This window comes from Paenibacillus sp. B2(2019) (assembly GCF_008370385.1).
Taxonomy (GTDB): Bacteria; Bacillota; Bacilli; order Paenibacillales; family Paenibacillaceae; genus Paenibacillus_AQ.
In genome coordinates, this window is the sequence record NZ_VTZR01000012.1 from 1 (window position 1) to 57,671 (window position 57,671).

The 57,671-nt window shown below is 44.5% G+C and carries 47 protein-coding genes, 1 tRNA gene and 2 pseudogenes; 22 read left to right on the plus strand and 28 right to left on the minus strand.

Annotated elements, in window-relative coordinates; genetic code table 11:
• Both PAENI_RS09575 and PAENI_RS09580 read left to right on the plus strand, forming a co-directional pair.
• A partial coding sequence (locus PAENI_RS09575; protein WP_262495568.1) for a Gfo/Idh/MocA family protein occupies positions 1 to 666 on the plus strand: 666 nt, incomplete at its 5' end.
• A gap of 24 nt (positions 667 to 690) precedes the next feature.
• Positions 691 to 3,666 (plus strand): glycoside hydrolase family 2 TIM barrel-domain containing protein, encoded by a 2,976-nt coding sequence (locus PAENI_RS09580; protein ID WP_149645083.1) that lies wholly within the window; start codon positions 691 to 693, stop codon positions 3,664 to 3,666.
• 121 nt (positions 3,667 to 3,787) lie between these two features.
• On the opposite strand, the gene sigK is transcribed toward PAENI_RS09580, so the two are convergent.
• The 5 genes from sigK to PAENI_RS09605 all read right to left on the minus strand — a co-directional run bounded on the left by sigK (position 3,788) and on the right by PAENI_RS09605 (position 12,436).
• Positions 3,788 to 4,489 (minus strand): RNA polymerase sporulation sigma factor SigK, encoded by a 702-nt coding sequence (gene sigK / locus PAENI_RS09585; RefSeq protein WP_042125228.1) that lies wholly within the window; start codon positions 4,487 to 4,489, stop codon positions 3,788 to 3,790.
• A 244-nt stretch (positions 4,490 to 4,733) separates the two neighbouring features.
• Complete coding sequence (locus PAENI_RS09590) at positions 4,734 to 9,077, minus strand: glycoside hydrolase family 3 C-terminal domain-containing protein (RefSeq protein WP_149645084.1); 4,344 nt, start codon at positions 9,075 to 9,077, stop codon at positions 4,734 to 4,736.
• A gap of 128 nt (positions 9,078 to 9,205) precedes the next feature.
• Positions 9,206 to 10,111, minus strand: a complete 906-nt coding sequence (locus tag PAENI_RS09595) for a carbohydrate ABC transporter permease (protein ID WP_149645085.1) — start codon at positions 10,109 to 10,111, stop codon at positions 9,206 to 9,208.
• Positions 10,108 to 10,989 (minus strand): carbohydrate ABC transporter permease, encoded by an 882-nt coding sequence (locus PAENI_RS09600; RefSeq protein WP_149645086.1) that lies wholly within the window; start codon positions 10,987 to 10,989, stop codon positions 10,108 to 10,110. The genes PAENI_RS09595 and PAENI_RS09600 overlap by 4 nt, the downstream gene beginning before the upstream one ends.
• 88 nt (positions 10,990 to 11,077) lie before the next feature.
• Positions 11,078 to 12,436, minus strand: coding sequence for an ABC transporter substrate-binding protein (locus PAENI_RS09605; RefSeq protein WP_149645087.1), 1,359 nt, complete (start codon positions 12,434 to 12,436; stop codon positions 11,078 to 11,080).
• A gap of 151 nt (positions 12,437 to 12,587) precedes the next feature.
• Here PAENI_RS09605 and PAENI_RS09610 point away from each other — a divergent pair, with 151 nt between their 5' ends.
• Genes PAENI_RS09610 through PAENI_RS09620 form a run of 3 tightly spaced genes read left to right on the plus strand, consistent with a single transcriptional unit; the run spans position 12,588 to position 16,956 of the window.
• A complete protein-coding gene (locus PAENI_RS09610) occupies positions 12,588 to 14,381 on the plus strand; it encodes a sensor histidine kinase (RefSeq protein ID WP_149645088.1) in 1,794 nt (597 codons plus the stop codon).
• A 20-nt stretch (positions 14,382 to 14,401) separates the two neighbouring features.
• Positions 14,402 to 15,964, plus strand: coding sequence for a response regulator (locus tag PAENI_RS09615; RefSeq protein ID WP_149645089.1), 1,563 nt, complete (start codon positions 14,402 to 14,404; stop codon positions 15,962 to 15,964).
• On the plus strand, positions 15,964 to 16,956 hold the full coding sequence (locus tag PAENI_RS09620; protein ID WP_076286292.1) for an AraC family transcriptional regulator: 993 nt from the start codon (positions 15,964 to 15,966) through the stop codon (positions 16,954 to 16,956). The genes PAENI_RS09615 and PAENI_RS09620 overlap by 1 nt, the downstream gene beginning before the upstream one ends.
• A gap of 56 nt (positions 16,957 to 17,012) precedes the next feature.
• On the opposite strand, the gene PAENI_RS09625 is transcribed toward PAENI_RS09620, so the two are convergent.
• Positions 17,013 to 18,587, minus strand: coding sequence for an alpha-L-rhamnosidase-related protein (locus tag PAENI_RS09625; protein ID WP_149645090.1), 1,575 nt, complete (start codon positions 18,585 to 18,587; stop codon positions 17,013 to 17,015).
• 403 nt (positions 18,588 to 18,990) lie between these two features.
• Here PAENI_RS09625 and nrdI point away from each other — a divergent pair, with 403 nt between their 5' ends.
• The 3 genes from nrdI to nrdF are packed head-to-tail and all read left to right on the plus strand — an operon-like array spanning position 18,991 to position 22,420.
• Positions 18,991 to 19,350 (plus strand): class Ib ribonucleoside-diphosphate reductase assembly flavoprotein NrdI, encoded by a 360-nt coding sequence (gene nrdI / locus PAENI_RS09630; RefSeq protein ID WP_042185827.1) that lies wholly within the window; start codon positions 18,991 to 18,993, stop codon positions 19,348 to 19,350.
• The gene (gene nrdE / locus PAENI_RS09635) at positions 19,337 to 21,421 is read left to right on the plus strand and encodes a class 1b ribonucleoside-diphosphate reductase subunit alpha (RefSeq protein WP_149645091.1); all 2,085 of its coding nucleotides are present in this window, start codon (positions 19,337 to 19,339) and stop codon (positions 21,419 to 21,421) included. Before nrdI ends, nrdE begins: the two co-directional genes overlap by 14 nt.
• A 39-nt stretch (positions 21,422 to 21,460) precedes the next feature.
• Positions 21,461 to 22,420 (plus strand): class 1b ribonucleoside-diphosphate reductase subunit beta, encoded by a 960-nt coding sequence (nrdF, locus tag PAENI_RS09640; protein ID WP_042185822.1) that lies wholly within the window; start codon positions 21,461 to 21,463, stop codon positions 22,418 to 22,420.
• Between the two features lie 63 nt (positions 22,421 to 22,483).
• Here nrdF and PAENI_RS09645 read toward each other — a convergent pair whose 3' ends face one another.
• The 5 genes from PAENI_RS09645 to PAENI_RS09665 all read right to left on the minus strand — a co-directional run bounded on the left by PAENI_RS09645 (position 22,484) and on the right by PAENI_RS09665 (position 27,358).
• Positions 22,484 to 22,843: a hypothetical protein gene (locus tag PAENI_RS09645; RefSeq protein WP_149645092.1), complete on the minus strand. Its 360-nt coding sequence runs from the start codon at positions 22,841 to 22,843 to the stop codon at positions 22,484 to 22,486.
• 467 nt (positions 22,844 to 23,310) lie between these two features.
• Positions 23,311 to 24,084, minus strand: coding sequence for an SDR family NAD(P)-dependent oxidoreductase (locus PAENI_RS09650; protein WP_042185818.1), 774 nt, complete (start codon positions 24,082 to 24,084; stop codon positions 23,311 to 23,313).
• Positions 24,085 to 24,387: 303 nt separating this feature from the next.
• Complete coding sequence (locus PAENI_RS09655) at positions 24,388 to 24,618, minus strand: hypothetical protein (protein WP_149645093.1); 231 nt, start codon at positions 24,616 to 24,618, stop codon at positions 24,388 to 24,390.
• A gap of 5 nt (positions 24,619 to 24,623) precedes the next feature.
• Positions 24,624 to 25,847: a Ger(x)C family spore germination protein gene (locus tag PAENI_RS09660; protein WP_149645094.1), complete on the minus strand. Its 1,224-nt coding sequence runs from the start codon at positions 25,845 to 25,847 to the stop codon at positions 24,624 to 24,626.
• Complete coding sequence (locus PAENI_RS09665) at positions 25,844 to 27,358, minus strand: spore germination protein (RefSeq protein ID WP_149645095.1); 1,515 nt, start codon at positions 27,356 to 27,358, stop codon at positions 25,844 to 25,846. Before PAENI_RS09665 ends, PAENI_RS09660 begins: the two co-directional genes overlap by 4 nt.
• A gap of 145 nt (positions 27,359 to 27,503) precedes the next feature.
• Here PAENI_RS09665 and PAENI_RS09670 point away from each other — a divergent pair, with 145 nt between their 5' ends.
• Positions 27,504 to 28,607, plus strand: coding sequence for a GerAB/ArcD/ProY family transporter (locus tag PAENI_RS09670; RefSeq protein WP_149645096.1), 1,104 nt, complete (start codon positions 27,504 to 27,506; stop codon positions 28,605 to 28,607).
• Positions 28,608 to 28,686: 79 nt separating this feature from the next.
• Here PAENI_RS09670 and PAENI_RS09675 read toward each other — a convergent pair whose 3' ends face one another.
• Positions 28,687 to 29,100, minus strand: a complete 414-nt coding sequence (locus tag PAENI_RS09675; protein WP_042185810.1) for a zinc ribbon domain-containing protein — start codon at positions 29,098 to 29,100, stop codon at positions 28,687 to 28,689.
• A 287-nt stretch (positions 29,101 to 29,387) separates the two neighbouring features.
• On the opposite strand from PAENI_RS09675, the gene PAENI_RS09680 reads away from it, so the two are divergent.
• Together PAENI_RS09680 and PAENI_RS09685 are read left to right on the plus strand one after the other, a co-directional pair.
• A complete protein-coding gene (locus tag PAENI_RS09680) occupies positions 29,388 to 29,606 on the plus strand; it encodes a PspC domain-containing protein (protein ID WP_042185808.1) in 219 nt (72 codons plus the stop codon).
• A 47-nt stretch (positions 29,607 to 29,653) separates the two neighbouring features.
• Entirely contained in the window at positions 29,654 to 30,337 is a 684-nt protein-coding gene (locus tag PAENI_RS09685) for a PspA/IM30 family protein (RefSeq protein WP_149645097.1), read from the plus strand.
• Positions 30,338 to 30,373: 36 nt separating this feature from the next.
• Here the strand turns inward: PAENI_RS09685 and PAENI_RS09690 are convergent, their stop codons facing one another.
• Entirely contained in the window at positions 30,374 to 31,078 is a 705-nt protein-coding gene (locus tag PAENI_RS09690; RefSeq protein ID WP_149645098.1) for a DNA alkylation repair protein, read from the minus strand.
• 22 nt (positions 31,079 to 31,100) lie between these two features.
• The gene (locus tag PAENI_RS09695; protein WP_149645099.1) at positions 31,101 to 31,718 is read right to left on the minus strand and encodes a DNA-3-methyladenine glycosylase family protein; all 618 of its coding nucleotides are present in this window, start codon (positions 31,716 to 31,718) and stop codon (positions 31,101 to 31,103) included.
• 332 nt (positions 31,719 to 32,050) lie between these two features.
• Here PAENI_RS09695 and PAENI_RS09700 point away from each other — a divergent pair, with 332 nt between their 5' ends.
• Positions 32,051 to 32,689 (plus strand): 3'-5' exonuclease, encoded by a 639-nt coding sequence (locus tag PAENI_RS09700; RefSeq protein ID WP_076286301.1) that lies wholly within the window; start codon positions 32,051 to 32,053, stop codon positions 32,687 to 32,689.
• Positions 32,690 to 33,074: 385 nt separating this feature from the next.
• Here the strand turns inward: PAENI_RS09700 and PAENI_RS09705 are convergent, their stop codons facing one another.
• Both PAENI_RS09705 and PAENI_RS09710 read right to left on the minus strand, forming a co-directional pair.
• Positions 33,075 to 34,031 (minus strand): 3'-5' exoribonuclease YhaM family protein, encoded by a 957-nt coding sequence (locus PAENI_RS09705; RefSeq protein ID WP_042125202.1) that lies wholly within the window; start codon positions 34,029 to 34,031, stop codon positions 33,075 to 33,077.
• A gap of 199 nt (positions 34,032 to 34,230) precedes the next feature.
• On the minus strand, positions 34,231 to 36,534 hold the full coding sequence (locus PAENI_RS09710; protein WP_149645100.1) for an FMN-binding protein: 2,304 nt from the start codon (positions 36,532 to 36,534) through the stop codon (positions 34,231 to 34,233).
• Positions 36,535 to 37,026: 492 nt separating this feature from the next.
• Here PAENI_RS09710 and hemH point away from each other — a divergent pair, with 492 nt between their 5' ends.
• Positions 37,027 to 38,040, plus strand: coding sequence for a ferrochelatase (hemH, locus tag PAENI_RS09715; protein WP_188114516.1), 1,014 nt, complete (start codon positions 37,027 to 37,029; stop codon positions 38,038 to 38,040).
• A 92-nt stretch (positions 38,041 to 38,132) separates the two neighbouring features.
• Here the strand turns inward: hemH and PAENI_RS09720 are convergent, their stop codons facing one another.
• The 3 genes and pseudogenes from PAENI_RS09720 to PAENI_RS09730 all read right to left on the minus strand — a co-directional run.
• Positions 38,133 to 38,585 (minus strand): IDEAL domain-containing protein, encoded by a 453-nt coding sequence (locus tag PAENI_RS09720; RefSeq protein WP_042185792.1) that lies wholly within the window; start codon positions 38,583 to 38,585, stop codon positions 38,133 to 38,135.
• Positions 38,586 to 38,908: 323 nt separating this feature from the next.
• Complete coding sequence (locus PAENI_RS09725) at positions 38,909 to 40,726, minus strand: adenine deaminase (RefSeq protein ID WP_149645102.1); 1,818 nt, start codon at positions 40,724 to 40,726, stop codon at positions 38,909 to 38,911.
• A gap of 231 nt (positions 40,727 to 40,957) precedes the next feature.
• Positions 40,958 to 41,212, minus strand: a pseudogene (locus tag PAENI_RS09730) (hypothetical protein); the annotation flags it as partial.
• A gap of 186 nt (positions 41,213 to 41,398) precedes the next feature.
• Here PAENI_RS09730 and PAENI_RS09735 point away from each other — a divergent pair.
• A pseudogene (locus PAENI_RS09735) lies at positions 41,399 to 41,860 on the plus strand (chromate transporter); the annotation flags it as partial.
• 5 nt (positions 41,861 to 41,865) lie between these two features.
• Here PAENI_RS09735 and PAENI_RS09740 read toward each other — a convergent pair.
• Positions 41,866 to 42,243 carry a PH domain-containing protein gene (locus tag PAENI_RS09740; protein ID WP_076298221.1) on the minus strand — a complete coding sequence of 126 codons (378 nt, stop codon included), beginning with the start codon at positions 42,241 to 42,243 and terminating at the stop codon, positions 41,866 to 41,868.
• 180 nt (positions 42,244 to 42,423) lie between these two features.
• Here PAENI_RS09740 and PAENI_RS31790 point away from each other — a divergent pair, with 180 nt between their 5' ends.
• From PAENI_RS31790 to PAENI_RS09750, 3 genes are all read left to right on the plus strand, one after another.
• Positions 42,424 to 42,591, plus strand: coding sequence for a hypothetical protein (locus PAENI_RS31790; protein ID WP_156114741.1), 168 nt, complete (start codon positions 42,424 to 42,426; stop codon positions 42,589 to 42,591).
• Between the two features lie 121 nt (positions 42,592 to 42,712).
• Positions 42,713 to 44,683, plus strand: a complete 1,971-nt coding sequence (locus PAENI_RS09745; RefSeq protein WP_149645104.1) for an ABC-F family ATP-binding cassette domain-containing protein — start codon at positions 42,713 to 42,715, stop codon at positions 44,681 to 44,683.
• Between the two features lie 26 nt (positions 44,684 to 44,709).
• On the plus strand, positions 44,710 to 45,177 hold the full coding sequence (locus PAENI_RS09750) for an ASCH domain-containing protein (protein WP_042125149.1): 468 nt from the start codon (positions 44,710 to 44,712) through the stop codon (positions 45,175 to 45,177).
• A 101-nt stretch (positions 45,178 to 45,278) separates the two neighbouring features.
• Here PAENI_RS09750 and PAENI_RS31795 read toward each other — a convergent pair whose 3' ends face one another.
• The 4 genes from PAENI_RS31795 to PAENI_RS09765 form a co-directional block, all read right to left on the minus strand.
• Complete coding sequence (locus PAENI_RS31795) at positions 45,279 to 45,431, minus strand: hypothetical protein (RefSeq protein WP_156113065.1); 153 nt, start codon at positions 45,429 to 45,431, stop codon at positions 45,279 to 45,281.
• A 168-nt stretch (positions 45,432 to 45,599) separates the two neighbouring features.
• Complete coding sequence (locus tag PAENI_RS09755) at positions 45,600 to 46,217, minus strand: NUDIX hydrolase (protein WP_042185753.1); 618 nt, start codon at positions 46,215 to 46,217, stop codon at positions 45,600 to 45,602.
• A gap of 31 nt (positions 46,218 to 46,248) precedes the next feature.
• On the minus strand, positions 46,249 to 47,202 hold the full coding sequence (locus tag PAENI_RS09760) for a TRM11 family SAM-dependent methyltransferase (RefSeq protein ID WP_188114517.1): 954 nt from the start codon (positions 47,200 to 47,202) through the stop codon (positions 46,249 to 46,251).
• 42 nt (positions 47,203 to 47,244) lie between these two features.
• Complete coding sequence (locus PAENI_RS09765; protein WP_231573394.1) at positions 47,245 to 47,640, minus strand: winged helix-turn-helix transcriptional regulator; 396 nt, start codon at positions 47,638 to 47,640, stop codon at positions 47,245 to 47,247.
• Between the two features lie 289 nt (positions 47,641 to 47,929).
• Between PAENI_RS09765 and PAENI_RS09770 the strand changes: the two genes are divergently transcribed.
• Entirely contained in the window at positions 47,930 to 49,285 is a 1,356-nt protein-coding gene (locus PAENI_RS09770) for a dipeptidase (protein ID WP_149645105.1), read from the plus strand.
• Between the two features lie 141 nt (positions 49,286 to 49,426).
• Here the strand turns inward: PAENI_RS09770 and PAENI_RS09775 are convergent.
• The 3 genes from PAENI_RS09775 to PAENI_RS09785 all read right to left on the minus strand — a co-directional run bounded on the left by PAENI_RS09775 (position 49,427) and on the right by PAENI_RS09785 (position 53,030).
• Positions 49,427 to 49,500 (minus strand) — tRNA-Gly (locus PAENI_RS09775).
• 113 nt (positions 49,501 to 49,613) lie between these two features.
• Positions 49,614 to 51,740, minus strand: a complete 2,127-nt coding sequence (locus tag PAENI_RS09780) for a putative bifunctional diguanylate cyclase/phosphodiesterase (RefSeq protein ID WP_149645106.1) — start codon at positions 51,738 to 51,740, stop codon at positions 49,614 to 49,616.
• 330 nt (positions 51,741 to 52,070) lie between these two features.
• Positions 52,071 to 53,030 carry an aldolase catalytic domain-containing protein gene (locus PAENI_RS09785; protein ID WP_170880320.1) on the minus strand — a complete coding sequence of 320 codons (960 nt, stop codon included), beginning with the start codon at positions 53,028 to 53,030 and terminating at the stop codon, positions 52,071 to 52,073.
• A 335-nt stretch (positions 53,031 to 53,365) separates the two neighbouring features.
• Between PAENI_RS09785 and PAENI_RS09790 the strand changes: the two genes are divergently transcribed.
• The 4 genes from PAENI_RS09790 to PAENI_RS31800 all read left to right on the plus strand — a co-directional run bounded on the left by PAENI_RS09790 (position 53,366) and on the right by PAENI_RS31800 (position 56,019).
• Positions 53,366 to 53,536: a FeoA family protein gene (locus tag PAENI_RS09790; RefSeq protein ID WP_231573393.1), complete on the plus strand. Its 171-nt coding sequence runs from the start codon at positions 53,366 to 53,368 to the stop codon at positions 53,534 to 53,536.
• Positions 53,533 to 55,545: a ferrous iron transport protein B gene (gene feoB / locus PAENI_RS09795; protein ID WP_149645108.1), complete on the plus strand. Its 2,013-nt coding sequence runs from the start codon at positions 53,533 to 53,535 to the stop codon at positions 55,543 to 55,545. The genes PAENI_RS09790 and feoB overlap by 4 nt, the downstream gene beginning before the upstream one ends.
• Before the next feature lie 44 nt (positions 55,546 to 55,589).
• On the plus strand, positions 55,590 to 55,769 hold the full coding sequence (locus tag PAENI_RS09800; protein WP_076286329.1) for a FeoB-associated Cys-rich membrane protein: 180 nt from the start codon (positions 55,590 to 55,592) through the stop codon (positions 55,767 to 55,769).
• A 103-nt stretch (positions 55,770 to 55,872) separates the two neighbouring features.
• Complete coding sequence (locus PAENI_RS31800; protein WP_179085847.1) at positions 55,873 to 56,019, plus strand: hypothetical protein; 147 nt, start codon at positions 55,873 to 55,875, stop codon at positions 56,017 to 56,019.
• Positions 56,020 to 56,123: 104 nt separating this feature from the next.
• Here the strand turns inward: PAENI_RS31800 and PAENI_RS09805 are convergent, their stop codons facing one another.
• The gene (locus tag PAENI_RS09805) at positions 56,124 to 57,629 is read right to left on the minus strand and encodes a leucyl aminopeptidase (RefSeq protein ID WP_188114518.1); all 1,506 of its coding nucleotides are present in this window, start codon (positions 57,627 to 57,629) and stop codon (positions 56,124 to 56,126) included.
• Positions 57,630 to 57,671 lie beyond the last annotated feature (42 nt).

Below are 57,671 nucleotides of genomic sequence, written 5' to 3' on the forward strand. Positions count from 1 at the left end.
GTTTATTTCCACGACTGGTATCGAGATGAATCCGCTTCTAAGGGGCTTTTCCTGCAAAAGGCAACGCATGATATCGACGTCATCAACTATTTGCTGGGTGAAGAACCCGTGAACGTCTGCGCCATGAAATCCAAACAAATTTACAAAGGTGACATGCCTGCCGGCCTGCGCTGCAGCGAATGTGACAAATGGGAAACCTGTATGGACAGCACATACAATATCACTCATGTGCGGAATGACACTCCGCGTAACGACTATTGCGGCTTTGCGGTAGACACCGGTAACGAAGACTCCGGCAGCATGATTGTGAAATACGAAAGCGGAATGCACGTCATGTATTCGCAGAACTTCTTTGCCCGCAAAGGGGCTGCGCGCCGAGGGGCTAGGTTATATGGCTATACGGGCACCGTGGAATTCGATTTCGCCACCAATGAAATCAAGATATTTGACCACATGAGTGACAAAGTAACCACCGTGCGGCTTGATGATCAAGGCTCGCGTCATGGCGGCGGTGATATTGTACTCATGCGAAATTTCATACACCTGATGCAGGGCAGAACCACCGTATCGGTCGCCCCTCTGAAAGACGGGATTCGCAGCGCCCTTGTATGTCTACAAGCCAAAGCGTTTTCCGAAAGTGATCAATTTTATCCTGTTACTTTATAAATCAAACGAAAATGGGGAGATATCATGAATTATAACTATCACCAGGATTTAAATATCGTTCGAGTAAACACAATGACAGACCGAGCTTATTACATTCCCTGTGCACCCAGCAACAATATCACATCCAAAGAAAATAATGAGCGTGTATTGCTCTTGAACGGAAGCTGGAAGTTTACATATTATCCTTCCTTTGAGGAAGCTTCTCTAGAGGATGTTTCGGACAACGTCCTCCCTGTTCCGTCCAACTGGCAAATATACGGGTACGACAAGCATCAGTATGTGAACATTGATTATCCGATACCGTATAATCCGCCCTTTGTACCGAAAGAAAACCCATGCGGTGTTTATAAGCGCACCTTCTCCGTGGAACTTACAGAGGAAATGCGATTTCATTTGAATTTTGAAGGTGTAGATTCCTGTCATTATGTATTTCTCAACGGTGTATTTGTAGGCTACAGTCAGGTCTCACATTCCACTGCGGAATATGATATAACTCCGTTTTTGCAAGATGGTGAGAATGAAATCGCCGTTATGGTCTTAAAATGGTGCGACGGAACCTATCTGGAAGCGCAGGATAAATTCCGCATGTCGGGCATTTTCCGCGATGTGTATCTGCTGCAACGCCCGCAACAACACGTACGCCATTATGTTGCGCAACCGTCTATACAACAAGAAAGTGCCACGGTATCATTCAAGTTTGATGATTTGGGCACGGCGCTTGTTAAATCTGTCAAAATTCTGAACAGCGAGGGCAGGACCGTGGCACAGGGTGAAACATGCGATGACACGCTTAGCCTGACTATAGAAAATCCAGTGCTTTGGAATGCCGAACAGCCGTATTTATATCAGATGATTCTTGATACCTTGCAGGAGCGAATTGTAGACACAATCGGAATTCGTACAATTTCTGCTCGAGGTAACGTGTTTCTTGTCAACGAGCAACCTATCAAGTTAAAAGGCGTGAACCGCCATGATAGCTATCCCGATACCGGTTATGTAGCTTCGCGCGAGCAAATGGTAATGGATTTGCAGTTGATGAAACAGCACAACATCAACGCCATTCGCACATCGCATTATCCAAATGCGCCGGAATTTTATCATTTATGCGATGAATACGGCTTTTATGTGATTGACGAGGGTGACATGGAAACACATGGCGCATGGACAAGTCATGGCGATCGCGATGATGACTGGTATGCGCTTGTCCATCACGATCCGCGGTTTGAAACGGCTATTGTAGATCGTGTGCAGCGTCTAGTCACTCGCGATATCAACCGTCCTTCTGTAGTAATCTGGTCACTTGGCAACGAGAGTGGATTAGGAGTCAATACGTTAGCTGCTGTTGATGCTGTGCGGAAGCTAGACAGCTCACGTCTGGTTCATTATGAATCAAAAAACTTTATGCCTGAGGATCAGGGGAAATTCAACTTTGATATTCTGGATGTAGAAAGCTATATGTACCCTGATCTAGAATATACAGAAAAGCTGGCTCAGGAGTGCAGAAAGCCATTGATCTTGTGTGAGTTTGCCCATGCTATGGGCAATGGTCCTGGCAGTCTATCCGAATACTATGATTTGTTCTATCGTTATGATGGCTTTGCCGGAGGCTTTGTGTGGGAATGGTGTGATCATGCTATATTGATGCATGATGCTAATGGCAACGCACAGTATCTTTATGGCGGGGATTTTGGCGAAAAGCTGCATGATGGGAATTTCTGTGTGGATGGATTGGTTTATCCCGACCGTACACCGCACACCGGATTGCTGGAGCTGAAGAATTGTGCTCGCCCTGTTCATATAACAAGAGCAGGGAATACATTCTCTGCAGAAAACAAGCTGGACTTTGCAGACCTCTCCGATACTGTTACCATCGTCTGGTCGCTGGAGCAAAACGGTACTAAAATTGCAGAAGGTAGCATTGCTAACTTCAAACTTGCCCCGCATGCAAAAGCACCATTACCGCTTTCGCTGCCGCCAATAGACGGTGCTCGTGTTTATCTGAAGTTTGAATATCTGCAAAAAACCGCTCATCCGCTGATCCCAGCCGGAACATCGCTTGGATTTGATCAGTTTGATCTTTCCACAGAAGACATGAGCGTGTCCTTGCCTGTATCGCACTCTGCCGTAACGGCTGAGCAAACCAAAACCGGATGGCTGGTGTGTGGAGAAGCATTTTCCTATCATTTTAATACTGCATTGGGCACGTTTGATTCGTGTGTGATAAACGGAATCGAGTGTTTTGCCAAACCAGCTGAGTTTGATATTTACCGCGCCCCTACTGATAACGATATGAATGAGGCTGGAATAGCTAGTTACAGTAAACGGTCATGGAAAAGCCTAGAACTGGATGCGGCTTATACCTATACTTACGAAACATCGGTAGAACAATCTAATACTTGTGTTACCATTACCTGCCCTCTATCACTTGTTGCAGATCGTGCTGCTCCTTTCTGCAATATTCAAGCAGTTTATAATGTGTATGGAAGCGGAGTTGTAGAAGTGTCTATGCATGTATCCGTACGTAAGGATCTGGCCTATCTACCGCGTTTTGGGATGCGCTATTTTCTAACCGAGGATTTTCAGAATTGTACCTATTTCGGCTATGGCCCACAAGAGAGCTATAGCGATAAACACGCTGGTAGTTATAAAAGTATGTTTAATGCAACCGTGCCTGAACTTTTTGAAAACTATATTTATCCGCAGGAGAACGGCTCTCACTTCGGCACAGAAGAATGTACTCTCTCGAATGCGAATACAACACTTAAGGCATTCAGCACAAAGCCTTTCAGCTTCTGCGCCTCGGAGTATACACGAGAAGAACTAGCTGCGACAAAACATCATTTCGAACTGCAAAAAAGCGGCTGCACTGTCTGGAACATTGACTATGCGATGACGGGAGTCGGCTCTGGTAGCTGTGGTCCCTACACAATCGAGCAGTATCGTTTAGCTGAGAAAGAATTTGTGTTCGACTATATGTTTATGCCTAGAAGAAACCTTTAAACAAAAGGAAGTAGGGTGTAACACTCCCTACTTCCTTTATATCTCCTCCAACACATTTGTAATTACAAATGATTTATTTTAATAAATTTTAGTTTTCTGATACCACTATGTGATTATAGTATCACCGCTTCGCCTTATAAAACTCATGATACAGCTTCATGAGCGCCCTTTTCTCTATCCGCGATACATAACTCCGCGAGATCCCCAGCTCCTTAGCAATTTCCCGCTGAGTTCTCTCTTCTCCACCAGTATCCAAACCAAACCTGCCCACTACAACTTCCTTTTCCCGGTCATCCAGTATATCAAGGTTTCGATAAATCTTGCTCTTCTCGATCTTCAGATCCACCTCTTTAATGACATCATCCGCTTCTGAGCCGAGAATGTCGATCAGCGTGATTTCGTTACCTTCCTTGTCTGTCCCAATCGGGTCGTGCAGAGATACGTCTTTACGCGTTTTCTTCAAAGATCTAAGGTGCATCAAGATTTCGTTTTCAATACAACGAGCCGCAAAAGTAGCCAGCTTTGTCCCTTTGTTCGGGCGATAGCTCTCAATGGCTTTGATCAGGCCGATGGTGCCAATGGAGATCAGATCCTCCATGTCTTCACCAGTGTTATCGAATTTTTTTACTATATGGGCGACAAGTCTCAAATTGTGCTCGATAAGCAAATTTCGGGCTTTAGCATCCCCTTCAGCCATCATGCCTAAGTATTTGCTTTCCTCCTGCTCCGAGAGCGGCTGTGGAAATGCGTTGTTCCTTACGTAGGATACCAGCAACGTCAGTTCTTTGATTAGCAACGCGATCGTACTTAAGAATCCAGGCAACTTGGCGACACCTCCCGCACTTGTACAATGAAACCGATCTGTTAGCCTTACGGGTTCATGGTCATCTTATTGTATGTGGGTAGATGCCTAGAAGTGCATGTACGGGGGAAATTGTACAAACACACAAATTTATGTTTTCTATTTTTTAACCAAGTATGAACAAAAGACCTGCAGAAGCCTTCGCCGTCTTGGCGAGACAACCGCAGGTTTTTATTGCCTATCGCATCAAGCTTTATCCACTAGATCATTTTTTGTAAGTATTATAGATTAGCACCGCTGCTTCAGCACGGCTCGCTGTTCCACCCGGGTTCAGATTCACTCCGTCACCTTTAACGATACCTGCCTTGACTAGTGATGCAATACTACTTACCGCATAACTGGAAACCTTTGAAGCATCTCTGAATCCTTTCAGATCTGCCACTGTACCTTCTTCGGGAAGCTTCTCAGCTGCCTTCATCACCCTAGCGATCAGCACCATCATATCCTGCCGGCTGATTTCGGCATTCGGATTGAAGTTTCCGTCCGCACTACCCTTAGCAATTCCGAGCGCTTTGGCGATGGACAACGCCTCCGCATAATAAACGCTCGGATTGACGTCAACGAACTGATCTGTTTTATCCGAACTGAGCTTGAAGGCTCGGACTACCATCACAATAAAGTCCGCCCGCTTGATCTTTCCTCCCGGCGAGAACAAACCATCGCCTGTGCCTTTAATAATACCCTCTGCCGCAAGCTTGTCGATAGCCTGCCTTGCCCAGTCATATCGGCTAGAGATATCCCGGAAAGTTATTGCTGACTGTCCCGATGTTCCCGGCTGCGAATCTGGGTTTGGTGCCTGAGACGCTGATGCGCTGCTAGTCGGCGTTGGTGTCGGTGTCGCAGTGGTTCCCGGATTCGTCGTCCCGCTGTCATTGCCACCACTGCTACCGCTTGTCGGTATAACCGATATGTCCGACTTAACCCCTTCGCCTAACAAATTGCTTGCTGATACGGCGAATGTGTAAGATTGGCCATTGTTCAGATTCGTAATCACTGCACCAAGACCGTTATCTTTCCAGGTAATATGCTCGGTAATTGGTGTGTAGGTTTCCCCTTCCTTGACGTATACGTTGTAACCTTCAGCATTTGCGTTAGCTGGCCAGCTTATAGTGACTTGCCGATTTCCGACCTGTGCTGTCGGCACAACGTTACCAGGCACTGCGCCGCTCAAATGGATACTATCCACTCGGATATCCGGATTTTTAAAGACTAGATATAAATCATGCGTACCGGAGAGTGTCGTCAACAACTCCCCCGTTACATCGGTATAATCCAACTCGGTCACTTTAAAGGTGCTGCCTGGCACCTCACGAACTGCTGGCGCAGTCGCGTCAAATGTAACGACCGCCAAACGGGTTCCCGTTGGAGAATCTGCTCTAACCTCAACTACTGAGCTTGCATTCGTGGAAGCCCCACGCAAGGTAATGCCAGTTACACCGGATAAACGAACTTGATTAAGTGCTACCCAGGAGTTGCTGTTCTTAGACATGACGGCATAATATCCGTTCTCGGCTTCTTTTGCCTTAAGCCCTTCTGCTGTACGAAGCTTGGAGACCTCTCGATAAACTACATCTTTAGATGCAAAGGCATGATCGAAAATGTTAGCAGGCGCATTGACCGCATCAAGCTTCGCAATACTCTCATTATTGTAAGAGAGCGCTGCGGATATAGGAAGGTCACTAGACGATTTGCCTACCATCAGAGTGTAGCTTCCTGTTTCATTCACATACTCATTACGGTTGACATCCCACACGGCGAAATCAGATGGGTTCACTGTAAGCTGAACAGCCTTTGACTCTCCGGCCGGAATGTACACTTTTTCATAGGAAACCAGCTGTTTCTTAGGTGTATGATCACCGTACTTGGAGGTATTGTTTTTGATGTACAGCTGAACTACCTCAGAAGTATTAACGGCTCCAGCATTCTCCACATCTAGGTTGATGGCAAAAGGTTCCTTGCCGCTAACATTAGACGGCACGCTTAAGTTCGAAAATTCGAAGCTGCTGTATCCCAACCCGTAACCGAATGGATACGTTACTTGGGCATCGGTATACATGTAGGTCAGCTTACTTTCAAGCGGATCACCGTTTGTCATATCCACTGTAAATCGAGGATCGAGCTCGGCCAAAGTCACCGGAGTCGCCCCTTCAGGCAATGAATAATTATCAAGAACCGGCAAAGCATCCATTCCGGCATACCATGTCGAAGACAGGCGACCAGTAGGCGCGTAATCACCGAACAGCACATCCGCAAGTGCCTTGCTGTCGTATTGACCTGCATATGGCTGATACATAATAGCAGCTACATTCTCATTGTTTTGAATGGCCTCCATGTTCACAGGCGCATTTGACTTAACAATAACAACCGTCTTTTTCGGAAAAGCCTGCGCCACTTGAGACACAATCTTATACTGATCTTCTCCCAGGTTAAGATCCGATCTGTCGGCGCCTTCGCCTGCGCTATGTCTGGCAGGTGCACCGACGACAACTACGGCGTAATCGTTGCCGGAGGCCCAAGCGCTTGCATCTGCGCCCGCTTCCTTCAAGACAATCTCTTGAAACTTCTGATTGTCAGTTCGTGCCGCGGCGCCTGCTTGATTGGTCAGCGTCGTCGACGATAGATCAAGACGATCCGCCCCGTTCACGGTAACAAACCGGCCAGCAGAGTAGTAAGCTGTTTCAAACCCACCTCCGAAGCTCTCCGAATACGTGCCTGAGATCAGCGAGACGGTTCCGTCGCTATTTGCTTCTTGACGGAAGCGACCCGGAAGTGTACTGGCATCCGCCACATTAGAGAACGGATTTTCCACGAGATTGAGCTTGGTCGCATCGCTGTTTTGGACTGTACGGCTACTTCCGCTCGTTACGTCCTTCAGCCATTTTCCATTTGCCAGTGACAAGTAACTATAGCCGCCTTGGCCCCATGCGTAAGCCTCAAAGGCTTGGGATGCCGTATAGGCTTTTCCGGCGGCACTATAGACATAGACACTGTCTGTTACGGTTGCCATATCCGGTGCAATGAAATCCGCAGTGAGCTGAGCACCGTTCGTATAGGTGGAAGCCGTAACCGTTTGATGATTGGAGACAGAATCCAACGCAATTACGGGAGCGCCTGTACCAAAGGTAACATTATCACTACCAATTGCTTCCCGAATGGCTCCAAGTGGGGACAGCCCAGCCCCAGGCAATACCGGTGTTTTAGATACAGAGTAAGTCGCTTTAAACCGGGTATCCGCCAACAGCCCCGTTACAGCAACGTTGCTGGATTTGGATAAAGGTAGCAAATTATTATCGTTCTTCAGCAGAACGACACTTTCCCGCGAAGCATCAAGCGCAATGTTCTGGTTTTCATTCAACGTATAGTTTTGCGGACTCCGGTCGCTCGCTAAATCCGAGAACGGATAACTTTTCGGGGAACCATCTGGATTTTTCTCGTTAAAATATCCAGTGCGTACCCACATCTCGATTTGTCCGCGGACGCTATTCTCTAGATCCACGCGGGTCACACCAAAAGTCCCATTATTTACAGCATTCAGAATGTTGGTGCGGGTGGAGCTTGTGGTGTTGGCATGATTTCCGCTAAGCAGCAGGAGCGCAGCCGCACCATCAGCATCCGTATAGTTCTGATAACCATTGTTGAAGCCTGCGGTCATCGCGCGATCGGCGGCTATAAAATCACCTACCGGCAGCATACTATACGGGTTTGAATTCGACGCACGGATAATATTCGGTGAGATATGGTTAGGAACTCCATTCGTTCGACCGTAAGTAGTCATAATACTTTGGACCACACCGGCTTGTAATGGATATAGGAAACTTTTCATTTGGTATTCATTAAGCGCCCGGGCGCTTGCATAAAATTGGCCGCTCGCTCTGAACCATTGTGCCAGATAGTTGGTATAATGCTTCGTCCCCAATTGAGCTTTTAACCAGAAGCCATCCTCGTTGCCAGCCTCCCCGTACCCGGTGATCCCCTTAGCCATGGAATTGATCATCGTTCCAGCAAGGACTGGGTCCTCTGCGTAGCCCTCTTCAAATCTGCCACTAAGTGGATTTGTCCGTAAATCAGATACGGCAGAGAACATCAAGGTGTTGGGATTGGCCAAAGTGACTTCTCCCCGCCGCTCGTTCCCCATGACTGTCCCCACTTTGCTGACTAGATCCTTATTCCAGCTTTGTCCCAAAGCGAGCATGGACGGCATATCTGTGCTTACACCCATAACACGGTCCACTCCGCCGGCTGCCGTTCCCGGCAAGGTATAACCTCCCGCGATTGTCCGGGCTGTGCCGGCACTCTTTTGATCCGCGTAATACGCCAAATCCTCGATGCTCATATCAGCTAAAATCAAATCTACAAATGCGTCCAGATGACTAGGCACACCATCAAAGATCGGCATGTTGGATGCGCCTCTAGCAAACTCAATCGCTACATTGTCAGCCGCTCTCACCTGATTCGGTGCGATCGTTGATATCATGGAGATGATAAGCGCCATAATCAGGGTGACCACAACTAGTTTTCTGAGGGTAAAACCTTTCATTCCACTGCTCATGTGATTGCTCCTTTTAATTTTTTTGGACAAGTCTCTCGCATGTAACTGATGACAGTCTAGCTGCTGCTGTCCTCTTCAGAGATTTAAAGAGTCGTCGATGAGATATCACATGATGCAGTTTCTGAAGATTAGCCTTTCACTGAACCCACCGTAAGTCCCCCTACGAAATACTTCTGTAGGAACGAGAAGGCAATTAGTAGCGGAAGCGCACACAGCATACAAGCTGCGAAGAGGACGTTCCACTGGGTTGGATTCTGCTGGTCACCCATGAAGCCAAGCATGGCTAGCGGCAGGGGAGACTGCGAGGACTTGGATATAAACGTCATATTGAAAAAATAGTCATTCCAAATCCAGATGCCCTGCGTGATGATGACCGAAACCGTAACTGGAATCAACAGCGGAAACACCACTGTCCAGAATCGACGTAAAAGTCCCGCACCATCAATATGTGCCGCTTCTTCTACTTCCTCCGGGACGCCGCTACGAATAAATCCGGTGTACAGGAATGTTGAAAATGGCAGGCTGCAGGTAACGAACATCAGGATCGGCGTATACTGCGTGCTTGGAATACCCAAGCTGTTGATCATTTGCACGATTGGAATCAGAACCATCTGTCCGGGTACGACTAGTCCGGCAAGGAAAAAAAGATACAGAAACTGACTCCATTTGCTCCTGATTCGGGCCATCGGATAGGAAGCCATAGCCGCGAAGATCACAACTAGAAGAACAGATATCGCTGTCAGCACGACACTATTTAGTAGGGCGGAACCAAAATGCATCCGTTCAAAGGCTGTCCGGTAACTTGTAAATGATATCTCATTAAACAAATCAAGCGGGTTTGTGTTGTTGTCTGGTGATCTCAGTGAGGTGGACAGCACAATCACAAGGGGAATCAGATTCAGTACCATAATCACGATAACGAGGAGCTGAACAAGTATTTTTTTGAGAATTGACCCGGTTCTAACAGGCTTCCGCACGTTCCGGACAGGTTTATGCTGCTGCTGGAGGTTGCTTGCTGCTGTTCCATTGCTCATGCTGACACCTCTTTTCTATTCATCATCAGGACGGAAACCGCCGTAATAGCGATAATCAGCATAAACGAAATAATCCCGAGCGCCGAGGCCTTACCGAACATTTGCTCCGTGAACGCCATTTTATAAATCGAATAAATTAGGGTGTTAGTCGAAGTTCCAGGACCTCCATTAGTCATAATAAACGGAAAATCGAAGGCTTTCAGACCATTAATTAAACTCAGCGTCGTATTGATCGTAATGGATGTGGCAAGCAGTGGGAGCTTCACAAACCGCAATAGCTTCCAGGCACCGCAACCATCGATTCTACCGGCCTCGAGCAGCTCACTAGGAACGGTCTGAAGACCTGCTAGGAAGATAATCATTGTTGTTCCGACGTTCTTCCAGATTTCTACGAAAATAATAGAATATAGCGCCGTGGAATAGCTGCCGAGAAAATTCAAATTATCATTTGCAATCCCGAGCTTGGTCAAGAATGTTGCAATCATCCCGCTGTCCGGCATATAAACATAACTCCAGATGAAGCCGACCACAATCGCGCTAAAGAGCGTCGGAATGTAGGAGATAGAGCGGTAAAAGCCCTTGCCTCGGATCTTCATGTTCAGCAGCAGCGCCAGTCCAAGTCCGATCAGATTACCTCCCACTACGCTGACAATGGTATAAATGAGTGTATTCTTGATCGAGTTGGCCAGCGTACCTCCGCTAAACAAATCCTTATAATTATCAAAGCCGATATAATTAAAAGTTTGGGCGTACCCGTTAAAATCTGTAATGCTATATTGAAACAGCTTCGTAATCGGGAAGATCCAGAATATTAAATAAAAGATCAAGGCCGGAACTGCGAAAAAATACATCGTTTTTTTCATTACAGTTGATTTCATCTCTGTCTCATCCTCCTATCCAGAACCGTTCCGCCAGTCAAGCGAGCTAAATGACAGGACTGGCGGGACGACCTTCAGTAATTCCCGTTTAATTTTTCCACAATTCCTTGAACTTGGCGTCCATAGCCTCTGTAACCTGCTCCGGAGTAGTCTTTCGTCCACCAATAATCTCGGCGAATTTAGCTTCCATCTCTTCAGCTACACCCGTTGGCCACATTTGATTCGGGAAGTATACGGACTTTCCATTATTCAGGTATGAATCATTAACTTCTTTGAACAGGTCATGATTCAACGGAACACCTTTATAAACGCTGATCGAACTGTTGGCTTCGGTCCAAGCCTTGAACAGATCTGACTGACCATCAAACAGGTAATTCATAACTTCCTTGGCAATGTCCAGATTCTCCGATTTGGCGTTAAGCGCGAAACCAGCAGCAGTGGCAGCAGAGACATAAGTGGGCTGGCCTGAATCGTTAGCAGGCAGAGAGAAGAATCCACGGGTAAAGTTGGCTGCACCTTTGGCTGTCAGTGTTGCATAATCCCAGGTTCCGTCAAACACCATAGCCGCTTTACCATCTACGAACAGTTGAGCCGCTTGAGCACTTCCAAGTCCAAGTGAGTTCTTGACTACATAACCTTTGTCATATAATTCCTTCATTTTGGAGATCGTGGCTACCCACTTTGGATCTGTTAACGATTTTTCTCCCGCTTGAAGCTTGGTATCGAAATCCATTTCATCCGGATAAACCTCATTCGCTGCGATTTGATACATCCCGAACTGGAGGAACCAAGGATCCTTGTCCGCGAGTGAGATTGGAGTAATGCCCGCATCCTTCAGCTTCTGGCAAGCTTCCAAGAATGAGGTCCAATCCTTCGGCATTTCTATGACACCCGCCTGCTTGAACAAATCCTGATTGTAATACACCCCTAGATAATCAAGACCTCCAGCGATTCCATAAGGTTTACCCTCATAAGACATATCATCTTTCGCCCCTTGGCTGATGTTATCCCAAAAGGTTAAATCCGATAGATCAGCCGCATAGCCGGCCTTTGCCATGTCCAGGACACCGAGGGATGCATTTCTTGGGAATACCCAGTAAATATCAGGCCCTTTACCCGAAGCGAGCTTTGTACGAATCGAAGTGAAATACTGCTCATCCGGAAGCTTGGAAGTTTCGAGCGTAACGTTAGGGAACTTTTCCTTCACGAGCTTAGGCATAATATCAAGTGCAAAATCCTGTCCGTCCGGGGCTTTAGTGCCAGATACCATCATGGTCAGCGTCACCTTTTTCGCACTGTCTGTTGTTGCTGCCGGAGCATTTGTAGCGCTTCCACTATTTTCAGCGTTACTAGTGTTGCTGTTGTTACCTGAGCCGCAGCCTGCTAGAACAGCAAGTAACAGCGCTAGCATTAAAGCTCCTGTCCGTTTTTTAGTACGTAATTTCATAGAATAACCTCCCTATTTTCTTATAAATTCTATTTCCCGGCATCCATATTTTGTTGGTTGCTGTATTGTTATTTTAATCTTGTAAGCGGTATAATTACTTTTGCATTTAGGGTGCACTATTTTACGAACGGCTTAAATCGGAGGAGAGCGAATGAAATTTTCCAGTATCAAAACGAAACTCTTTCTAGCACTCGTTCTTGTATCTGTCATTCCGATTGTGATCGTCACGTATAACTCCTACCGGAGCTATACCAATCTGGTCAACCAGCAAACCTCTCTCGTTGCCTCCAACACCATCCATAATACCGTTAAAGGCATTGAGGATATTTTCGGAAATATTGAACGCATTTCACTTACCATTCAGCAGCAAACCTCCAGTGCGACCGCATACACTACCGTTAGCGACGAGCTAAAAAAACTGGCCAGCACCAGCGATTCCTATGACATTTTCATTATACAAAACAAGCTGAAGCTGATCTTCGAGAACCTGCTGCTGAGCTATGATTATGTAAATGGAATCTACCTTTTTTCTCCTGACGGCAAAAATATCAGCTATGGCAGTACGGCGGAACTGAAGGTGGGATATGTCCCCCTCCAGGATGCGTGGTATCAGAAGACCATTGCCAACAAAGGTCAGCTGTATATCGGCGAGCCCGGTGTAAAGCCTTATATCATTAATTCTGAGCCTTCCCTGGTATTCTCCCGTGCGCTCTATGATATGAAGACTCAGCAGTTCCTTGGTGTGTTTATGCTGGACTGTAGCTTAGATATTTTCAAAGGCTTGAATCAAGACGCTGTCCCAAATATGAGTTATTTTGTACTGGCCAATGACGACGGTAACATTATCTACGACAGTACCGGCCAGAACACGGACTCACGGCTGCCGGAGGACTTAACCCGCAAGACCGAGGCTATGCAGGGTGATGAACTGGAATTTTACAATGAAAATAATTTGACGGTTATTCAGCGACTTCCTGTATATCACTGGACAGTTATCGCCAATATTTCGCTAAGTGAGCTGTACGAGAAATACGGAATTTCCAACAAGCTGATCCTTTATATTTCCCTTACTTGTGCGGTCATTTTCATACTTCTGTCCATCCTGTTATCCAACTGGATTACTAAGCCGATTACCCAGCTCGCTAAAATCATGCGCAAAAACAAATCGCAAAAATTCGTTACAACCGAGATCAAACCTAAGCGGGTTGACGAGATCGGCTTTCTGTATACGGAATACAACAAGATGATGCAGGACATCGACATCTTTGTCAGAGAGAGCTATCAGAATAAAATTCTGACCATGGATTCACAAATGAAAGCGCTTGAAGCCCAGATTAATTCGCATTTTCTGTATAATACACTCGAATCTATCAACAGCATAGCTGAAATTGAAGAGGTTGAAAGCATTGCTGTAATGACCAAAGCGCTGGGAGATATGTTTCGCTACAGTATCAAGACGGATAGTGAGCTGGTATTTGCCCGGGACGAGATTCAGCATGTCGATAACTATATGGCCATCCAGCAGATCCGCTACGGCAGCAAAATCTGTTTTGTAAAAGAGATGGAGGACTCCGTTCTGGAAGCGAAAATTCTCAAGCTGATCCTTCAGCCCTTAGTGGAGAATGCCGTCTATCACGGCTTGGAGAATAAAAGAGGTAACGGCATGCTCTTACTAAAGGGCTATCTGGAGCCTGATACCAAGCGAATTATCTTTGAGATCCAAGATGACGGGATTGGTATCCCAGAAGCACGGCTTAAGGAAATTCAAACACTGCTAGATCAACCACCGGAATTCATGGGGCTTGGTCACCGGAGCAGACAGAGCATCGGGATTAAGAATGTGCACTCTCGCATCGCCCTGTATTACGGCTCAGATTTCGGACTGACCCTATCCAGCGAACCAACGCTGGGAACAACGATCACCCTAACACTCCCCTCTAAATAAAGATAAAAGGAGACTGGATCATGTACAAATTCATAATCGTCGACGATGAGCCTTTGATCCGCCAGGGTCTACTAAAAAAAATCAAGGCAGTGACTAATGAACTGATCTTCAGTGGAGAAGCCGACAATGGTGAGGATGCCTTGGACCTTATCCAAGCGACGGACCCACATCTAATCTTCACCGATATGCGGATGCCCGTGATGGATGGAAAATCCCTGCTTCGTCAGCTGCAAAATGATTATTCCGATAAGAAAATCATCGTCATCAGCGGATTTTCCGATTTTGAATATATGCAAGAAGCGATCTCAGCCAGAGTTGTCCACTATTTACTGAAGCCGTTCAGCAAAGACGAGATCCACCAAGCGATCTCCAAAGCGATAACCGCCATAGAGAGTGAGCAGTCCGCTAAGGCGGAAACTCTGAATATAACCAAAGAAGCGGAGCAGCTAAGCCTACAGGGAGATTTGCAGGCCCTGCTTCAATACATTGCCGGCTTCTACCCGGCTGAGAAGCCGCCAAGCTTCCGATCAGCCCCATTGCTCAATCTGATGACATCCCGAAGAATGATCCTATTGACGCTCTATAATCCAGAAGATCTAGTTGCCCAAGAACCCTATCTGGAGAGGACTAGTATCTTTCTCCCTCATCCTCAGAGCAGGAAACTCGCCTTTTCACTCCTGCTATGTGATGCTTCACTGAGTGATTCCAAGGTGCTAGAACTGGCTTCTTATGAAGCCAAACAGTTGATCAAAGAAACTGGACCACAAGCCTGCATCGGCATAAGTGGCAGAATAACCGATCTGAAGGAACTGCCGCAGGCACGGCTAGAATCGATGTCCGCATTGAACTGCCGGGCCATCGCCGACCAGGGACAGTTTTTCCACTACCGCCCGGGTAGCTACCAAGCAGGGCCGGAAATGTGGGAAGGCAGCCGGGAACTCATCTTTTTTATCGAATCTGGGAATAGCGATAAGGTGAAAGATCGAATTCACGACTATTTTGACTATTACCGAGGGCAACCCGCAGCAACAATCCATCAGTTGAAAGAGAACTGCCGAGCCATAATCACAGAGGTCAAAACCTTGGTTTCCGTCTATTTTCCTGTAGAGAACGGACAACATACATCATCCAGCCTTGAAGGCGTACTTAATATTTCATTTGATTCGGAAGAACTCCGGGGATATTTCCTGACCGTACTCACCTCGATTGCAGAATTACTAAAGGAACAATCGGTCTATGCCTCTCCCAACGTCATTGATAATGTAAAGGTATATATCCGCAAAAACATCTGCTCGTCCCTCACGCTAGAGCATTTATCGAATCTGTTCTACATCAGTCCGAGCTATCTTAGTTACTTGTTTAAGGAGAAGACGGGCGAAAATCTGATTGATTATGTCAACAAAGAGCGAATCGAACGTGCCAAGTTGCTGCTCCGTACCAGTAATGAGAAGATTTATAAGATTGCCAAGAGTCTTGGGATCGATAACGCCAAATATTTTTTCCGCCTATTCAAGAAAATGACCGGGTTCACACCAGAGGAATATCGAAAATTAAGTGAAGCTGAAAAAGAGGGGGCACGCTAATGGATCATATGGAGCTGGATTGTTATCTACGCCGCCTTGATGCAATCGAAGCCAAACAACAGTACACCCGTCGCAACATTAATGAATTTGGTGGCAAAGAATTGATCTTACCTCACGGAGAACGGGTTCCGCGTCTACCGGTACATCATTTTTTTAATCAGGGCGATTATCATATCAGCAAGCACCACCGGTTCGCCGATATGCCGGAGCATACGCATACATTTATCGAACTAAATTATATGTACTCAGGCCGCTGCCGTCAGACTATTGGCGGATCCGTCGTAGAACTGACTCAAGGCCAGATTTGCTTGTTGGATACGGACGTACCCCATTCAATTTTTACACTTAATGAAGACGATATTTTGATCAATATTTTGATGCGAAAGGAAACACTGAACGCGGCATTTCTGACCCGGCTGGGTTCTGACGGAAGATTAAGTGATTTTCTGATCAACGCCCAATCTCCCGCTGCAGCCCATGACCGTTACCTTGTCTTCCGATCAGATAACAGTCATAACCTTCACCATATTCTCGCCAGCATGATGTGCGAGTACTTTGATCCCCGTGATTTCTCCGCGGACATGATCAACGGTTATATGGTCATCGTGTTTACCGAGCTCATGCGGGTTCTAAACCAGGACACCGCCCCCAGTGGATTACCCACCACTAAACGAGGCGATCTGCTGGAAATCCTACAATATCTGGAACATCATTTTAATAACTGCTCCTTGAAGGATTTGGCCACACGCTTTAATTTCAATCCCAATTATCTGAGCAATCTACTTAAGAAAAGCACAGGCAAAACGTTTGGTGAGTTGGTACAAGAGCATCGTATGGCTTATGCCGCGCTCTTACTTGCTAACAGTGATCGACCGATTGGAGATATAGCCGGAGAATGCGGATATGAAAGCCTAAGCTTTTTCTACAAAAAATTCGCGGAACGATACGAAGTTACTCCGCTTTTGTACCGCAAGCAGAGCCAAACAACCTGAGACACCATTTGCTACGGTGCTCAGGCTGTTCGAGCTGCTATCGAATAGGCATCTGCTTATAATTGATATTTGCGGATCAGATACGTTGGCGTACAGCTCCAAGCATGGCAATAACTATTAATTAAATGACTGCCATAGGGAGAAAAGCTCTTGTCGCTTGGATTATACAGCTCCCAGAACGTATCAGCCCCGTCTTTAATCATCTGCCCCCAATACTTCTTGATCTCCGAAATGGCTGTATCCCTTTCGCCCATCTGAATCAGTGCCTCAATAAAATGGTGAACCATATAGGGTGTGGTCATCGGAATGGGAGTGGAATCCTGCTGAAGCCGCAGCAATAGTCTCTTCCCGCGCTCTTCTTCAACGATTCCGGCAAGCACCATCCAGATCTGAGAAGCCCATGAAACCTGCCTAATATCACCACTAACAAAATAGCCTAATTCAGAGTCCCATAAGTGATCCAAAGTGGTCTTCGTAAGTTCTTCAATCGTCTGCCGTAAACGATCCTGTCGTTCATTTCCGAGAAGAACGGCCAGATGCAGCGCGCATTTCAAGTTATAGATTAAGATAGCCTGCGCCGGGGCCTGTTTGTTCAGATCCGGATGCCAGTCAATAAAAGCCCACCAGGTCTCATCGTCGGTGACAATGCCACGCTCGTCCAATCGTTCTAAAGCCAGCTCTATCTGCCGATAAGCAGATGGCCACAGCTCCTCCAGCGTGTTCCGGTCATCTGTAGCCAAGTAATAATCATGAAGTGTAGATACAAAAAAGAGTGAATAATCATAGAGATACGTATCGTCAGGTATGACCTGGGGTTTCATGAACAAGTTAGCCGTGATCCGACCCCGCTCATCCGGATAAGCTGCAAACAAGTACAGGCATCGCTTAACCAGATCATTGCCCGAAAACGTTTCGTAATTGGCCAGCGCCTGAAGCCGCAGGTCACCAAGCCACAGTCTTCGGTCCCGCTTAGGTCCATCTTCGAAGACCTCCTGCATACATTCTTCCAGCGTCTTCACGCTGACTTCATCAATGGCTTGCAGTTCAGGATCTGTGTGGCCCAACGGAGCCTGAAGGGAGCGGTCAGCCGAAGTTTCCGCTGTACAACTAATTTCAGCAAAGGATACTTTATACTTCGGTGACGTATCAAGTACCTTAAGCTTTACATACCGAAAGCTGTATCGACGATCCAGATTTAGTGATGAAGGCAGTATATCCAGATGAACTCGCTCTTCCTGTAACCACGAGCTGCTTAGCCATCCGTCATACTCAGAAAAGGATTCAGCCATCTCCACCGGCATTTCCCCGAGGGTGATCTGCAGATGTAACGGAGCATCCGGGGGACTACCTATTGGAATAATCCGAATCGCCAGCCTTCCCACTAGATGCTCTCCGAAATCTAGAATAACCTCCTCCCCTTTACCAAAAGCAATGGCAGAAAGAGACTCTGCACCTTGAATCGATTCTGACTGCCAGCCATGCACCGCTAGTTCATTCTTTACAACCCGGATTATCTGCTTCGGTTTACAATCCCGGTAAATAAGCTGAGGTTGAAGCTGCTCTGCGGTTAAAGCGAACACCTCATTTTTATGGATAGTTACCGCTTGCTGGCGCTGCATCGCTTGAGTCATAACCTATCTCCTCCTTCATTGGTCTTGTTCCCCTCTAGTAAACCTCAATTCCGCTTGCCTGAACATACAGTGAATACAGCTAATCTTACTCTTATTACAGTTCTGCTCAACGGAGTGACGCTAATTTGTCATGATAAAAAAGATGCAGCACCATCCAGCACGAAAAACAGTACAGCTGCCTTAGCAAACCGTTCCAACCTGCGTATTTCCGGGATATCAACACTTTAATAGAGCGTTTACTAGACCAATTTCCAACTAGTTAGGAAGCACTTTTCATGTTGACTTTTCAACATATAGTGATTAAAATAAACAACGCACACTAAATATAGTATGCATATGATTTTCCAGTATTTATAGCTATCTATTCAATCTTTACAGTAATATATACAGGGGGAGAGACTCCATGCTAGTCGCATACGATTCAAAAACCGGAAACGTCAAACGCTTCATTGGTAAGCTTAAGCTGCCAGCTGTGCAGATTGAAGAGCATATGACCATTGACGAGCCCTATGTGCTTATTACATATACCACCGGCTTTGGACAGATTCCAGAGAAGGTGTCTACTTTCTTGAAGAACAATTATTCCAATTTGAAAGGCATCGCCGCCAGCGGCAACAAGAACTGGGGCGAGCTGTTCGCGCATAGCGCAGACTTGATTGCAGATCGGTACAATGTACCAGTTATCGGTAAATTTGAGCTATCGGGCACATTTGGTGATGTGGAACGAATTAAACAGGAGGTGAGCCGAGTTGCGGCATATTGAACTAAACAACATGTTGATGAAGAGAGACGAAAGTGGTTTCTTTCAATTGGATAAAGACCTTGAGGCAGTAGCCGAATTTATGCGGGATGTAGAACGGCGGAGCCTGGTTTTTGCGAATACAAAAGCCAAGGTTGATTATATGATTGAACAGGATTTCTACGAAAATTTTTACGAACAGTACAGCTTGGCTGAGATTGAAGATGTCTACCAAATTACCCATTCTTACAACTTCAGCTTTCCATCCTATATGGCAGCTTCGAAGTTCTATACGGATTACGCTGTAAAAAGCAATGACCGCAAGCAATATCTGGAGCATTATCCGGACCGTGTGGCGGCAGTTGCCCTTCACCTAGGACGCGGGAATGCCGCTACTGCTGGCATGCTTGCCCGTTCGATGATGGAGCAGCGTCTGCAGCCAGCGACCCCAACCTTCTTAAATGCCGGCAAGAGCCGTCGCGGTGAGCTTGTCTCCTGCTTCCTTATCGAAATGGATGACTCGCTTAATTCGATCAACTATGTGCTCAATACCTGCATGCAGCTGTCGAAGATCGGCGGTGGTGTGGCTGTCAACCTGTCCAAGCTCCGTTCCCGCGGAGAGACAATCAAGGGTGTCGAGGATGCGGCGAAGGGCATTATACCTGTGCTCAAGCTGATGGAAGACGGCTTCTCCTATGCTGACCAGATGGGTCAACGTAAAGGTTCTGGAGCCGCCTACTACAACATTTTTGGATGGGATGTTCTTGAATTTCTCGACAGTAAGAAGATCAACGCCGACGAAAAAACAAGACTCAAAACCCTGTCCATCGGCCTGATCATTCCGAATCGCTTCTATAAGCTGGCGAAGGACAATGAACCGCTCCATGTATTTGCCCCTTACAGTGTTTACAAGGCTTACGGCACGCATCTTGATGACATGGATTTGGATGAAATGTACGATAAGCTGCTAGCCGATCCACGTGTCAAAAAGAGAAAGGCCATGAGCGCACGGGATATGCTGACCAAAATCGCCATGATCCAGCTGGAATCTGGCTATCCATATATCATGAACAAGAGCAACGCCAATGAGGCCCATGCCCTGAAAAACGTTGGACAGATCAAAATGTCCAACCTCTGCACGGAAATCTTCCAGCTGCAGGAGACCTCAGAAATTGCTGATTACGGACAGGAAGATATCATCCGCCGTGATGTAAGCTGCAATCTGGCTTCCTTGAACATTGTCAACGTGATGGAGCATGGCAAAATCCGTGAATCGGTACATGAAGGCATGATCGCCTTGACTGCAGTCAGCGATATGACCAGCATCTCCAATGCCCCAGGCGTAGCCAAAGCTAACAAAGAGATGCACTCCGTCGGTCTCGGCGTCATGAATCTGCACGGCTATCTAGCCAAGAACAAGATCGCTTATGAGAGCGAACAGGCTCGCGATTTTGCCCGGACCTTCTTCATGACCATGAACTACCATTCACTGGAGAAAAGCATGGAGATCGCTGCTGCAACCGGCCGGTCTTTCCATGGATTTGAGGCTTCTGATTATGCTACAGGAGCTTATTTCGAGCGTTACCTGACTACGGATTACCGCCCTGTAACGCCAAGAGTACAAGAGTTGTTCGGAGATATTTTCATCCCATCCCCTGCGGACTGGGAACAACTGCAGGATGCAGTAAAAGCAAATGGGCTGTACCATGCTTACCGTTTGGCAATTGCACCGACAGCCAGCATTTCCTATATTCAAAATGCTACTTCAAGCGTTATGCCTATTGTAGAGCAGATTGAGACACGGACTTATGCTAATTCGACGACTTACTATCCAATGCCGTACCTGCGTCCAGACAATGTATTTTTCTATAAATCAGCTTACCAAATGGATCAGTTCAAGGTGATCGATTTGATCGCGGAAATTCAGCCCCACATCGACCAGGGCATCTCGACCGTTCTGCATGTGAACAGCGATGTCTCCACCAGAGAACTGGCACGCTCCTATCTGTACGCGGCGCATAAAGGCCTGAAGTCGCTATATTACACCCGGACCAAAAAGCTGTCCGTTGAGGAATGCCTCACCTGCTCGATCTAACTGGAAGGCTATAGCCGCAGAAAAGGAGATTGCCATATTATGACCGCTATTCAAGCCGTTAACTGGAACCGTCCTGACGACGATTTCTCATTGATGTTCTGGAATCAGAACATTATGCAATTCTGGACGGACGATGAAATTCCATTATCCGATGATAAAATGTCCTGGCTCACGCTCAGTGAGCAAGAAAAGGACTCCTATATGAAGGTACTCGGCGGACTCACGCTGCTGGATACGATTCAAGGCGGAGTAGGTATGCCGCAGATTATGGAGCATGTCGAAGGTCTTCAGCGCAAGGCTGTGCTTGGCTTTATGGGCATGATGGAACAGATTCACGCCAAATCGTACAGTAGCATTTTCACCACTTTGTCCTCCACAGAGGAGATTGACAGTGTGTTCCGCTGGGTTGAAGAGAACCCTTATCTGCAGTTCAAGGCAGAGACCATATCACAATATTACAAAAAAATAGATTCACCCAAAGATCTGTACCTTGCCATGGCAGCCTCAGTGCTGCTCGAGAGCTACTTGTTCTACAGTGGCTTCTTCTACCCGCTTTATCTAGCTGGCCAAGGCAAAATGACATGCAGCGGTGAGATCATCGACCTTATTCTGCGGGATGAGAGCATCCATGGCGTATATGTCGGTGTGCTGGCGCAGGAGATCTTTGACGGGCTACCAGATGACGAGCAGCGTGAGCTACACCAGAAGCTGGTAGACCTCCTTAGACTGCTCCATGAGAATGAAGAACGTTATACCGAGCAGATCTACGCTCCCATCGGACTGGTGGACGAGGTCAAGACCTTCCTTAGATACAATGCTAACAAAGCCATGATGAATCTGGGGCATGATCCGCTATTCGACGAGGAAGAGATCAACCCGATTGTTCAGAATGGCATCAGTACCCACACCAAGCAGCATGATTTCTTCTCGAAAAAAGGTAACGGATACGTCCGGGCGCTTAATGTGGAGCCGCTGAAAGATGAAGATTTTCAATTTTAAATATAGATAAAACAAAAAGTGCGGAGAAAATTCTCCGCACTTTTTGCTAACTGTAAGATTAGATTATTGCAATTTTTTCAGTACTGTTCTAGCTTCTTCATAGGTATCGTAAGCATCTGCAAAATCTCTGCCAAAAATACGTTTCAATTGCATCTTCCAAATTGGGTTTTTAGTTACATAAGCCCATCCTGCTTGACCAGCTTCACTCGCCATCGCACCTGTAGGGGCTAGCATAGCTGCAACCTCAGGAGTAAGTACACTTTTAGATTCAGTTACATCAGTTGTTCCTGTAAATTTAGGTTTAACAAGCTTCATGATATTTTCAAAATCTTTAAGGTATCCTGGAACATCTTCAGCTGAAAAATCAATAGATACTACATCGATATGGTTCTCATTTTGGTTGTACTTAATTGTGTATGACATAATTATTTTTCCTCCAAGTTTTAACGTTATTTTTTTAATAATAGAGATGAAATGTATGTAACTTCACAGATAAAAAATACCCGCCCCAGGCTTTTTCAGGGCGACGACATCTACTTCCTGTATCGTTTTTATAACAACACCCTTTCTAGAATATTAACTAATACATATTACCTATATTATTATCGACAAATTTCTTTTTTTATTTATATTAAAATACAAATTTCTACAAATTCCAACATATCCATGGTCATATTTTCCTTAATTCATTCATTTTTGTGTATCTGCTGTCTCTTGCAGCCATTCAATTTGCCAACATACGAAGAATCTATTTTTTTAGACAACTAAAAAAGGCTCAGCGTGCGACTTCCGATTCCAATCCAGTCATCCTTCAGGTTTTTGGAATCAGAATACGCCGCAAAGCCTTCAATACTATATATTAGTTGTTATATAAGTAAATCAACCCGTGATTACTTTGTTGCGGAATAGCCCCCGTCAATCACATGTGCTGTACCTGTAATAAACGAAGCCTCATCACTTAGTAGGAAGCATGCAAACGCAGCTACTTCCTCAGGCGTACCGTATCTACCCAGAGCCGTTCCAGAAGCGATAAGAGATTGAAGCATCTCTACATCATCAGACAACAGCTTTTCATATCTGTTCATGGTTGGTGTAGGGATAGGTCCTGGGCAAAGGGCATTTACTCTAATGTTACGGTGACCCACTTCTTTGGCAACTGATTTAGTCATCCCCACAATGGCATGTTTACTTGCTGAATAAGCTGCATCATTGGCCATCCCGATAAAAATACCATGCAAAGAGGAGCAGTTTAGAACGGAAGCTCCGGATTTCATATGAGGTAATGTATAATGCAACATGTAGAATTGGCTAGTGAGATTTGTCTGAATCACTTTTTGAAACAACAACGGATCATAGTCTATAACATCCGTATTGTCTCCTGTAATTGCTGAGTTATTATATAGGCAATCAATTTTTCCATAAGCTGCTAATGTTTGATCTACGATATTTTTGCAGTCTGCTTCGAGAGAAACATCTGACCGAACAAACATCGCTTCCCCACCTAGAGCCTTAATTTCCTCAACTGTGTTAGCGCCGGCATCTGAACGATTGGCAACTACTACAATACCGCCCTCTCTTGCTACTCTTAAGGCTGTAGCTTTTCCGATTCCGGTACCTGCACCTGTAATAATAACTACTTTGTTCTCAAATCTGTTGCTACTCATATGCGCACCACTTTCTTATGTCTTTTTCAGGAGGAGGATTCGAACCTCATAGACCCTAATATCGCCTGATGCAATATGGATTGGAACATTTTTGCAGAAAAATCGACAAAATTATCCTCTATATGACAACTTTATTGTATTTAATTGTATATAGCAATGAATATTTTAATCTGCTTTTACAACAATTGAGAATTTGGTTTTGATCGTCATAAAAAAAACACCCCTTAGAATTTCATCAGATAAACCAGAAGTTTTATCCGATGCTTATTCTAAGGGGTTTGATAATTTGTAAATCCGTCGTTGTTAATGAAACCATGCTCCAAATAAATTATTTATTGGCTTATAGATAAAAATAATCAGAAACAAAGGACTCGGGATGTTCAATTTTAACAACGCGCATAGGGTCGCGCCAAGCCCCAAAATCCAAAATATAAAATATACGCTAAGATCACGTACTCGGCGCTTTCGCATTAATTTAGGCAAATCAAGTGCCATACAACCTACAGCAAGCACCAAAAAAAACAATAACACCATTTGACTCACTCCTTGATTTTTTCAAGAAAAGAATTATCTGTTAGACCTACGCGGTTAATAACGACTGAGGCACTGTAATGGATGGACAATGATTTAAGGTAATCGTCCCCCTTCTTTTGCTGTAGCTTTGCCCAAGCTTTAGGACTGGCATGGTAAATTGATTGTCCAAATCCCAAAATATCAACATTGAAGCGATGATTTACTTGCTCGACAGTGTTTTGCATCCGCTCTATAATCCGTTCCTCTGTTTCCTTTTCCAAACGTTTTATGGTGTTTTCCGTTTCCAAATTCTCTGTACTTTGCACTTCTTCAATATTGCAAAGTGCCTTAACATTAAGGTATATATGCGGCTCCCCATCAATAATTTTCACTTTGCGTTTGGTTGAAGTCTGGATCGCTTCGATCACAATGGGCTTTCCGTCTTCCCCTGATATAGCGCCAGAATTTGAGGTTACCTTATCCTTGATAAAATTATAACCAATCGTTTCACTCTCATTTAGCCAACCGATCAGTTTGTCTTTCTTAAACACAGCAACAGTATGGTATTCCAATCTCGCCTTAGGCATTGTTCGCTCTACATTGCTTTTATCCTCTCCCTCTTTGGGATCTCCCATAACTTCCACTCCGGTCAGTACAGGATGTTCAGCTTCAGACAATAAATTTTCAATAAAATCATCCAGTGTGACAGCGACTGTTTTTGCTGAATCTTTATAAGAATTATCTAGGGAACTAAATAATTTGTTCGCTGGTAATTTATCCATAGGTGTAAGGACATTCAAGACATCGCTGGCGGTTGTATCTCTGGCAACCATGACGTAGAAATCCATTCGAGCTTCCCGACTTCTTTTAAATACGTCGAGTATCTCGCCCACTCCGGAGCGGGCAAGTTCCTCCCCAATAACCAACACCCGGATATGACCAAGATAACTCGTCCTGGAACTATCCAGATTCAACTTACGTTGTGCATCATAAAACGTAGGTACCGTAAATTTATAAACAACCACTGGAACTCCAGTGCCTCCCCCTCCTCCATTCGATTGTGAGGAAATCGCAGATGGAATAACGACCTGCATCGAAACTGTATAACCCGTCTCCGCCTTGTCGATCCCTATCCCCAGGACAAAGGCTACCTCATTCAGCTCCTTTCTTTCCCAACAGCCACTTAGCACTAACGTAAATTGGAGAGCTATCATCAATCGGAGAGCGCCTCTAACTAATTTTTTATTCATTTTGCTGATTCCTCATCACTGGATGTGCTTTGACGAAATAGGTTCTGCGTCTTGTTCTCAGCAGGTCTTGTTTTTAAAAAAGGCCACGGAAAGCGAAAGATAGAGTCTTTTAAGTCTTTTGAATTATAAGGTCCGAGCGGACTCATATAAGGCATTCCGAAAGAACGCAAACTCGACAAATGCAGTACGATGATAAAAATACCGAATAGAATTCCATATAATCCGATAAATCCGGCCAAAGCTATAAGCACAAAACGGATCATCCGCGCAGCTATAGACATTCCTGTCTCCGGAATAACAAAACTTGAAATGGCTGTAAGCGATACAATAATGACCATTGCAGATGAAATAAATCCCGCCGCAACTGCTGCTTGCCCTATCACCAACGTTCCGACAATGGAAATCGCCTGTCCAATATTTTTGGGTATCCGCACCCCGGCCTCCCGCAAAATCTCATAAGTCATTTCCATGATCAGCGCCTCGACAAAAGCAGGAAAAGGAACACTCTCCCGCTGGGCAGCTAAACTAATTACAAGATTGGTCGGTATCATCTCCTGATGATACGTAGTAATCGCAACATACAATGAAGGTGCAAGCAAAGTAATAAAAAATGAAATAAAACGAACTAATCTCAGCAATGTACCAATATCAGCCCTTTGGTAATAATCCTCAGCAGACTGAAAAAATGCCACAAAAAATGTAGGTACCAACAGTACAAAAGGAGTTCCATCAACAATAATAGCCACTTTTCCTTCCAAAATACCTGCTGCAATCGTATCTGGACGATCACTGTTGTATACGGTAGGAAATGGTGTAAATACCGTCTCTTGAATAAATTCTTCAATATATCCACTCTCGAGAATACTGTCCGTATCAATTTTATTCAGACGGCGTTTTACTTCTTGCACCAACTCCTTATTCGCGATGTTGCTTAGATACATAATGGATACGCTGGTTTGAGTCACCCTTCCGATCTGAACGGTTTCCAGCCATAAATGGCTATCTTTTATTTTCCGCCGAACCAGTGCCGTATTCGTCCGTAAATTCTCAGTGAATCCTTCCATTGGACCTCGAACAACCGATTGGGAACTGGGCTCCCCTACATTGCGATCTTCCCAGCCTGGTAAGCCGATCCGGAGAGCGGTGGATGTCCCATCGAGCAGCAGCATTACACTACCGGACAGCAATTCGTGTACAAATTGGCTGTAATCAACGATAACGGTTAGATCACCGGCTATTAATATCTGTTTCTTAATAATCTCAATCTTCTGCTCGGGCTCAAGCTTTCCCAGCTGTTCATAAGGAATATGTTCCTGCAAAGAATACAAAATTGAATTATGCAGTACCTGAGTATCCACAAGACCATCTATGTAAATCAAAGAAATATTAGTATTTTCTTCTATCTGCAACTCTTTTATCACTACATCAGAACTTCCGCCCAGCAATCCGTTCAACTGATCAATATTGGTTTTCAATCGGTTTGATAGTGTACCCGTCTCCGAACTTTTCACGATGTAGCCTCCACTTCACTTAGATTAATGAGTATAGTTTGATGTTAATTTTGATAATTATTCCTTTCTGATTAAAATTCGTGAATGGCATAATTCTGGTAACTACAACCATACTAAAACTAGTCCAATAAATTTGAGGGGGTATATGAGTTTGGAGAAAGATCGAATTAGTACCAATCAAATGATTATACTCGGGCTATTCACATTTATTGGGGATATGGCGCTTGTGTATCCAGCGTTAATGATATCAGGAGCGAAACAAGATGCATGGATTGCTGCTTTGATTAGTATTCCCTTGGGCCTAGCGACCATAAAACTGTTGCTCTGCTTAGCAGACATTGAACCAAACAAGAATATTATCGAGCTTAGCCTACAAATCCTAGGAAAATGGGCCGGAACGGCTGTAGCCTTGTTCTATTTAGTGTTCTTCCTGATTGCCGCTTCCACTTACATAAGAGAAATTGAAGATTTCATGTGTACACAGATTTACGAGAAGACACCCGGTGGGGTTATCCGTTTCATGGCCATTTTCCTGCTGGTATATGGTGTACGACTGGGTCTGGAAACATTAGGACGGGCAGCTCAGCTTTTTTTCCCTTTGTTTGCAGTTTTTTTGATCGGTCTGCTGCTTCTGCTGACTCCCGATGTCAAAATGGAACGTTTATACCCCATTATGAACACACCAGTACCAGACATGCTCCATACTTTGATGTATGGTGTTTTTTATCCTTTTGGTGAATTATGCGTGTTTCTTATGGTATATCCTTATGCTCAGAAGAATAGCAAAACAAGCCGGGATATTTTCATAGCCCTGATCATCGGAGCTCTGGGACTTAACCTCATCTTATTTTTTTCCCTTACCGTTCTTGGTGTTTACGCTTCTGAACATCAATTTTATGCCGCTTATATTCTTGCTCAAAAAATTAATATTGCTAATTCTCTGCAACGTATTGAAGCGCTTATGGCTACTGCATGGATTATCAGCACATACTTCAAAACAGCCATTTATTACTATGCTTTAACATTAGGTACAGCCCAATTATTTAAACTCAAAAGCCACCGTCCTCTGATCCTACCCACTGGATTTTTGTTATTTGGTATGTCACAACTGATTGCCAAAGACATCATTTTTTATGTAAAGGAAATCCCCGCCTACTGGGTAGATTGGGATTTCACCTGTGCATTTGTTCTGCCGCTTATGTTGCTAATTGTGTATTATTTAAAAAAACGTTTTGCTGCCAAGGTTTAAACAACCTCTCTCCTAAAAATAAAAAAAGGACAGCTATTAAGCTGTCCTTTTGTTCATGAATTTCTTACATGCAGTAGCTTTATTCCTTCTTATCCAAAGTAATCGACGATGGTGTTACATCACGAATGGGTTCATTTGACACTTCAAAAGTTGATCCACAACTCGGACAAAAGCGAGCCTCGATTGCCACATTGCCACCGCATGCTTTACACTGCTTCACATCGGACAACCCCGCAATTTGCTGCAGATTGACCTCAATCTCCGATTTCAGTTCAAGAATACGGGAAATATTCTTCTCGATCTGCTCACTCGGCAATGGTCCTGCTCCTTGTGTTACAGCTTCAAACAACAGTTTACCCATTACCTGATACTGCTGGTCAATGTCATTCTGCTTGCTGTTGTTCTGTAATTTCAAACGATTGATCTCCACCACTGTCTTTGCTTTATTGCCAGCCTCGCTCACGCCTGCCTTTACCTTGTTAAAAAAGCTCATATTCAGCCCCCTATTCCGTAGTAGTCATATATAAGCATATTTCGACACCACCACAAGTATTCCTCTCTTTATTGTACCTAACTTCAACCGGGATTTGTAGTTCATCCACAATCATGAACTTATTTCCCCCGCCTTCCTGCGGGAACGTACCTCGACTCAGGTCTGGTATATAAAACCGCCTTCAGGCCGTTTTGCCGCATTTAAAAAGGCTATACAATGAGTACATAAGCAAGCGGGTTGCAAGATTTAAACACAATCACCCCCATTAGAGAGGATGACAATAATAAATGAAAAAATTATATCGTTCCAGAAGTGACCAGAAGATTAGTGGTGTATGCGGAGGTCTTGCCAGTTGGTCAGGCATCGATGCCACAATTCTCCGTCTCGTAACTGTTGCCGCAGCACTTTTCAGCTTCGGTACCGTACTTATCTTTTACTTTATCGCCAGCATCATCGTCCCTAAAGAACCTTTTGGCAGCTTTTCGGATGGACATGATTTCTATTAACAGATCGTCATTTAATATCAATCAAACATACTAAGGAGAGATATAACATGAGTTTATTCAAAAGAATTTCCACCCTTACTAAAGCTGCCCTACACGAAGGTCTGAACAAATTAGAAAACCCAGTGCTACTGACGGGTCAGTATCTACGCGATCTTGAGAACGAAATAGCTACGGCAGAACGCAATGAGCGGGATTTAAAAGTTACAGCGAGTGTATTGGAACGTCGTAAGCAAGAATATACTCAGCTGATAGAGCAAAGCGAAGCTGAAGCCGTTCAGGCGGTTGAGCAAGGAAATGAAGAAAGAGCACGCCTTGCACTCATGGCCAAGCTGCGGTATACAGAACAGCTGGATGAGAGTATCAATAGTCAGGCACAAACTCAGCAATCCCTGGCAGAACTGGAGATCAACATCGCTAGAGCTAAAGAAGAGCGCGAACATCTTAAAGCGAAAAGAACTGAACTTATCGCTCGTGCTCAGCAAGCTACAGAAACACTAAGCTCGGCTCCTCATAGCAACAATGTAAAAGGACCGAATGTGGGTAACGCTTCACGTGGCTTCGAACGAATGGAAGAGAAAATTTTCGAGTGGGAAGCATTGGCAGAAAACTCTAAGTATAAATCCAACTCAGGCGCAGGCGTAGCTTCATCCATTGACCCCAACCTTCGTAGTGCTGTTGATGATGAAATTGAACGTATCCGCAACCGGAAAATCAATACCGACAAAAAATAAATATACTAACAGGTCCCTTATTTCTCAGCAACTGAGCTATATAAGGGGCTTGTTTTTTCTATTCCTCTTCATCCCGCGAATCATTTTTTTCGATTCCGGATCTACTCGGTAAGACTCTGTGATTTTCTGTAAAGCCTTGTTATAGGTGAAATCATCTAAAGTGTTAGTTCTCAAATAATCTATCGTAGCCGCAGGCAGCTTCACATAACACATCGATAGCGCCCAAGAAACCGCCATTTTCACATAATATCCCTTATGTCTGACCTTATCGAGTAGTTGTAGAATCCGACTGATGTACGCTTCTTCAATAAAGAAATTAAGCATCATCACTACCGCAAATCGAATCTCATATTCTTTGTCAGATAACAGATACGGCACTATAAAGTCCCACATCTGCTCTTTATTCTTCAAGGTAAACTTCAGCCCTGTGCAAAAGCTATCACATACCGACCAGTTATCGATTTTAGGAATAAAGTCCGCAATATAATGCAGAATTTCTTCAGGATCTGCCTTCACATAACCAAGTACCATACCTTGCAGCATTACCTCTTCAAAAAAATCAGAGTCGGCGTGCTCCAAATAGGCTCTCCAGTCACCCTTTGCAATGGTTTTGGCGAGTTTACGCAGCTCCGGTAGCCTGACTCCTATCACATTATCGATCGTCGGAAGTAAAGCCGCAGAAAACTTCTGGTAATCCGCATCTGCCAACTCCACTAGCTGTTCCTTTATTGTTTTGTCCACTATAGTGCTCCCTACGTATTAATTATTGAAATGAAATCTCCCATAAATATATGGAAGCTACCGAACCGTGTGGTGAGTACTTGAGACGGTATTGTTCGAATTGCTTTTTGGTAAGCGTGTCAAGCCCATACAGCTTCATCATGCCGCGACGAATGGCGATATCTCCCCAACTAACTACATCTGGGCGCTCCATACAATTGATTAGCATCATCTCTGCTGTCCACATACCGATGCCTTTTAACTTCATGAGTCTTTGAATAACCTCTTGATCGGACAATCCATATAATTCCTCCAGCTTAAACTCCCCATCAGCAATCAGCTTGGAAATATCATGAATGCAAACCGCCTTTTTCATCGTCATGCCGCAACCCTGAATCTCATCCGCTGTGTGTATAGCTAGCTGCTGCGGAGTTATTTCTTCGAACTGAGCCTGCATTCTTGTCCAGATAGTTCGAACTGCTTTGACTGATATTAGCTGACCTACTATGGCATAGATAAGCGCGGTGAAAAGATCCGGAATAATCACACGTTCCACTTTCCCCATTCGCGCCATCGCCGCACCTAGCACTGGGTCCACACTTCCGAGGTAATCGACTTCTGCTTGCCCATATTCAAAAAATTTAGTGATTACAGCTCCCAAAGTATTTCCTCCCGTATCTGAGCTTAACAATAATATACAACATCTATTTTGCAGTGTACGGATTCTTGAATAGGATAGCAAGATAACGAAACTTGAAAAAGCCACAACATTTCTACTCGGGTAGATGGTTATGGCTCCATGTATAGGATTCGATTATTCTGTTTAGATTTTTTCATTATTTATGCTCGAATAATCCGCTTTTCCTTTGCTGCTTTTAGCCATATGGGGAATTCATATTTTTACTCAACTACTATATGTAACTTGTACTAGATTGTATTTATCATTTTACTACTTTAATATGAATGTATATATGATAGATGAGGAGCTTTACGATGGACTTTATAGCAATTGACTTTGAAACGGCGAATTCCAGTCGATCCAGCGCCTGTGCTTTGGGACTTGTGGAAGTTAAAGATGGCGTAATCACAGCAGAACATTCTTGGCTGATCGATCCGCAACAGCGGTTTGACGGCATGAACATTTCGATACATGGCATCACCCCCTCCATGGTAATCGGTCAGCCTACTTTCCACGAATTATGGCCCACCGTTGAACCTTTGCTGCACGGACGAATTGTTGTAGCGCACAATGCCGCTTTTGATATGAGTGTACTGCGGTATTGCCTCGATGGGATGTCCATAAGCTATCCGAGCTTTCAATACTTATGTACTTATTTATTAGGCAAAAAAATGCTGCCCGAGCTTCCCTCTCATAAGCTTAATGTAGTATCCGAGCATTTCGGCATTGAGCTGAAGCACCATGACGCTCTCGATGACGCGCGCGCAGCTGCCTTGGTTCTATTAATGCTTATGGAGCGAGAATCACACCTTGACCCGCTTTTGCTCTCCAGCAGCCAAGGATATACTAGCGGAACAATGTTTGCTGGTGGATACACTCCTTTTTCTGCTCGAAAGAGTAAACCTGCTAAGAAACCTGTGAACAATCAAAGAACGAAAAACTTCTATTTGTAAGAAACTATTAAGTTATTTAGCAAAAAACACCCAACAGGCTCATTACAGCTGGTTGGGTGTTTTGCATAGATGGAGGAATATAGCATACAAGTCGATTCATTCACTACGAAGAAATCTAACCTTGCTGGTCATTATAGGGAATAGCTCCCTGTAATTCTACATTTACGCTCTATACGACAGAGTTACAGGGAATTTATCCCTATAATTCATAAGGTTCGGGTGTAAATGAAGCATTTCATAAAAATTATAAGGAGAAATTCCGTATAATAACTTCGAATAGACCCTTATCGTGCTAATTATAGGGAAGAATTCCGTATATTTTATCAGCGATCAGTGAACATCCCATCGGTTCATCCAGATCACCAACCAAGATCAACACAACACGCTAGATCTTCATCCGATAAACTGCTTTATTCTCCAGTCCTCTGATGAATGGCGTCCATTCTTCCGTTTCTGGTGTGGTATCCAGCGCATCCTCGACCATCTGCAGCTTCGCATCCATCGCATCAATATGATGCAGCGCTACGGCCTCAGCCGTTTGCGGCTGAACAGGACTACCCCATTCGCCCAGGTTATGGTGTGATAATACGAGATGCTGTAACGCCAGAACCTTCTCCGAATTCAAATCAATGTCTAAGCGGATGGCCGCTTCTGTAATCCAGTTAGATGCCATCGAGATATGACCAATCAACTTACCCTGAACGCTATATTCTGAGACAATTCCGAGCTGAGAGATCATCTCCTCCGGCTTCGCGATATCATGCAGAATAATTCCAGCCTTCATTAAATCTGGATTCAGGAACGGACGCTGCTTGCACAGAAAATCCCCGATCTCCAGCATGCGAACCATATGATAAGCAAGTCCGGCAAAATAAGCATGGTGATGCGTTTTGGCAGCCGGATAATGCATCAATTTCTCTTCCACTTTGCTTACACAAAAGGAGACAATCGAGGCAATCTCCGGATCTGTTATGCTTGCCATAACCCCTTTAATCGTATGAATAAGGTCTACTGGACGAATAGGAGCGGAGCGAATAAAATCCGTTAGCGCAACGCCATCCTCATCGTTCACCAATCTGATTTTGGTTACTTTGATTTGCAATTTCTCACGATAAGTGTGCGCAATCCCGCGAACCTTCACCAGTGCCATAGGAAAAAAAGTTTCTTTATCGGTTGTGCTGACATCCCAATATTTCGCGGACAATTGTCCACTGGAATCTCCCAAGACTAGGTCGAAATAATCCTTTGGAGGAGTACCGTTCGTTTGTTTGATCGCTAGCTCTCTTAAGAGATAAAAGCCAACAAATTCATCCTGTGGAGCGAGCTGTTTAATTTGTGTCATGTTGAAGCCTCCTATTAATAACAGGCTTTGTACCTGCTCTCTATATTAAACTTTAGACACTCACGTCCAAAATCCCTTTAAATCACTATACGATCTATTTTCATTTTTATGTACAGGTAGATAAAGGAGGTTACTCCACAGGCCATAATATGGCTCTAGAATAACCCCCTTTATAGATTAACTATTGATTGATAATTGCTTATTTGCCAGCCGATTCAAGTGCTGATTTAATAGCTTCTACCACTTTAGCAGATACTTCTTTCTCAGCATCATTATTTCCGAAGGCTGCTGCACGATATCCATACTTGTGTAAACTATAGCCCGTTGAAGTCGACTCAATCTCGCTCTTCACAGCCAGCTCAGCGTCAGTCAACTGGTTGACCGTTCTTGTACTTCCGTTTTTATCTAAATAGTAAACGAGCATTTTAACAGGAACGCCATGTTCTACATACGTCATCACATTTACAAGCTTATCCGTACTTACACCAATGAAGATTCCATCGAAGTAAGCCGCTTTGTTAGCTTCAACAATTTCAGCTTTCCCGTATGCTCTATCCACCGCAGTCTTGAGAGCTACACTACTACTAGTTGCACCGGAAACAGCGTCTACATCTTGCACAGCTTCTCTAGTACCTGCTGCAAGGAAGCTAGAAGTCAATTGCGGAATTGCTTTTACCACCTCTGGGTAAGCAGCTTTGCCTCTATCCACAAGATTCATTCCTACACGATACAAAGCAACATTTACGATCTTACCGTTACGCAGTGTAACGTCTGCTCTGTTTGTTCCTTTATCATAGGCATCACCAAATGCAGTGAAGGTTCCGTCTTTATAGGTTCCTTGAACTTTGGATGCGTTAGTCAAAGCATCAGTCAGAGCAGCTTTGGCAGCTGCGGATAGCTCTTCTTGACCTGTGATATCGGACATTTGCACACCTTTTTCAAGTAATCCTGAAGTAAGTGTACCCACCAGCGATTTTTGTTCTGCACTTAGTTTGTCATCAGCGATCAGCTTGCCGTCAGCTCCGAACAAGCTTAATTTAATGTTTGTAACTGCATCTGAAGCAACATCAACAAGCAGTAATACTTTAGATTGGTTATCTACACCTGCGAATTTTCCGTCAAAATATTTAACTTCACCAGGAACTTTCAGTGCTTTCTCGAAAGCTCTTTCTACGGCTTGGTTCCAACCGTGACTGCTTTCTGTAGCGCCAGAAATTCCATCTACTTTCTCATCATAGTTAGCGAAGTAAGATCCATTAGCAAGCAACTTAGCTGTCATCGGAGCATTAGCTTTTACAACTTCTGCATAAGCCGTTGCACCTCTGTCAATGAGGTTGTTCCCAAGTCTGAACAGCTTCACATCCACTAGCTTACCGTTGCGGATCACGATGTCAGCTCTTTCAACACCAACACTTCTTGCAGTCCCATAAGAGGAATAGAATCCGTCTACATAAGCAGAAGTATTGTTAATCTTTGCATTCTGCTCAGCATCCCAGAAAGCATTAATCGCAGCCTTAAAGTCGGCTTCGAGTCCTGCAACAGGCTCTGCAGCTGTTCCTTTAGCCAGCAATGCTGGTGTTATAGCTGCAACTGCTGCGGATTGCTCAGCTGTGTAGGCCTTCTCATCCACGAAATCACCAGCACTGTTCAGCGGGTACACTTTAACAGCTGTGAGCTTATTGGATTCGTAGGTTGCAAATACTGCATATTTACCTGTAGGATCTATGCCCATATGAACACCATCAAAGTAAACTGCATCTGTATCTTTCACTGTTAGAGCTCTTTCAAACGCTCTGTCTACAGACAATTTCCATCCATTACTAGAGCGTGTTGCTCCCGAAACAGCATCTACTGCAGCTGCTCCATCTCTTGTCTTGCCAATCAATTTATTCGTCATCAATCCATAAGCTTGCCATAAAGCGCTATAATTGTTACGAGCATCTCTGTCGATCAGCTTAGGGCTGGTTCTCAGGAGATCGATGCTAGTAATTTTCCCATCTTTAATTTCGATCTTAGCACCTTCGGTACCTTTGGAGTAAGCATCGCCATAAGCTACGTAAACCCCATCTTGATATACATTTTCCTTAACTGTAACCGGCAATGTTGTAGGCACAGGTTTAACAGTCGCTGCTGGAACTACAGTAGCCGCTGGAGCAGCGGTTGCTTTTGGCGTAGTAGCTGGTTTTGTCGTTGCTGCTGGTGCCGCGGTTGCCTTTGGTGTTGCGACTGGTTTTACCGTTGCTTTCGGTGTTGCGACTGGTTTTACCGTTGCTTTCGGTGTTGCGACTGGTTTTGCTGTTGGCTTTGGTGTTGCGACTGGTTTTGCTGTTGCTTTTGGTGTTGCGACTGGTTTTGCTGTTGGTTTGGCTGCTGGTGCATCCGCTTCTTCAGAAGCTGCGGATACTGCATCCACCTTCAAGTTCAAAGCAGGCACATTAAGTGTGTAAGCAAATGGCGCTAACAATATTGCCGCGCTAACCGTTAAAGAAATTAGTTTTTTCAATAAAATTCTCCTTTACCAAGTCCCCAGTGATATATAGCTTTTCTTAACCAAACTTACCTTTCACAGCGCCCCTTCTCTTCTTATGAAGCATTACATCTCTCTTCATAAGAACCCATCCCCCCTCTCATGCCTATGCGCGACCCATCACTTTCCAAAAAAATAACGTCTTAAATCTATTCATTCCTTTTTACAATAAACCGCATAAAAGGTGAAATAATTCACATATAATATTAGAAAAAAATGAAGGCGCTTTCTCAATCAATTTCTGGTTTGATACTACCAAACTTTTCCGCAATTCCTCTGTATCTAAAATCACATACCCTATAAGAAACATCACTATTTGCTCATAAATGTGATTTTTCATTATTTTTTCTAAACCAATACACCCACTTCCTATTCCCAAAGTAGAAAACGTGATCTCGATTATTGTGTATCCAAGAATAGATATGTTATTTTAGAACGATCTCTAACATGGGAAAGGAGTTCAAAGCTTTGAACAAACAGCCACCTATTGGAGTTATTCTCGCCCAAATTGGCACACCTGCTGCACCTACTGCACAGGCGGTACGTCCTTATCTGAAACGTTTTTTATCCGACCGCCGAATCATAGATTATTCACCACTGCTCTGGCAGCCTTTGCTGCGAGGCGTTATTCTGCGTTTACGTCCACGCCGGTCGGCTGAGCTGTACAGACAAATCTGGACTACAGAAGGATCACCTTTACTCTTCCACTCATTAGCTCAGCGATCTGGTTTGCAAGCGTTTCTAGGCTCACGGTATCAAGTAGAGCTTGGCTTAGCGTATAGCGAACCAAGTATGGTACAAGCGATCAACACATTGGAAGCTAACGGAGTCACACGCATCATCATTGTACCGCTATTCCCGCAATATTCGTCCACTACGACGGCATCTGTATTCGATCAAGCGAGTTTTGCTGCACTAGGACGCCAAAGCTCCACTGGACCGGTAACAAAGCGCCTTATTCCTGCTCTTAGATTTATGGATGCTTATTATAATGAACCCGGTTATATTTCAGCCATGAAGTCGCATTTACTGCAGCAAATGGAACTTCTGAACTCTAATCCTGATTTTTTCGTACTGACCTTTCACGGGATCCCCAAACGATATGCAGATACAGGCGATCCCTATCCAGAGCAATGTATGGAAACTGCGCGTCTTCTCGCTTTAGCTATGAATTGGGAGCCCGAACGCTGGCAGCTTACTTTTCAATCACGCTTCGGACGCGAAGAATGGGTAGGTCCCTCTACAGCAGATGTTTTGGGAAAGCTGGCGGAACGCGGAATTCATAAACCTTTGATTTTCTCACCGGGACTTGTAACGGATTGTCTGGAAACGCTGCACGAGCTAGCAATAGAAGGACGCGAACAATTTGAGGCTGGAGGAGGACATGCTGAAGACTTCACTGCGATCCCCTGCTTGAACAATCATGAGGACTGGCTTCAATTTCTGGCTCAGCATGTTGAACGAAACGCCATGGGCTGGTAACATAAAAAAACCGTCTTGTCCGCAAATATTCTTTGCTGCAGAAAAGACGGTTTGCTATGTCAGTTCATAAGATCTAAGGATTAAAAAGATTCTTATGCTGTAAGCTGCTTATATTTAGTAGTCAGTTCATGGAACCATTGCTTGTCCTGTAAGGTCAATGCAAAGTCGATCAGCTCGGCAATCTCACTCGGCTGCAAATCAGCTGAATCATTAAAAGATACTTCAGCGGTTGCAGTGGCTTCTCCATTTCCATCCTCTGCATAATCATAAGAGAAGCATATCTTGATATCACTTTCCAGAAATTCGTTACGCAGGAAATATAACACCTCACACATTAGCACAGGTCTAACATGATCATCAAAGACACATTCCATAACCTTCGCCCAGTACTGCTGGTTGCTGAGGTGTAACTTATCATTGGTTAAGAGATATTTCTCACCCTGAAAATCAGTGACAAATCTCAGCTCAAGCGGCTTCATTTTAAAAATAGTAGCAATTTGCTTCATGCTAATATTCAGAATGTCTTGCGTTTCTAGTCTGATCATCTCTCATGCACCTCGTCCCTCTTAGTTGGGTTACCTGAAACCTGATGATATCTATGATTTCGTTAAATGCCAATAATGTAAAATTAGCTCTATCCATTCACTTTAATTTTTATCTAATTTAACATTATTATCGTCAACTGACTACGCTTTGTTAATATTTTTTCATTAATTCCACAGAAAAAATGTTTCAATCTTTGTCCATCTGTTTAATATTTATATTTAAAAACTTAGTCTTTCTTATTTTCACAACAAAAAACTGTTCTGAATGGTCATCATCGACCTCAAAACAGTCTTTTGCCTAATTATTATTCAGTTAACTTTACTTAAACAAACAATGGCACTAACTGTATTCCTTCAGGCGAGATCCGAACAAGTCCTTTATCCGTGATGCGTAGCGTCGGGATAACCGCCAATGCAAGCAGCGATAAAGTCATAAATGCGTAGTTCAAAGTACAGCCAGCATCATATAGCGCTTTGCTGATCGCAGCTGATTTTGCAGCAGCAATTTCGAAGGGTTCCGTGGACATTAGACCTGCAATAGCCAACGGGAATAATGTTTCTCCACTGGATGTGATCATACAAACACCACCCTGGGCATCCGCCACCGCATTTGCAGCTTTAGCCATTAACTCATCATCATTGCCGATAACGAGTACATTATGACTATCGTGAGCAACCGTCATTGCAATGGCAGCCGGCTCTTTAAATCCAATGCCTTCGACAACGGCCACTGATTTATTGCCTGTACCTTTATGACGTTCGAGCACTGCGATTTTGCACAAACCTTCTATAGCATTTACATCCAGTTGCCCCTCCACTACAGGTATCGAAACCATACGCTCAATAGTCTCCACATGATTTTCTCTTACTTTAATAACTCTTGTAGTAAGTTCACCTGTTTGAATTGGAGCAGCAATGATGAAATCTTCTGAAGTAGGACGCTGTGGCAAATGAACCGAAGCCAACACTTCCTCCGGATAAGTGAATTTAGCAAGCTCTGCCGTCATTACTCCGTTCTCCGCAACTACTACACCTGCGGCAATTGTCATCACTACATTAATATCCGCCAAATTCCCGTCTAAAAGGATGATATCTGCAAAAGAACCCGGAGTAATAGATCCGATATCCCGCGCTAACCCAAAGCGTTCAGCAGTATTAATGGTAGCCATTTGGATAGCCGTTATAGGCTTAACACCTTGAGCAATAGCATCACACAGGACGAAATTCATATGCCCTTCATCTCGTAAGGATTCCGAACTACGATCATCCGTTACCAGCATCATTCGGCGTGTATCAATACCGTGTTCTGTATGGGCCGTAATTGTTTTAGCCACATCATGCCAAGCGGAACCCCGGCGCATTTTGGCATACATCCCCAGTCGAACGCGCTCAATCACATCGTCTGCCGTCACACACTCATGATCGCCAGTCACACCTGCCGCAGCATACACGGGCAATCTCCAGTCGCTGGAAGGCCATGTGAAATGACCATCTACAAATCTACCTGCCCGCAGCGTAGCTTGAATTTCGCCAAGCATTTTCTCATCGCCATAAACAACGCCAGGAAAATTCATCACTTCACCCAGCGCAATCACATCGGGTCCCCAAGTAAAGGCTTCTGCCACTTCTTCTGGTCCAATAGAAGCTCCCGTTGTCTCGAATTCCGCACCTGCCGCAGGCACACAAGAAGCCACCTGCATGTAAGCCGCTAACGGTGTTCCCCGCATCTCATCGAGCATCAATTGAATCCCCTTCAGCCCGAATACATTAGCAATCTCATGAGCATCAAAGAAACCACCTGTTGTACCCAGCGGCAGAACCGCACGGGAGAATTCAGTAACGGTCAGCTGTGTGCTCTCAATATGACAATGGCCATCGAGTAGTCCCGGAGCTATATACTTACCGTTCGCCTCAATAACCTGCGTTCCTTCACCAATCATATGTGTCACATCTTTACCAACATAAGCGATACGTCCACCTTGTATACCAACAGACATTCCTTCTAAAATTTCACCAGAGCATACATTAACCAGCTTTCCACCTGTAATTACTAGTGTTGCCGGTTTATCTCCTCTTGCCGTAGCCACAAGCTCAGGTACACAATCTGCTAAAGGCTTTCTTGTAAAAGTTGTCATTTTCATCTCTCCCCCGTTAGTATCCAAGTGCGTTCTTGATGTAGTGAATAGATTCATAATAATAGAGGATTGCTTAACCATCGGCTGTGTTGATATCATAGTTGGCAAATCTGATATTGTACGAAAAAACGGCTCCGTCATCCCTGTAGATGATAGCCGTTTTCTTAATCCAAAGATTGTCCAACACTCCGGACATGCCCCTGGTATGAACTCACCCGCCAGCATCTATTCCAACGATTATCTTACGTTTTCCTCATATACGTCAAGTGCCGCTTGAACACCAAGTCCGTGTCGAAGTAACGCTGCTTCCAAAGCTCCAAGCAAACGCAGCACATTATTCGTACGACAGCTATAGCCCATCGTACCGATGCGCCAGATCTTTCCTTTCAAAGGTCCAAAGGAGATGGCAATTTCAATGCTGAACCGCTCCAGCAGCAGCGTATAATCAGGTGAACGCAAAATCGCCGCCGCTCCGCGATCCCCATCCAATCCCTGTAGTGCTGGAAACAATGTTTTCGAAAACAAAGCCGGAGGCATAGCCGATCCGTTGCTGATCACTAGCCACAATTTGATGACTTCAAATCAATACATAATCCTCCCGAGCTACGCCCAATCGCTGAACAACCTCCATAGGGGAACAAATTATTTGTTCAGCTCGAGGAAACTTATTGTGCAAGCTTAATCCATCATGATGCGGTAACTCGCTACACTTGGCTGAGCGATGATGAATTTGGGGAGACATTGGCGATTGCCAGCACGCTAGCGGGACCGATTGCTACCAAAATCGCAGCTTACGTCGGCTATGATGTCTACGGCTGGTTAGGACTCATCGTAGCTTTGTTAGCAACCGTCTTGCCCTCCGCAGTAGCGCTTATTATCCTGTTAGAGGTCATGCAAAAACACAAGCAATCCCCCGTAGTGAAAGGGATGACATTGCTTGTTCAACCGGTTATTGCAGTTATGATGGCTGCGCTCACTTGGACAATGCTCAAAGGTCCTACGAACTCTATCGGAATCTGGCAAACACTGTTCATTGCCGCAATCGCATTCTGGGCCATCAAGCGGCTTAAGCTGCATCCTGCCTTTGTCATCTTAGCCGCTTTTGCCTATGGTGGTCTGGTACTCCGCTACACAGTCTAACTAAACTATTTTAAAATATATTGTGACAATACCGCCTGTACCTCATAAATATTCACGGATTTATTAAAGGTCTTCTTGAGTGGCACAGTGCTGCTGGAAATATAGATACATAACTCCGCATCCAGATCAAAGTGCCCTGCCGTCTCCACGGAATAATGCGAGATGCTTTTGTATGGGATGGAATGATAGTCCGTCTTTTTCCCCGTCAGTCCCTGTTTATCCACTAGAATCAGTCGTTTGTCTGTAAAAATAAACATATCTCTAATCAGCTTGTAGGCTCGTTCAATTTTCTCTTGAGGGGCAAGGATTTGTGCATATTCCCGTTGTACCTCCGCTAGATTTACTTGTGATGCATTACCCATCAATCCGTCAAAAATCGCCATATAACTTCCCCTTTTCATCTGTTATTTTTAGTGGCTTGTCTCCTCCCACATAGAACCATATTATTCCACATTTCATATTATATGCAGTGTAAAACTTCGCTCTTCCATCTTTTTACTTGCTAAATTTCCGATTATTGTTTACACTGTCATTAAATTTGTTAAGAAAGGGGTGTGGAAGGAATGGATCACAATTGGACCAACAGTGTTATGAGTCGGCTACCTAAAGCGATAGCTGGCATTGCTCATGTAAATGGCGATAACGGGAGAAGTCTGTCCATTTCCATGAATTTAATAACACTACACAATTGTGAAATGCCTTTCCTGCCATCACCCGGACGGATCAGTTAACCGGAGAATGATAAGGCCGTGGGGAAATTTCCCTACGGTCTTTTTTTATGGTTTTTTACAGAATTCCAGTTTCGATTTAGGGTTCTGGCGGTGCAAAGGGCATTCTTAAAGGAGAATATATATGATTATTCAATGCCAAAATGTTCAAAAATACCACGGTGCACAGCTCGTACTAAATAGCATCACCTTCGATATCCGCCAAGGAGAAAAAATCGGTCTAATCGGCCGCAATGGCTGCGGTAAAACTACACTTTTCCACTTACTGAATGGCGAAGAGCGCCCCGATCAAGGGCAAATCTCAATTCGCAAAGGTAGTGTAGTAGGAATGCTGGCTCAAATTCAAGAGGTTAACGAAAAAGAAACCGTATATGAAGTTCTACAGCGTAGCTTTGCTGAACCTTTGCAATGGCAACAACGCCTGCGAGAGCTGGAGCTTGAAATGTCCACCTTCAATACCGGAACGGATGAAACGCTATGGAATCGGCTGCTGAAAGAATATGGTAGCCTTCAGGATAAATTTGAGACCGCAGGAGGCTACGAAATTGAATCCACCATTCAGCGAGTTGCCATTGGTCTAGGAATCGGAACTGGGCAATATAACCGACTCTTCTCCTCTCTTTCTGGCGGCGAGAAAACTAAAGTCGGACTCGCAGAACTGCTACTGCGTAGACCTGATGTACTTCTACTCGATGAGCCAACCAATCATCTAGACATGAACGCCATCGAGTGGTTAGAGCAGTACTTACAGAGCTATGACGGTACAGTGTTAGCCATTTCCCATGATCGTTACTTCCTCGACGCTGTAGTCAAGAAAGTGATCGAGATTGAGGATGGCGAGGCTTTTACCTTCCATACCAACTACAGCGGCTATCAAATAGAGAAGGAAACACGTCTACTTCAACAATTTGCTGATTATCAAGAACAACAGAAAAAGATAAAGCAAATGCAGGAGAGCATCAAACGCCTCATCGAATTTGGGAATCGGGGAACTCCCCCAAACCCTGCCTTTTACCGGCGAGCAGCTTCCATGCAAAAAGCACTGGATCGTATGGTAAAGGTTAAACGTCCTATTCTTGAGCGCAAATCGATGGATTTGCAGCTACAACAAAATGATCGCTCCGGGAATCAAGTCGTCATACTGGAGGATATCGGTAAGGCATATGGAGAGCGAAGCCTGTTTACAGACGCAAACGAAGTTCTTCGCTACGGAGAGACTACGGCACTTATCGGTGGTAACGGGGCAGGGAAAAGTACACTTTTAAGAATTATATTAGGTCAGGAGACGCCAGACACCGGAAGCTGCACGCTTGGTTCAAGAACCGTTGTTGGCTATCTCGCGCAAGAGGCTGTCCCTGACAATAACAAACAATCCGTACTCCGCTACTTCCGTGAAGAGGCCGGACTAGAAGAAGGTGAAGCGCGCGGGCAGCTCGCACGTTTCCTATTCTACGGTGCCGATGTATTCAAAGACATCACGAATCTATCCGGAGGGGAATGGACCCGCCTGCGTTTCGCTGTGTTGATGCATCGTAAACCAAACCTGTTAATTCTGGATGAACCAACGAACCATCTAGACATTGACTCCCGGGAAGCGCTAGAGGAAGCATTAGAAGAATTCCCAGGTACAGTGCTGGCCGTTTCACATGATCGCTATTTCATTAATCGTCTGTTCCATAAGCTCTGGTCCATTGAAAGTGGACGATTTGGAGTTTTCAACGGCAACTATGAGTATTACAAGGAGAAGCAAGCTGAACAGGCGTTAGCAGCACCAGTCTCTATTCCTGATCAGCCTAAACCTTTCTCTTCAGATGGAACCACTGCACGCTCCGGTAAGCCTCAATCTAACCGTTCCGTGAATGTTAATGTCACCACGGCTAACTCGTCCAGTTCCCGCAAGAAGAGTATCCACTTTGATTGGGAAAAGGCTATTGCCGAAGTTGAGGATCAGCTTGGGGAAATCGATGCCAAAATGCTAGATCCACTGATCAGTAGCAATGCGGCAGAGCTCGCCGAGCTACAGAAAGAACGCGATGTAGTGCAAGAGCAACTAGATGAGCTCTATGCGGGCTGGATGGAAACTGCGGGACACTAACGATTATTACATGAGGAGATACGGATATGAGCAACGAAACGAAGATTAAGCTTTTTTGGGAAGAATACACCCAGCTTCATCCACAAGCAGCGGATAACTACGAGGCTTGGGCCTTTGGCGATAGTCCTCAAATGGCCGATGAACTGCTAGATCTGGTGATCCGCAGGATTAAGACAGGAACCGCTTCGAACTATGAAATTTATGCAGTATGTGACGAGACCTTACCAGAAATTGGACGACATAGTATCCTGCTGGACGGCCGTGGTAATCCGCAAGCAGTGATCGTTACGACAGATGTGCAAATTACACCTTTTGATGAGGTAGGCGCTGACTTTGCCTATAGCGAAGGCGAGGATGACAGAACGCTAGAGTCGTGGCGCCATGAGCATGAGAAGTTCTTCAGCAGAGAGTCCTTAGCGTTCTTGAAGAAGCCTTTTGATCCAAAGATGAAGGTAGTTTGCGAGAACTTTAGACTGGTATATTCGAAATCTTGAGAAACTCAGGAAACTAAAAAGGCGGCCTCTTCAGTTACGAAGAGACCGCCTTTGATGTATACTATACAACTAATAGAGTTAGATAATTATTAAAATACGGCTCAGCGCCAAAACCCCAGAATCCAGCCAATCACAGAGATCCATAACGGAATGCTGATTAAGATACCCCAAACCAGCCCAGTGGCAATATTGCCCTCTGCAGGACGCACCACATTTTCCTGTTTCAATGGAATGCTCAACTCTTCTTGTTCCATGCGATCCCCTCCTAAAATTCTTATCGTCACAGTAGAGGAAAAAATGTAGACCGCTCGACCTAAAAGCTTAGAATACCAACATTGTAAGTGCTTACATAATAGTAATTACCCATCATTTACATCATTAAAAACATCACTTTACGGAAGTCATATATAATATGCAAATTCTTAGTCCAATATTACTACTTTTTCTGGATTTCGTAAATATTCAAACATCGTTTCAATCTGCTCACTTGTATTCCTCTCTAATGAGAGCTCAGGCAGTTCATCTTCAGCAAAAAAGGATACTTCACTCGTCTCCACCCCTTGCAGCGCCTCGCCGCCTACAATTCTGCACAAAATAAAAAACTTATACACGTGATACGGCTCCGGAGGATGGTTATGAAATTTCTTATCTAAAACAGCCAGCAAGCGAATTGCTTCTGTCTCAAATCCTGATTCTTCTTGAATTTCCTTAACAACGACTTCACTCGGTGACAGACCGATGTCTCCCCAGCCCCCGGGAAGCGCCCACTTTCCATCTAATTTCTCGCGGACAAGCAGGATTCTGTCATCCTGAAAAACAACACCACGGATATCCACTTTCGGCGTAGAATAGCCACCCTCACTAGCAAAGGAGAGTCTTATTCTCTCCTTGCTTTCGAACGTATAATTAGCGAGGATATCTACACTTAGCTCCCGCAAAGCTTGATACCGTTCTATATCATAGACATCTTTAGCGTAAGTTAGTCCAGTCTGTGCGATGGCCTGTATTTCTTTAGCCCAGGTTAACCATTTCTGCTCCATTGCTGCACCCCTTTAAATAACTTGATTAGGATTACTGGCAAAGCATTAAATGACGGGAGAACAAACCTTTTTTAGCTTCACAGCGGTCTATAATCGTAAATCCAGCCTCCGTGATCATCTCATCCATCGGTTCAATCGCAACGATAACTACCCGATCTGCAATCCGGCGCGCATTCACTAGAATCGCAAACTGTTCCTCAGGTGTAATACTAGAATATAGATTATAAGGCATATCTACAATAGCTACATCGTAATGTTCTGTGATGTCAGCAATATCTCCAAGCGTAACCTCACTTGTGAATCCAAAATGAGCAATATTCGTTCTGGCACCGATCGCGATTTGAGGGTTAATGTCACGTCCAACCATATTGATTCCCATCGAGAGGGCTTCTACCATTACTGTTCCGATGCCGCAGCAAGGATCGATGGCTCGTACACCCTCTGGATTCGGAACGGCTATATTGACCGCAGCTCGGGCTACACGTGTGCTAAGCGCGATAGAGTAGCTACGCGGCTTTTTCATTTGACGGAACCAGGTGGCCTTGTTCTTATGATATGATCCAAAGTACCAGCGACCGCCCAGCGTAACAATACCGTATACCAACTGAGGGTGGTTTACATCCGCTTCCCCTTCAATACGCAGCCCAATTTCCCGCTCGATCACTCTTCGCTCATCATATTCTATTTTGTCCGCAGGGGACAGATCATTGGTCTTCACAAAAATAACCTTAAATGTCTTACCGCCAAGCTCCACCTGCTCCGTTTGATCATAAATCTCAGGCAAGCTGTCTCCCTCGTACATAACATCAATTCGTTCTTTAATGAAGGGACTGCGGCTGACATCCACCTCTACCTCACTCTTAAAGATTGAAGAAGGTACTTCCTCTCCAAAAAGACAACGAAGCTCCATCTGACATAGCGATAACTCGTCCTCTGAACAGGTGTAAGTATATAAAAATGTTTTTTTTTCACTTTTCTTTTGCAAAATAATCCATCCTCTATCCCAGTAAATTGTACACCTAGCTTGCTAATCCAACATTTCGTGCTGACAGTCATACCCTATACGCGCTTTGGCGATTTCAGCGTTGTTTCTATTGACCCATTCCACTAGGGAAGTTAAAGGATCCAGCAAGGACTCTCCTAAACTTGTCAGACCATATTCAACAGTCAAAGGTACCGTAGGCGTAGCTTTACGCCAAACTATACCATCTCGTTCTAAATGACGCAGGGTTTGGGTCAGCATCCGTTGTGATATACCACCAGAACGCCGCTGCAGTTCTTTAAACCGCAATGCTTCTGCACCCAAATTAACAATGATGAGCACACTCCATTTGTCCCCAACCCTGTCGAGAATTTGGCGGGTGATGGAGCAATCCTCTAGCGTCGGCATTAGCCGAATGGGTTCGTCCATTGAATGTTCCAAAGTAGTTACCTCCATAGGAACTCAAGCATGTAATAGTGCCTTCTTGTCCTTAAGTTTAATCAGCTTATCATGGTTACTGTTAGTAATCAACAACCGGAAAGGAACTATTAATTACGAAAAAAAGCTCCGGTCACAAGGATCAGATAAGACGTCTTTCTAATCGCTTTTGATCCATAGTGAGTTCTCCAGTATAATGATTCCTATAGAATGCTAAACAAGACGGTCACGCATGGCGATTAAGCTCATAGCCGGTTTTGCGCAGCAAAACTTAAGGAGGTACATACACACTATGTCATATGAAACGTATTTTTCAACACACCGGGATGAACATCTCGAAGAACTAAAACAATGGCTCAAGATTCCAAGTATTTCTGCCTTGTCTGAGCATAAGGACGATGTACTAGCTGCAGCCCATTGGCTGACAGACACACTAAAGAAAGCCGGACTTGAGAACATTGAACTTCATCCGACAGCGGGACATCCCGTCATATATGCTGACTATCTTCATGCTCCGGGTAAGCCAACCATTCTTGTATACGGCCACTACGATGTGCAGCCAGTAGATCCGCTAAACCTGTGGACTACACCTCCGTTTGAACCAGAGATCCGTGACGGCAAGCTGTATGCACGTGGAGCAACGGATGACAAAGGACAAGTATTCATTCACCTCAAAGCGATTGAAGCAATCCTGAAACAAGAAGGTACTCTTCCTGTTAACATCAAGCTCTGTATCGAAGGTGAAGAAGAAATCGGCAGCGCAAATCTTCCTCCATTCCTGGAAGCTAACAAAGAAAAGCTGGCTGCGGATGCGGTGCTAGTCTCCGATACTTCCCTGCTGGAACGTGGTCGCCCTGCAATTTGCACAGGACTACGTGGCCTAGGATCACTTGAAGTGAGCGTAACTACAGCTCTTACAGACCTGCACTCCGGCTCTTACGGTGGTGGTGTTCCGAATGCACTGCACGCTCTCGTGTCCCTGCTCAGCTCCCTTCATGACGACAAAGGTCGTGTTTCTGTAGAAGGCTTCTATGATGGTGTACCTGAACTTTCTCCAATACTACGTGAGGAATTCGTGAAGCAAGGCGTGAATGAAGATAAGATTCGCGAAGGACTTGGACTCGATGCGTTATACGGCGAAGAAGGTTATTCTTTTGTAGAACGTATTGGTGCTCGCCCTACACTTGAACTTAACGGTGTCTATGGCGGCTTCCAAGGCGAAGGAAGCAAGACAGTTATTCCAAAAGAAGCACATGCCAAGATTACTTGCCGTCTCGTTGGCGATCAGGACCCACAGCATATTCTTGATGCCGTTGAAGCGCATCTGAAGGCTAATATTCAAACCGGAGCGAAAGTGCATGTGACGCAAATGGAGAAGGCACGTGCCTTTAACATCGATCCATCGAACCCTATTCTACAAACTGCAGCAGACGCTTACGGCAAAGTATACGGAACCCGTGCCCTCTTCACCAAAGACGGTGGCTCCATTCCGATCATGGAAAGCTTCTCCCGTGTACTTGAAGCACCAGTGGTCCTGATGGGCTTTGGCCTTGATGATGAGAACCTGCATGCACCGGATGAGCATTTCAACCTAGAGAATTTTGATAAGGGACTGCTCACCATTGTTGAGTTCTTGAAGACTGTTTAAGAGAATCAGGTAGTATAACAAAGCCAGACTCCTCTTCATTGAGGAGCCTGGCTTTTTGATATCTAAGAATAGTTCATAACAAAACCATCAACCAAAACATAAAAAAATCCTTGCATCGCAAGGATTTGAAAGTTTAAATTATGGAGCGGGTGATGGGAATCGAACCCACGCTATCAGCTTGGAAGGCTGAAGTTCTACCATTGAACTACACCCGCATTGGAAAGTGAGTACAAGAGATATTGTATCACCCCCATAAATAAAAATCAACATTTTTTTGTGCGAAATATAAGACATAGAGTATGGTGTGCAACTTATACTTTCTTATATTTTACAAGGAAGCGCCGAGGGGAGCCTTTTTCAAAAATGAGGTCTCAAATTCAGCTGCTTGAATAGGTTTACTGAACAAAAACCCTTGAGCTTCATGGCAATGCTGCTCACGCAAAAACTGCAGCTGCTCCTTGTTCTCTACCCCTTCTGCGGTAACCTTAAGCTTCAAATGATGCGCCATAGAAGTAATCGTGGAGACTATTGCCGCATTATTACTGTCCTCCATAACCTCGGAGACAAACGATCTGTCAATCTTTAGCCTGTCGATCGGCATATCCTTCAAATAGTGCAATGAGCTATAACCTGTACCAAAATCATCGATGCTAATGAACACACCTAGCTCTTTCAAGCGCTTCAGCTGATCAAAAGCCGTTTCTTTATCCAAGGTCATACTCTCTGTAATTTCAAGATCAACATAACATGGATCCAAACCAATATCGGTTAGAATGGTATGAATTTTACCAGCCAGGTTCGGCTGAAGGAATTGACGCATAGATAAGTTGATAGAGACGCATATCGGCTGGTAGCCTGCTAGCTGCCACTGTTTATTTTGCAGGCACGCCGTCTTCAGTACCCATTCTCCAATTGGAACAATTAGCCCGCTATCCTCAGCTAATGGAATAAACTCATTAGGTGAGACAATACCACGCTTAGGATGATTCCAGCGCAATAAAGCTTCCATACCTACAATCTCTTCTGTCTCCAGCTGCACCTTTGGCTGATATAAGAGATAGAACTCATCACGCTCAAGCGCTCTTCGAAGGTCATTTTCCAGCTTCAGGCGTTCCTTTGCCTTCATCTGCATGGCTGGGATATAACGACGAATCTCCACGCCCTGTTCCTTCGCATTATGAACAGCAGTATCCGCATTTTGAATGAGATGTTCAGCAGTTTCCCCGTCACCAGGATAAATACTCATCCCCAAGCTGAGTGAGATATGGTACTCGCCAGATTCTATATTAACGGGTGCTTCAAATAATCTGAGCAACTCTGTAGCTCGTGCCAAGCATTCTCCAAGACTTGCTCTTTCTGTCATTAGAAAAGCAAACTCATCCGCTCCCATACTATACAGCTCTTCACCGGATCTAGCCTCATTACTGAGACGCTCAGACACCAATTTCAATAAAAGGTCTCCGGCATAATGACCCAGAGAGTCATTTATATTCTTAAAATGATTAATATTCATAATGGCCAAAGCTGAGAATTGATCCTTTATGTCCGTCTCTCCAGCATCAATCATTTCTTCTACACGCTGTGTCAGCCGTCGTCTATTAGGAAGTCCTGTTAAATCATCATGATACGCCAAATAATTGATCCGTTCTTCGGCCAGCTGTTTCTCGTAAAATGGCTCTTCAATTGTCAGACGATACACGCCAGTAAGCAACTGGTAATAAGCAATTCCGCTACATAACATCCCAAAGAGATCATCAATATTTCCGCCACTTATGGGAGTCATAAAAAAAGCCTGGCCTAGCGAGAAAAAGATAAGTGCCCGAATAATAACAAGCAGCGAGGCTGACTTTTCATTATTCCCAGGAAATACGATGGCAGCAACACCTGCTAAATAAACAAAAAGTACTGCCAGATCAACGAATTGTTTAAGTGTACTCATCCAAGGCTTAGTAAATAACTCAGGCACTGCCGAGTGGATAAATATAAATAATGCGATGAAGAGCACGATCAACATGAAGGCGATTCTGAATACATTTCTTTTTTCGGTAACGGTCACAGGTTTGTCTTCTCTACCAAAAATAAACAATATACCCAGACCGCTGGATAGTCGTGAAAAGGTAAGCAGCCACCTTGATTCCTCAGGGGTTATAAACGATGAAATCAATGGAAATGCTACAAAGCCGAGTGTATGCAAGAAATCAATAATACATATTCCACCAAAAAGAGCTGCGACATATAATCTTCCTTTAGATAATCTGCTAGAGAAGAACAACCAGCCCTGTGCAAATATCGCAAATCCAAAAGCAACAGTACAACAGCCGACAATGAGATAGAGTGCAGAAATAATATCCCAATTGTCCAATCGGTTTAACGATGTATGGAAAATTTGAATGAATAGGAACAGTAAGGCTCCTACAATAGCCGCTTGAATTGTCTTTTTCTCTTCTTGTCTCATAGATCCCTCGCGTCTGAAAATGATGTCGATTATTAAGCAACTATGTATAGTCTTGTCCTATGTATAAATATCGGCTAGATCGGTCTTTAAAGTTACATTTCTTTTGTGAGGTCGTATTTTTATAGCGATTATTCATAAATCTTGCATAAATATAAACCATTTTCTTCTAGCAGGCAAGCAAAAATACCTTCAGGCTTCTTATTAGAACGGTAAGTATTTTAGCGAAAAATATTAGAATCATTTATCAGAGAAACTTATAGAAATTTTATTTTTATTCAAAAAAAAAAGCACTTCCCCTACGAACGGGTTCAGTGCTTCTGAACAACAGGTTTATTTATCTCCGAAGTTAACCTCTGGTGTTGTAAGCTTATCATAGAAATCAACCGCTTTATCCTTATCCGCCGATGCGCGAAGCGCCATTGCTGAACGTGGATGCTCATCAAGCGTTCCAGTGATCATGTAAGGAATGATATAGCCCCACTCTTCTTTTTCACGTAAAGGAATCATCAGGCGTTCAATGATATCAATTACAGGGCGCAATGTGTAGCGTGTATTCTTCAAATGGGTCACTAGCAGCTCTGTAGGACAGTTCCCCGCAGCACGTCCCATTCCATAACAGGAAGCGTCCAGCAGCTCTACACCTTTCTCAGCAGCAATCAACGTATTGGAGAACGCGAGTTGAAGATTATTGTGGGTATGTACGCCCAGGCGTTTGTTTGGCAAATGAGTTTTGAACTTCTCAACTAAGTAATTGATGTCGTTGTGATCTAGACTACCGTATGAATCCACAATGTATACTACATCAACTACACTCTCACGAATCATTTCGAAAGCTTCTAATAATTCATTCTCCATTACATTCGACAAAGCCATAATATTGATCGTTGTCTCATAGCCTAGATCATGGAAGGTTTGTACCAGCTGTAAGGCTTTCTCCACATCTTTGCTATAGCAAGCTACCCGAATCAAATCCAGCATACTTTCGCTGCGAGGTAAAATATCATTCTCATCCACACGACCGATATCAACCAAAGCGGAAAGCTTCGTATGTCCCTTTTGCGGGATAACTTTACGTAAGAAGTCATCGTTCAGAAAACGCCATGGTCCAGCACCTTCTGCTCCTTTGAGCAGTTTAGGGGAGTTTTTATAACCGATTTCCATATAGTCAACACCAGCCTCATTCAAGCCGGCATACAAATTTTGCACAAATTCCACGCTGAAATCCCAGTTGTTAACGAGCCCCCCATCGCGAATGGTGCAGTCAACAATTTTACATTGATTAGTCTTCATAATTATCTCCCTTCAATTCCTGCAATCATCGTATGTGCTATTGCAATCATTATAACCTCTAGCATAGCTTTACTATGCAATTTATATCGTTCAATCATACTTTAATGAAGAATAAATTGTAAAGGTATTTCGGCTTTAGCACTTTAAAGTAATTACCACAGTAGGTCAGGGACAAATGTCACAGTATACAAACACTTAAAAATGCTACATTACAAGAAAACAGTTGAGATTGATTCTCAATCTCTTTTGGAGGGATTACAATAGCTGCTTCTACCTGCTGTTCCTTACTACAATTACAACCTGGCGCTGCTGGAAATATTCATAAAATAGAAGGAATGAACCCCGTTCTACGCCGTCGTCTTGCTGATCTCGGAGTGTCAGAGGGTGTGAACATCCGTCTTAAAGGAAAGGGACCCTTTTGGGGACCGATTACGCTAGAATGTAACGGCCAGCTGTTCGCCATACGCCGCAAAGAAGCTTCTCTGATTGAGGTGAACGTATCTTGAGTTCTATAGCTCTTGTGGGCAATCCCAATACAGGTAAGACCTCTGTCTTCAATACATTAACGACTTCATACGAATATGTAGGTAACTGGTCAGGCGTTACGGTTGAGAAAAAGATCGGAAATCTGAAGAACGGGGCAGGCAAGCTCATTGATTTGCCCGGCATCTATTCTCTGCACCCACTCTCCCGTGATGAAGGGGTCGCAGCCCAATATCTGATAGAAGAATCCCCTGAAGCATTAATCAATATCGTGGATGCATCCCAGCTGGAACGTAATCTGCTGCTCACGCTTCAACTACTTGAGTATGGCAAGCCTACTGTACTCGGTCTTAATATGATTGATGTCGCTAATGCGCGCGGTATTCATATTAATCAAACCATTTTACAATCAAGATTGGGTGTCACCGTCCTCCCACTTATAGCAAGAACCGGTAAAGGCAGCGTACAGATGCTCAGCATCCTCGAGGAATCGTCAGCTATTCCTGCTGTAAAGTTCAAGCTGAATTATGGTGAGGTCGTCGAGCGAGCAATATCTTCTATAGAAAAGGAATTACGTTCTATAAAAGATCTGCCCAATCACCGTTGGGTCGCTCTACAGCTATTGGAACAGAATCCGGTTATACTTCAGTTTCTGAAGTCGCGTATAGATGTTACGGGACTGCTAAATATCTGTGAGTCTTGTCAGAGTGAGCTACAAATCAAAAAACTCGCCCTGACACTCCCGCAATGGATTCGCTCGAACCGTATGGAGTATATTCGCAATATTTGTGTCGAAGTCCTTGATACGACAGCTCAGAAGCCCCATAACTTAACCGAAAGACTAGATTCGGTATTGACTCATCGATTTTGGGGACTGCCCTTATTCATTTTCTTTATGTATGCTCTCTTTAAGACTACATTTGACTGGGTTGGCGGCCCCCTATCAGATATCGTAGATGGCTTGATTTCCGGCCCTATTAGTGATGGAACAAACTCGCTGCTTCAGACCATTGGAGCTTCAGGCTTCACGCATGCATTGATTGTGGATGGCATCATCGGCGGTGTAGGCGGCGTACTGGTCTTTGTTCCGCAAATCTTCATTCTCTTTCTGATCATTTCCTTCCTAGAGGATTCCGGATACATGGCAAGGGTCTGCTTGTTGATGGACAGCACCATGGAACGAATGGGACTGAACGGAAAAGCATTCATTCCATTTATCATTGGTTTTGGTTGCAATGTGCCGGCCATTATGGCGGCGCGAAGCATCGAACAGCCCAAAGACCGCATGCTGACAACCCTGTTAATGCCGCTGATGTCTTGTTCTGCAAGATTACCTGTTTATGCATTATTCGCAGTTGTATTCTTCCCTGAGCAACAAGCGTTTGCCGTTCTCTCTATGTATGTTATGGGTATTGTTTTTGCCCTAATTCTTTGTAAGGTATTCTCTAAATACTTATTCAAGAATGAATCCTCCGTCTTCATCATCGAACTTCCTCCTTACCGTATGCCGCAGATCAAAACCTTATCGCGCAGCACTTGGGAGAAGGGCAAAGGGTTCCTTCGTAAAGCGGGAACGATTATTCTAGCAGGATCAGCTATTATTTGGTTTATGTCTTATGCTGGTCCTGGAGGATTTGGTGTAGAAATGGATCATAGCTATCTAGCTAAATTCGGAGGCATGATTGCACCACTACTGGAACCGCTTGGTTTCGGAACGTGGCAGGCTGGCTCTACCTTGGTCCCAGGATTTTTAGCGAAAGAGGTTGTTGTGTCTACGATGAATATCATCTATCACGCACCAGATACCGCTGGATTAGAGAATCAAATTTCACAAGTCTTTACACCGCTGAGTGCAATCAGCTTTATGGCCTTTATCCTGTTATATATTCCTTGTCTGGCCACTGTAGGGGTTATCAAAAAAGAAACAGCCTCTTGGAAATGGACTTTCTTCTCCATTGGCTATTCTCTTGCTCTGGCATATATCGTATCTTTTGTTATTTTCCAAGGTGGGCGATTATTAGGCTGGTCGTAGAACTTGTAATTCGTTGATTCTCTTAATGAAAGTGGGGCACCATAATGATAAATGTTCTAATCGTCACTCTGATCTTCGGTTATTCAGGCTGGATCATCTATCGACATGTGCAAAAGGGAAAGCAAGGCGCTTGCGCTGGCTGTGATAAGGGCAAGACCTGTTCTGCAGCGTCTTTAGATTCTCCCCTCTCCTGCTGCTCAACACCTGTTAATAAGAAGAAGTAGGCTTGCCTAACCGTTATATGAAAGGGTTCATAGTTTAGCTTGCATTGCTTTCGGGTATGTTTGTTATAAGCAACTACAGACTATACCTAAGGAGGTAATCACTATGAACACAAAAAAAACATTTTTCACAACAGCCGCATTGGGCGTAGCCTATTTACTGAAGAATAAGGGAACTCGCGATAAAATAATGAACAGTATTCAATCCTTTACTTCTCAATCAAAGGCTAAAAAATCCAGTGGCAATATTTAATCTTCCATTCTTACAAAAGCAAAGAAACCTCGCCTTAGGGAATGGTCGGTCTTCCATCCATTGTCCTAGGGCGAGGTTTCTTTTTGTTGATTATGAAGAGCTAATCATTCGCTTTCGCTGAGCAACCACTGAACCAATGTGCGAACCATGACTCCTGTACCGCCTCTAGAATTAACTCCACGTTCTTTAGAAAGAAATGCGGTTCCAGCAATATCTAGGTGTATCCACGGCAGACCTTCCGCAAACTCACCTACAAATAACCCAGCGGTAGTGGCTCCCCCGAATCTTCCTGCGGTGTTACGGATATCGGCAACTTCACTCTTTAGCATTTCACGGAATTCCGGATAAGCGGGAAGCTGCCATATTTTTTCACCCGAAACATTAGCTGCTGTCAGAAACTGCTCCATAAATTCCTCGTTGTTAGTAACAGCACCTGTAGCTATATCTCCTAATGTCGACAACACTGCACCTGTCAGTGTAGCGACATCAATAACTCGTTTCGCTCCCCATTCCCGAGCATAGGTCAGCGCATCCCCAAGTACAAGTCTGCCTTCTGCATCGGTATTCAATACTTCTATGGTTCTTCCGCTCATTGATGTAATGATATCCCCGGGTTTAAAGGCATTAGCAGATGGCATATTCTCAGCGGATGGAATGACCATTACGACATTAATTCGTGGACGTAATCGGCCTAATGCCTCCATGACTCCAAGCACAGCCGCTGCGCCTCCCATATCACTGATTAACTCTTCCATGCCTGGGGCTCTTTTTAAGGAAATTCCCCCCGTATCAAAAGTAATCCCTTTACCGACCAGCCCCACTACATTATCCCAGTGCCCCGTTCCCTGGTAACGGATGACGATCATTCGCGGAGGGTTTACACTTCCTTTTCCGACTGCGAGCAATCCGCCCATTCCTTTTTGCTCAATTTCCCGTTCATCCAGCACTTCGGAAGGAAATCCATAACGTTCAGCAACTTCTATAGCGGCCACAGCAAGGTCAGATGGAGTCAGCAGATTGCCGGGCATATTCGTCAAGTTCCGTGCCAGATTCGTAGCCTCACCAAAAGCCAGCCCTCTCTGCATGCCCAGATTCCAGTCACGCTCGAAAGTATCCGCTGGCTTCTTCTCGATAGTAAAAATAACCGAGTTTGGACCTGTATATTGAGATTGCTCCTGCTTATAGGTGGGACGACGATAGGAACCAAGTGACAACCCCTCAGACAACGCATAGGCAATAGATACGATATCCTTATCTTCTGTTAGCTCCTGAACACCTTCAGGTAACTGAAACACTAGCTGTATTGCCTTCAATCGAAGTGCTGCACGTGCTATCTGAACCGCCATTTGACGTAGGTCTTCAGTACTAAGTAATTGGTCCCCTTTTCCAACTAAAATAGCTACAGGACAACCAGATGGATAATCTAACGGCAGTACATAAGTCTGATTCAGCTTCCCACTAAAGAGACCTGACTTTCCTAATAATCGAATTCTGTCATTCCACCTCTCTGAGAGGCCGCCATGATGGGCTTCCGACTCAGAGATGATAAGAATAAGGGCATCACCCTGTATTTCATTAATGGCACTGCCACTATTAAATTCTATATTCATTGTGTCTACCTCCATTTGTCTCCCAAAACCAACCCCCATTGT

Excerpts from the sequence above, each read along its gene's own strand:
- PAENI_RS09580 (WP_149645083.1), top strand. The coding sequence starts at position 691 with ATGAATTATAACTATCACCAGGATTTAAATATCGTTCGAGTAAACACA.
- PAENI_RS09590 (WP_149645084.1), bottom strand. The coding sequence starts at position 9,077 with ATGAGCAGTGGAATGAAAGGTTTTACCCTCAGAAAACTAGTTGTGGTC.
- PAENI_RS09595 (WP_149645085.1), bottom strand. The coding sequence starts at position 10,111 with ATGAGCAATGGAACAGCAGCAAGCAACCTCCAGCAGCAGCATAAACCT.
- PAENI_RS09600 (WP_149645086.1), bottom strand. The coding sequence starts at position 10,989 with ATGAAATCAACTGTAATGAAAAAAACGATGTATTTTTTCGCAGTTCCG.
- PAENI_RS09605 (WP_149645087.1), bottom strand. The coding sequence starts at position 12,436 with ATGAAATTACGTACTAAAAAACGGACAGGAGCTTTAATGCTAGCGCTG.
- PAENI_RS09610 (WP_149645088.1), top strand. The coding sequence starts at position 12,588 with ATGAAATTTTCCAGTATCAAAACGAAACTCTTTCTAGCACTCGTTCTT.
- PAENI_RS09615 (WP_149645089.1), top strand. The coding sequence starts at position 14,402 with ATGTACAAATTCATAATCGTCGACGATGAGCCTTTGATCCGCCAGGGT.
- PAENI_RS09620 (WP_076286292.1), top strand. The coding sequence starts at position 15,964 with ATGGATCATATGGAGCTGGATTGTTATCTACGCCGCCTTGATGCAATC.
- PAENI_RS09625 (WP_149645090.1), bottom strand. The coding sequence starts at position 18,587 with ATGACTCAAGCGATGCAGCGCCAGCAAGCGGTAACTATCCATAAAAAT.
- nrdI (WP_042185827.1), top strand. The coding sequence starts at position 18,991 with ATGCTAGTCGCATACGATTCAAAAACCGGAAACGTCAAACGCTTCATT.
- nrdF (WP_042185822.1), top strand. The coding sequence starts at position 21,461 with ATGACCGCTATTCAAGCCGTTAACTGGAACCGTCCTGACGACGATTTC.
- PAENI_RS09645 (WP_149645092.1), bottom strand. The coding sequence starts at position 22,843 with ATGTCATACACAATTAAGTACAACCAAAATGAGAACCATATCGATGTA.
- PAENI_RS09650 (WP_042185818.1), bottom strand. The coding sequence starts at position 24,084 with ATGAGTAGCAACAGATTTGAGAACAAAGTAGTTATTATTACAGGTGCA.
- PAENI_RS09655 (WP_149645093.1), bottom strand. The coding sequence starts at position 24,618 with ATGGTGTTATTGTTTTTTTTGGTGCTTGCTGTAGGTTGTATGGCACTT.
- PAENI_RS09660 (WP_149645094.1), bottom strand. The coding sequence starts at position 25,847 with ATGAATAAAAAATTAGTTAGAGGCGCTCTCCGATTGATGATAGCTCTC.
- PAENI_RS09670 (WP_149645096.1), top strand. The coding sequence starts at position 27,504 with ATGAGTTTGGAGAAAGATCGAATTAGTACCAATCAAATGATTATACTC.
- PAENI_RS09675 (WP_042185810.1), bottom strand. The coding sequence starts at position 29,100 with ATGAGCTTTTTTAACAAGGTAAAGGCAGGCGTGAGCGAGGCTGGCAAT.
- PAENI_RS09680 (WP_042185808.1), top strand. The coding sequence starts at position 29,388 with ATGAAAAAATTATATCGTTCCAGAAGTGACCAGAAGATTAGTGGTGTA.
- PAENI_RS09685 (WP_149645097.1), top strand. The coding sequence starts at position 29,654 with ATGAGTTTATTCAAAAGAATTTCCACCCTTACTAAAGCTGCCCTACAC.
- PAENI_RS09700 (WP_076286301.1), top strand. The coding sequence starts at position 32,051 with ATGGACTTTATAGCAATTGACTTTGAAACGGCGAATTCCAGTCGATCC.
- PAENI_RS09705 (WP_042125202.1), bottom strand. The coding sequence starts at position 34,031 with ATGACACAAATTAAACAGCTCGCTCCACAGGATGAATTTGTTGGCTTT.
- PAENI_RS09720 (WP_042185792.1), bottom strand. The coding sequence starts at position 38,585 with ATGATCAGACTAGAAACGCAAGACATTCTGAATATTAGCATGAAGCAA.
- PAENI_RS09725 (WP_149645102.1), bottom strand. The coding sequence starts at position 40,726 with ATGAAAATGACAACTTTTACAAGAAAGCCTTTAGCAGATTGTGTACCT.
- PAENI_RS09740 (WP_076298221.1), bottom strand. The coding sequence starts at position 42,243 with ATGGCGATTTTTGACGGATTGATGGGTAATGCATCACAAGTAAATCTA.
- PAENI_RS31790 (WP_156114741.1), top strand. The coding sequence starts at position 42,424 with ATGGATCACAATTGGACCAACAGTGTTATGAGTCGGCTACCTAAAGCG.
- PAENI_RS09745 (WP_149645104.1), top strand. The coding sequence starts at position 42,713 with ATGATTATTCAATGCCAAAATGTTCAAAAATACCACGGTGCACAGCTC.
- PAENI_RS09750 (WP_042125149.1), top strand. The coding sequence starts at position 44,710 with ATGAGCAACGAAACGAAGATTAAGCTTTTTTGGGAAGAATACACCCAG.
- PAENI_RS31795 (WP_156113065.1), bottom strand. The coding sequence starts at position 45,431 with ATGGAACAAGAAGAGTTGAGCATTCCATTGAAACAGGAAAATGTGGTG.
- PAENI_RS09755 (WP_042185753.1), bottom strand. The coding sequence starts at position 46,217 with ATGGAGCAGAAATGGTTAACCTGGGCTAAAGAAATACAGGCCATCGCA.
- PAENI_RS09770 (WP_149645105.1), top strand. The coding sequence starts at position 47,930 with ATGTCATATGAAACGTATTTTTCAACACACCGGGATGAACATCTCGAA.
- PAENI_RS09780 (WP_149645106.1), bottom strand. The coding sequence starts at position 51,740 with ATGAGACAAGAAGAGAAAAAGACAATTCAAGCGGCTATTGTAGGAGCC.
- PAENI_RS09785 (WP_170880320.1), bottom strand. The coding sequence starts at position 53,030 with ATGAAGACTAATCAATGTAAAATTGTTGACTGCACCATTCGCGATGGG.
- PAENI_RS09790 (WP_231573393.1), top strand. The coding sequence starts at position 53,366 with ATGAACCCCGTTCTACGCCGTCGTCTTGCTGATCTCGGAGTGTCAGAG.
- PAENI_RS09800 (WP_076286329.1), top strand. The coding sequence starts at position 55,590 with ATGATAAATGTTCTAATCGTCACTCTGATCTTCGGTTATTCAGGCTGG.
- PAENI_RS31800 (WP_179085847.1), top strand. The coding sequence starts at position 55,873 with ATGAACACAAAAAAAACATTTTTCACAACAGCCGCATTGGGCGTAGCC.
- PAENI_RS09805 (WP_188114518.1), bottom strand. The coding sequence starts at position 57,629 with ATGAATATAGAATTTAATAGTGGCAGTGCCATTAATGAAATACAGGGT.